Annotated in this window: 40 protein-coding genes and 1 pseudogene (1 of these 41 cut by a window edge); 12 read left to right on the top strand and 29 right to left on the bottom strand. The window is 70.9% G+C overall.

What is annotated here, in order from left to right; all coding sequences use genetic code 11:
* Positions 1-835, bottom strand: an 835-nt coding sequence (locus tag ACCP09_RS14965) for a LysR family transcriptional regulator (protein ID WP_433747038.1), incomplete at its 3' end; no start/stop codon positions are given.
* A 129-nt stretch (positions 836-964) separates the two neighbouring features.
* Between ACCP09_RS14965 and ACCP09_RS14960 the strand changes: the two genes are divergently transcribed.
* On the top strand, positions 965-2,080 hold the full coding sequence (locus ACCP09_RS14960; RefSeq protein ID WP_433747035.1) for a glycerate kinase family protein: 1,116 nt from the start codon (positions 965-967) through the stop codon (positions 2,078-2,080).
* Between the two features lie 34 nt (positions 2,081-2,114).
* Positions 2,115-3,503 (top strand): C4-dicarboxylate transporter DctA, encoded by a 1,389-nt coding sequence (gene dctA / locus ACCP09_RS14955; protein ID WP_123686488.1) that lies wholly within the window; start codon positions 2,115-2,117, stop codon positions 3,501-3,503.
* Between the two features lie 221 nt (positions 3,504-3,724).
* On the opposite strand, the gene ACCP09_RS14950 is transcribed toward dctA, so the two are convergent.
* The 18 genes from ACCP09_RS14950 to ACCP09_RS14865 all read right to left on the bottom strand — a co-directional run bounded on the left by ACCP09_RS14950 (position 3,725) and on the right by ACCP09_RS14865 (position 29,017).
* On the bottom strand, positions 3,725-4,978 hold the full coding sequence (locus ACCP09_RS14950) for an acyl-CoA dehydrogenase family protein (protein ID WP_433747031.1): 1,254 nt from the start codon (positions 4,976-4,978) through the stop codon (positions 3,725-3,727).
* A gap of 2 nt (positions 4,979-4,980) precedes the next feature.
* Complete coding sequence (locus ACCP09_RS14945) at positions 4,981-5,865, bottom strand: TIGR03621 family F420-dependent LLM class oxidoreductase (protein WP_433747028.1); 885 nt, start codon at positions 5,863-5,865, stop codon at positions 4,981-4,983.
* Positions 5,862-7,487: a PQQ-binding-like beta-propeller repeat protein gene (locus ACCP09_RS14940; RefSeq protein ID WP_433747025.1), complete on the bottom strand. Its 1,626-nt coding sequence runs from the start codon at positions 7,485-7,487 to the stop codon at positions 5,862-5,864. Before ACCP09_RS14940 ends, ACCP09_RS14945 begins: the two co-directional genes overlap by 4 nt.
* 43 nt (positions 7,488-7,530) lie before the next feature.
* A complete protein-coding gene (locus ACCP09_RS14935; RefSeq protein ID WP_237338896.1) occupies positions 7,531-9,009 on the bottom strand; it encodes an aldehyde dehydrogenase in 1,479 nt (492 codons plus the stop codon).
* The gene (locus tag ACCP09_RS14930; RefSeq protein ID WP_433747022.1) at positions 9,006-10,247 is read right to left on the bottom strand and encodes a CoA transferase; all 1,242 of its coding nucleotides are present in this window, start codon (positions 10,245-10,247) and stop codon (positions 9,006-9,008) included. Before ACCP09_RS14930 ends, ACCP09_RS14935 begins: the two co-directional genes overlap by 4 nt.
* Complete coding sequence (locus tag ACCP09_RS14925; protein WP_433747019.1) at positions 10,244-11,263, bottom strand: alcohol dehydrogenase catalytic domain-containing protein; 1,020 nt, start codon at positions 11,261-11,263, stop codon at positions 10,244-10,246. The genes ACCP09_RS14930 and ACCP09_RS14925 overlap by 4 nt, the downstream gene beginning before the upstream one ends.
* Positions 11,245-12,624, bottom strand: a complete 1,380-nt coding sequence (locus ACCP09_RS14920; protein WP_433747017.1) for an FAD-binding oxidoreductase — start codon at positions 12,622-12,624, stop codon at positions 11,245-11,247. Before ACCP09_RS14920 ends, ACCP09_RS14925 begins: the two co-directional genes overlap by 19 nt.
* Positions 12,621-16,112, bottom strand: coding sequence for an indolepyruvate ferredoxin oxidoreductase family protein (locus tag ACCP09_RS14915; protein ID WP_433747014.1), 3,492 nt, complete (start codon positions 16,110-16,112; stop codon positions 12,621-12,623). Before ACCP09_RS14915 ends, ACCP09_RS14920 begins: the two co-directional genes overlap by 4 nt.
* Positions 16,109-17,035 (bottom strand): TIGR03620 family F420-dependent LLM class oxidoreductase, encoded by a 927-nt coding sequence (locus ACCP09_RS14910; protein ID WP_027929377.1) that lies wholly within the window; start codon positions 17,033-17,035, stop codon positions 16,109-16,111. The genes ACCP09_RS14915 and ACCP09_RS14910 overlap by 4 nt, the downstream gene beginning before the upstream one ends.
* Positions 17,032-17,433, bottom strand: coding sequence for a Zn-ribbon domain-containing OB-fold protein (locus ACCP09_RS14905; protein ID WP_051362554.1), 402 nt, complete (start codon positions 17,431-17,433; stop codon positions 17,032-17,034). The genes ACCP09_RS14910 and ACCP09_RS14905 overlap by 4 nt, the downstream gene beginning before the upstream one ends.
* A 6-nt stretch (positions 17,434-17,439) precedes the next feature.
* Positions 17,440-18,612 carry a thiolase family protein gene (locus tag ACCP09_RS14900; protein ID WP_433747010.1) on the bottom strand — a complete coding sequence of 391 codons (1,173 nt, stop codon included), beginning with the start codon at positions 18,610-18,612 and terminating at the stop codon, positions 17,440-17,442.
* Positions 18,613-18,638: 26 nt separating this feature from the next.
* Entirely contained in the window at positions 18,639-19,598 is a 960-nt protein-coding gene (locus tag ACCP09_RS14895) for a cyclase family protein (protein ID WP_433747007.1), read from the bottom strand.
* Positions 19,595-21,217 carry a class I adenylate-forming enzyme family protein gene (locus ACCP09_RS14890; protein ID WP_228684580.1) on the bottom strand — a complete coding sequence of 541 codons (1,623 nt, stop codon included), beginning with the start codon at positions 21,215-21,217 and terminating at the stop codon, positions 19,595-19,597. Before ACCP09_RS14890 ends, ACCP09_RS14895 begins: the two co-directional genes overlap by 4 nt.
* A complete protein-coding gene (locus tag ACCP09_RS14885; RefSeq protein WP_433747003.1) occupies positions 21,214-23,235 on the bottom strand; it encodes a hydantoinase B/oxoprolinase family protein in 2,022 nt (673 codons plus the stop codon). Before ACCP09_RS14885 ends, ACCP09_RS14890 begins: the two co-directional genes overlap by 4 nt.
* Positions 23,232-25,316 (bottom strand): hydantoinase/oxoprolinase family protein, encoded by a 2,085-nt coding sequence (locus tag ACCP09_RS14880; protein WP_433747000.1) that lies wholly within the window; start codon positions 25,314-25,316, stop codon positions 23,232-23,234. Before ACCP09_RS14880 ends, ACCP09_RS14885 begins: the two co-directional genes overlap by 4 nt.
* A 171-nt stretch (positions 25,317-25,487) precedes the next feature.
* Positions 25,488-26,819: an MmgE/PrpD family protein gene (locus ACCP09_RS14875; RefSeq protein ID WP_433746997.1), complete on the bottom strand. Its 1,332-nt coding sequence runs from the start codon at positions 26,817-26,819 to the stop codon at positions 25,488-25,490.
* Positions 26,816-28,159 carry an MFS transporter gene (locus tag ACCP09_RS14870; RefSeq protein ID WP_433746994.1) on the bottom strand — a complete coding sequence of 448 codons (1,344 nt, stop codon included), beginning with the start codon at positions 28,157-28,159 and terminating at the stop codon, positions 26,816-26,818. The genes ACCP09_RS14875 and ACCP09_RS14870 overlap by 4 nt, the downstream gene beginning before the upstream one ends.
* A 207-nt stretch (positions 28,160-28,366) precedes the next feature.
* The gene (locus ACCP09_RS14865) at positions 28,367-29,017 is read right to left on the bottom strand and encodes a TetR/AcrR family transcriptional regulator (protein ID WP_400991165.1); all 651 of its coding nucleotides are present in this window, start codon (positions 29,015-29,017) and stop codon (positions 28,367-28,369) included.
* A 905-nt stretch (positions 29,018-29,922) separates the two neighbouring features.
* Here ACCP09_RS14865 and ACCP09_RS14860 point away from each other — a divergent pair.
* The 3 genes from ACCP09_RS14860 to ACCP09_RS14850 are packed head-to-tail and all read left to right on the top strand — an operon-like array spanning position 29,923 to position 31,564.
* Entirely contained in the window at positions 29,923-30,126 is a 204-nt protein-coding gene (locus ACCP09_RS14860) for a hypothetical protein (protein ID WP_433746991.1), read from the top strand.
* The gene (locus ACCP09_RS14855) at positions 30,048-30,953 is read left to right on the top strand and encodes an LLM class flavin-dependent oxidoreductase (RefSeq protein WP_433747072.1); all 906 of its coding nucleotides are present in this window, start codon (positions 30,048-30,050) and stop codon (positions 30,951-30,953) included. The genes ACCP09_RS14860 and ACCP09_RS14855 overlap by 79 nt, the downstream gene beginning before the upstream one ends.
* Complete coding sequence (locus ACCP09_RS14850) at positions 30,950-31,564, top strand: NAD(P)H-dependent oxidoreductase (protein ID WP_433746989.1); 615 nt, start codon at positions 30,950-30,952, stop codon at positions 31,562-31,564. The genes ACCP09_RS14855 and ACCP09_RS14850 overlap by 4 nt, the downstream gene beginning before the upstream one ends.
* A gap of 50 nt (positions 31,565-31,614) precedes the next feature.
* Here ACCP09_RS14850 and ACCP09_RS14845 read toward each other — a convergent pair whose 3' ends face one another.
* The 3 genes from ACCP09_RS14845 to ACCP09_RS14835 are packed head-to-tail and all read right to left on the bottom strand — an operon-like array spanning position 31,615 to position 34,804.
* Positions 31,615-32,766, bottom strand: a complete 1,152-nt coding sequence (locus ACCP09_RS14845) for a M20 family metallopeptidase (RefSeq protein ID WP_433746986.1) — start codon at positions 32,764-32,766, stop codon at positions 31,615-31,617.
* Positions 32,763-33,662: a polysaccharide deacetylase family protein gene (locus tag ACCP09_RS14840; RefSeq protein ID WP_433746983.1), complete on the bottom strand. Its 900-nt coding sequence runs from the start codon at positions 33,660-33,662 to the stop codon at positions 32,763-32,765. The genes ACCP09_RS14845 and ACCP09_RS14840 overlap by 4 nt, the downstream gene beginning before the upstream one ends.
* Positions 33,659-34,804, bottom strand: coding sequence for a CapA family protein (locus ACCP09_RS14835; RefSeq protein ID WP_433746980.1), 1,146 nt, complete (start codon positions 34,802-34,804; stop codon positions 33,659-33,661). Before ACCP09_RS14835 ends, ACCP09_RS14840 begins: the two co-directional genes overlap by 4 nt.
* A gap of 115 nt (positions 34,805-34,919) precedes the next feature.
* Here ACCP09_RS14835 and ACCP09_RS14830 point away from each other — a divergent pair, with 115 nt between their 5' ends.
* Positions 34,920-35,735 carry an IclR family transcriptional regulator gene (locus ACCP09_RS14830; RefSeq protein WP_433746977.1) on the top strand — a complete coding sequence of 272 codons (816 nt, stop codon included), beginning with the start codon at positions 34,920-34,922 and terminating at the stop codon, positions 35,733-35,735.
* A 171-nt stretch (positions 35,736-35,906) separates the two neighbouring features.
* On the opposite strand, the gene ACCP09_RS14825 is transcribed toward ACCP09_RS14830, so the two are convergent.
* Positions 35,907-37,232 carry an MFS transporter gene (locus ACCP09_RS14825; protein ID WP_433746974.1) on the bottom strand — a complete coding sequence of 442 codons (1,326 nt, stop codon included), beginning with the start codon at positions 37,230-37,232 and terminating at the stop codon, positions 35,907-35,909.
* A 176-nt stretch (positions 37,233-37,408) separates the two neighbouring features.
* Here ACCP09_RS14825 and ACCP09_RS14820 point away from each other — a divergent pair, with 176 nt between their 5' ends.
* Entirely contained in the window at positions 37,409-38,497 is a 1,089-nt protein-coding gene (locus ACCP09_RS14820) for an NADH:flavin oxidoreductase/NADH oxidase (RefSeq protein ID WP_433746971.1), read from the top strand.
* Positions 38,498-38,534: 37 nt separating this feature from the next.
* Entirely contained in the window at positions 38,535-39,329 is a 795-nt protein-coding gene (locus ACCP09_RS14815) for an alpha/beta fold hydrolase (RefSeq protein ID WP_433746968.1), read from the top strand.
* A 74-nt stretch (positions 39,330-39,403) separates the two neighbouring features.
* Here ACCP09_RS14815 and ACCP09_RS14810 read toward each other — a convergent pair whose 3' ends face one another.
* The 4 genes from ACCP09_RS14810 to ACCP09_RS14795 form a co-directional block, all read right to left on the bottom strand.
* Positions 39,404-40,102: a GntR family transcriptional regulator gene (locus tag ACCP09_RS14810; protein WP_433746965.1), complete on the bottom strand. Its 699-nt coding sequence runs from the start codon at positions 40,100-40,102 to the stop codon at positions 39,404-39,406.
* Positions 40,103-40,180: 78 nt separating this feature from the next.
* Positions 40,181-41,083, bottom strand: a complete 903-nt coding sequence (locus tag ACCP09_RS14805; protein ID WP_433746962.1) for an NAD(P)-dependent oxidoreductase — start codon at positions 41,081-41,083, stop codon at positions 40,181-40,183.
* Positions 41,080-41,508: a carboxymuconolactone decarboxylase family protein gene (locus tag ACCP09_RS14800; protein WP_433746959.1), complete on the bottom strand. Its 429-nt coding sequence runs from the start codon at positions 41,506-41,508 to the stop codon at positions 41,080-41,082. The genes ACCP09_RS14805 and ACCP09_RS14800 overlap by 4 nt, the downstream gene beginning before the upstream one ends.
* 161 nt (positions 41,509-41,669) lie before the next feature.
* On the bottom strand, positions 41,670-42,332 hold the full coding sequence (locus tag ACCP09_RS14795; protein WP_433746956.1) for an IclR family transcriptional regulator: 663 nt from the start codon (positions 42,330-42,332) through the stop codon (positions 41,670-41,672).
* 135 nt (positions 42,333-42,467) lie between these two features.
* Between ACCP09_RS14795 and ACCP09_RS14790 the strand changes: the two genes are divergently transcribed.
* Positions 42,468-44,777 carry a cytochrome P450/oxidoreductase gene (locus tag ACCP09_RS14790; RefSeq protein WP_433746954.1) on the top strand — a complete coding sequence of 770 codons (2,310 nt, stop codon included), beginning with the start codon at positions 42,468-42,470 and terminating at the stop codon, positions 44,775-44,777.
* Between the two features lie 34 nt (positions 44,778-44,811).
* Complete coding sequence (locus ACCP09_RS14785; RefSeq protein ID WP_433746951.1) at positions 44,812-46,119, top strand: MFS transporter; 1,308 nt, start codon at positions 44,812-44,814, stop codon at positions 46,117-46,119.
* Between the two features lie 40 nt (positions 46,120-46,159).
* On the opposite strand, the gene ACCP09_RS14780 is transcribed toward ACCP09_RS14785, so the two are convergent.
* Entirely contained in the window at positions 46,160-47,113 is a 954-nt protein-coding gene (locus ACCP09_RS14780) for an aldo/keto reductase (protein ID WP_433746948.1), read from the bottom strand.
* A 102-nt stretch (positions 47,114-47,215) separates the two neighbouring features.
* Here ACCP09_RS14780 and ACCP09_RS14775 point away from each other — a divergent pair, with 102 nt between their 5' ends.
* The gene (locus tag ACCP09_RS14775; protein ID WP_433746945.1) at positions 47,216-48,118 is read left to right on the top strand and encodes a helix-turn-helix transcriptional regulator; all 903 of its coding nucleotides are present in this window, start codon (positions 47,216-47,218) and stop codon (positions 48,116-48,118) included.
* A gap of 47 nt (positions 48,119-48,165) precedes the next feature.
* Positions 48,166-49,063: pseudogene (locus tag ACCP09_RS14770) on the top strand (IS5 family transposase).
* On the opposite strand, the gene ACCP09_RS14765 reads toward ACCP09_RS14770, so the two are convergent.
* Positions 49,060-49,089 carry the 3' end of a DUF2182 domain-containing protein gene (locus ACCP09_RS14765; protein ID WP_400991148.1) on the bottom strand. It continues 804 nt past the right edge of the window, so the window shows 30 of its 834 coding nt (coding positions 805-834); the start codon falls outside the window, past its right edge; it ends in the stop codon at positions 49,060-49,062. The pseudogene ACCP09_RS14770 and the gene ACCP09_RS14765 sit on opposite strands and share 4 nt — an antisense overlap.

Below are 49,089 nucleotides of genomic sequence, written 5' to 3'. Positions count from 1 at the left end.
GCGGGGCGGGGGGGGGGGGGGGGGCCGGGCTCGGGGGGGGGGCGGGGGGGGGGGCGGGGGGGCCCGGGCGCGCGCCGGGGGCCCGGGGGGGGGGGGGGGGGGGGGCCCGGGCGGGGGGCAGCACCGCCACTCCGGCGCCGGCGAGCACGAGCGGCAGGATCGACGCGCGGTGGGCGACCTCCGCGACGATCCGCACGTCCAGGTGCGCCGCGCGGATGTCGTCGACCACCTGGCGCATGAGGCTGCCGGGCGGCGAGGCGATCAGGTCCACCCCGGCCAGAGCGTCGACCGGCACGGGATCACCGGCCGGGACGCCGGCGCCGACGAGCACGAAGTCCTGCTCCTGCAACGGAAGGACCTCCAGCCCCGGCGGGCGCAGCACCCCGGGCGCCCCGACAAGCCCGAGCTCGCAGGCGCCCTGGCGAACCTGCTGCACGACCTCGTCGACGGTGAAGGCCGCGCCCGCTTCCACGGTGATCCCCGGGTGCCGCTCGGTGAACACACGGGTCAGGGTGCTCAACGGCTCGATCCCGGGCGAGGGCATCGTGACCAGTTCGACGCGGCCACGCTGGACGCCCTTCAACGACTCCATCGTCGCCTTCGCCGTGCGCAGGTCCCGCAGCACCTGCCGGGCCGGTCCGATCAGCTCGCCGCCGGCGTCGCTGAGCACCACCCGCCGCCCGACGCGGTGGAACAGCTTGACGCCCACCTCCCGCTCGAGACCGGCGATCGCCTGGGACAGCGACGGCTGCGCGATGTGCAGGGCCTGCGCGGCGCGGCCGAACCCGTCGTGGTCGACGATCGCCAGAAAGTACTCCAGCTGCCGCGCGTCCATCCTCAACTCCCAGCTCAGGGCCTTGCCATTGGTTGAGCCTATCAGTCGGGTAGCAAGGTTCTCTTGGACGCGGCGGCCGGCCGGGGGTCATGGTGGTGCGCGGTCGATCAGCGAGTCGAGGAGGACGGGATGGGCGAGGTCGTCGTGGCTCTCGATTCGTTCAAGGGGTCGCTGGGGGCGGCGCAGGCCACGGCCGCGCTCGCCCGCGGGCTGCGCCGGCACGCCGCGCGGCCGGCGGTGCACGAGCACCCCGTGGCCGACGGCGGCGAGGGCACTGTCGACGCCGCGATCGCCGCCGGTTTCACCCCGGCCGGGCTCACCGTCACGGGTCCCCTCGGTCAGCCGGTCGCCGCTCGCTACGCGCACCGTGGCGGGGTCGCGGTGGTCGAGCTGGCGGCGGCGTCGGGATTGCCGGACGCGCCGAGTCCCGCGACGGCGCTCGCCGCCTCCACGTTCGGCACCGGCGAGCTGATCGCGGCAGCTCTCGACGCGGGCCACCGGCAGGTGGTCGTCGGGCTCGGCGGCAGCGCGACGACCGACGGCGGAACCGGGCTCCTCGCCGCGCTCGGCGCCCGGTTGCTCGACGCGGCGGGACGCGAACTGACCGGCCGCACCTCCGCCCTGCCCGCGGTTGCGGCGATCGACCTGACCGGTCTGCACCGCGGGCTGCGCGACGCCGAGCTGGTCGTGGCCTGCGACGTCGACAACCCCCTGCTCGGGCCCGAGGGTGCGGCAGCGGTGTTCGGGCCGCAGAAGGGCGCCGACGAGGCGACGGTCGCCACGCTGGAGCGCGCGCTGAGCGCGTGGGCGCCGCTTCTGGAGGCGGCCACCGGAGTCGCCGCGGCGGACGCGCCGGGCGCGGGCGCCGCCGGCGGCGCGGGGTTCGCCCTGTTCACCCTGGGAGCGCGCCGCGTGCCCGGAATCGAACTCGTCCTGCGCCTGACCGGGTTGCCGGAGCGACTGCCCCGGGCCGATCTCGTGATCACCGGTGAGGGATCGCTGGACCGGCAGAGCCTGCGCGGAAAAGCGCCGCTGGGCGTGGCCGCCGCCGCTCGGCTGGCGGGGGTGCCTGCCTACGCGGTGGCCGGGCGCAGCCGGCTCACTCCCGCCGAAGTCACCGCCGCCGGGTTCGCGGGCGCGTTCACCCTCACCGATCTCGAACCGGACCCCGGCCGGTGCATGGCCGAGGCCGTCCCGCTGCTGGAACGCCTGGGCGAACAACTCGCCCGGCACGTGTTCGGCTGACTCCCCCACCCACACCGACGCGCAGGAGGATGCAATGACGCACGCCCCCGCGGCCCCGCCGCGCCGCCGCAAGCCCTGGTACCGGCAGCTCTACGTGCAGGTCCTGATCGCCATCGTCATCGGCATCGTCCTCGGGTGGCGTGCGCCCGGCCTGGGCGAGGCGATGCAGCCCATCGGCACCACCTTCATCGCCGCGATGAAGATGCTCATCGGCCCCATCGTGTTCCTCACCATCATCGGCGGCATCGCCGGCGTGGCGGATCTGAAGAAGGTCGGCCTCACCGGGCTGAAAGCGCTGACCTACTTCCAGGTCGGCACGATCGTCGCGCTGGTGTTCGGCCTGGTCGCGATCAACATCGTGCGGCTCGGCGACGGCGTCGACGCCGACCCGTCCACCCTGCACCCCACCGGCAACGCCGAACGCTACATCGAAACCGGCGAAACGCAGCACTGGTGGGAGTTCTTCACCCACCTGGTGCCGGACAGCTTCGTCGGTGCCTTCACCGACGGTGACATCCTGCAGATCATCTTCCTGGCCGTGCTGTTCGGCATCGCGATCAAGGCGATCGGCCCGCTCGGCGACCCGATCGTCACCGGCGTGAAGAGGCTCACCGAAGTCGTGTTCAAGGTGCTGAGCTTCGTGATGAAGGCCGCCCCGCTCGGCGCCTTCGGTGCGATGGCCTACGCCGTCGGCGCGTTCGGACTGTCCACACTGTCCAGTCTCGGCTCGCTGATCCTGCTGTTCTACGTCACCTCGATCCTGTTCGTGGTCGTCGTGCTCGGCGGCCTGCTGCGCGCCTACGTCGGGTTGAGCATCTTCCGGCTGTTCCGGTACCTGCGGGAGGAGTTCTTCCTCGTCCTCGGCACGTCGACCGCGGAGCCGGCCCTGCCCGGCCTGATGCGCAAACTGACGTTCCTCGGCGCGGACCGGTCCACCGTCGGCCTGGTGGTGCCGACCGGGTACAGCTTCAACCTCGACGGCGCGGCGATCTACCTGTCGCTGGCCGCGCTCTACATCGCGCAGGCCACCAACACGCCGCTGACCGTCCCCCAGCAGCTCGGGCTCCTCGCGGTCATGCTGCTGACGTCGAAGGGCGCGGCCGGCGTCGCAGGCGGCGGGTTCATCGCCCTCACGGCGACGCTGTCGACCATCGGCACCGTCCCCGCAGCCGGCATCATGCTGATCTTCGGCATCGACAAGTTCATGTCCGAATGCCGGGCCCTGGTGAACTTCTACGGCAACGCGGTGGCCACCCTGGTCATCGCCAAATGGGACCACAACCTCGACCTGGCCCGCGCCCGCGAGGTCCTCGGCGACCCCACCTCGGCAGACCGCGCCCTCGCCCCCGAACCGGCGACCACCCAGCCGGAGCCCGCCGACGGGACACCCTCCGGTGCAGCGCCCGCTCAGGCCGCGCACTGAACAGCGGGCGCGTCCGATGACCGCGGACGCCGGCGGGCCCGACATGCACCTCAACGTCACCATGCTGGCACCGGCCGGGAAGTCCTACGGTCCCGGTGCTGCGCCGGATCGCACCCCTCGCAGGGGCGCGACAAACAGCCCGAGCCGTGTGGTGTGCGGTCAGTACATCACCGCCTGCCGAAACTGAGCGTGAGCCGCACCTTGAGCCAGCGCCGCCGTGGTCAGCGCCGCGCAGGAAGCCGGCTCTTGACCTGGTAGTCGCGCAGCAAGCCGCGGCTGATGATCGTCTTCTGGATCTCGCTGGTGCCCTCGCCGATGAGCAGGAACGGCGCCTCCCGCATCAGGCGCTCGATCTCGTACTCCTTGCTGTAGCCGTAGCCACCGTGGATGCGGAACGCCTCCTGGGTGACCTCGGCGCAGTACTCGGAGGCGATGAGCTTCGCCATGCCCGCCGCCACGTCGTTGCGCTCGCCGGTGTCCTTCAGCCGCGCCGCGTTGACCATCATCAGGTGCGCCGCCTCGACCTTGGTGGCCATCTCCGCGAGCTTGAACGCGATGGCCTGGTGCTGGGCGATCGGCTTGCCGAACGTCCTGCGCTGCTGCGCGTACTCCACCGCCAGCTCGAACGCCCGGATCGCGATGCCGCACGCCCGCGCCGCCACGTTCACCCGGCCGACCTCGATGCCGTCCATCATGAACGCAAAACCCCTGCCCGGCGCCTCGCCGAGGACCTGCGAGGCGGGGATACGGAAGCCGTCGAACACCGCCTCGGTGGTGTCGACGCCCTTGTAGCCCATCTTGTCGATCTTGCCCGGGATGGTGAGCCCCGGCGCCACCTCGCCGAAGCCCTCCGGCTTCTCCACCAGGAACGTCGTCAGGTTCTGGTGGGCCTTCTCCGCGCCTTCGTCGGTGCGCACCAGCAACGCGATCAGGTTCGACGAGCCGCCGTTGGTCAGCCACATCTTCGACCCGTCGATGACGTAGTCTCCCCCGCCGGCTACGCCCCCACTGGCGGGGGTACCCCCATTCCCGTCCCGCCGCGCGCGGGTCTTGATCGCCGCCACGTCCGAGCCGAGGTCGGGCTCGGACATCGAGAACGAACCGCGGACCTCGCCCGCCGCCATCTTCGGCAGGTACTTCTGCTTCTGCTCCGGCGTGCCGTGCCGGGAGATCATGTGCGCCACGATGAAGTGCGTGTTGATGACACCCGACACGCTCATCCAGCCGCGCGCGATCTCCTCGACCACGAGCGCGTAGGTCAGCAGCGACTCGCCCAGCCCGCCGTACTCCTCCGGGATCGTGATCCCGAACAGGCCCATCTCCTTCATGCCCTCGACGATGTCCGCCGGGTAGGCGTCCGCGTGCTCCAGCTCCTGGGCGTGCGGGATGATCTCCTTGTCCACGAACGAGCGAACCGTGGACAGGATCTCCGACTGCACGTCGGTGAGACCGGCGGTCTGGGCCAGACGAGCCATGGTCAACTCCTCACTTTCGCGATGGCACGGGCGAACTCACGCATGGCTGGTTCCGGCACTGTGAAGTAGGTGAAGCCGTACCTCTCGCGGTGGCGCTCAAGGGTGTCGGCCATTTCCCCGGGCGGTCCGGAAAGGATGGTCGGCACCTCCGACAAGTCCCGGTCCGGCAGGTGGTCTTCGAATCGGCGCGCCCCGGCGGCCGCGCGGCGACGGTCACCGTCGGGCGCGACGGCGTGGATGAGGAGGTTGAGCTCGATGGCGCCGAAGCGGTCCGGCGCGGCGTCGCGAACGTGCGCGACCCGCTGAGCCAGTGCATCCGGGCCGAGAAAACGGAGGCTACCGGGGTTCGTCCCCGAGGTGGCGCCGCTGAAGGCGACGATGTCGGCGTGCTGGGCGGCCAGGCGCAGCACCCGGTTGCCGTTGCCCGCGATGGTCAGCGGCGGCATCGGATCCTGGACCGGCCGCGGTTGATGCCGCGAATCAGTGAGCAGGCTGCGCACCTCCCGCATTGTGCGTTCCAGGTGGTCGACACGGTGGCGCGCACCGGCCCAGGGCAGGCCGGCGGCGTCGAACTCGGCCTTGACGTAGCCCGCTCCCAGCGCGACTTCGAGGCGGCCGTCGACGAGTTGGTCGGTTCCGGCGAGGTCACGCGCGAGGAGTGCGGGGTTGTAGAAGCCGGCGTTCAGGACGAAGACGGCCAGCCGTGGTCGGGTTGTGATCTCGGCTGCCGATACGAGTGCCGGGAACGGGGCGGGGAGGCCGAGGTGATCGGGTACGGCGATGACGTCGTACCCGAGGTCCTCCGCTTCCCTGCACCGGGCTTGCCATGCGGTCCGCGACGACGGCGTGAGCAGGTTGATGCCGAACCGGAAGCCGCGCCCGGTCACCGGCCCGCCCGCCGGATCGCGTAGATGGAGTTCTCCCGGTCGGCGGCGACGAAAACGGTCCCGTCCGCACCGACCGCCACTCCCCCGGACCGGGCGTAGGGCTGGGTCAGGTGACCGACCGCGAGACCGTCGGCCAGCACCTGCTGCTCCCCGCGGCTGTTCACCGAAACCACGCGACGGCCACCGGCGTCGAGAACCACCGAGGATCCGTCGGGCGCGACGGCGACCGCCCGGGGCGCGCCGAGTCCCCGTGCGATCTCGGTGACCTCGCCAGACGTGGGATCGATCTGAAGCAGGCGTCCGCCGGTGGCTTCGGCCGCCAGGACGACGCCACGCGGAGTGAGGGCAAGACCAGCCGGGGCACCCAGATTTTCCGCCAGGACACGCGGTCGTCCATCGACGACGCGCAGAACCCGGCCGTTCGCGGGTTCGGACACCACGAGACTGCCGTCGGCGAGTTCGACGGCGTCGGAGGGGCTGTCGAGCCCGTGCACCTCGCCGGCCGGTTCTCCGGTCGCGCGGTCGAGGACCTGCACGGTGCCGATCAGTTCCGAGGTGAGCACGATGTGCTGGGCGGTGACACTGATGCCGGAGGGAAATTCCAGTTCCGAGGACAACCGGCGGGCGAGTTCGGTGACCACCCCGGTGCCCGGATCCACGGTGCGCAGCGCCGTGCTGTCGGCCACGTAGAGGGTGTTCCCCTCGAAGGCGATGTCCTGGGGAAAGGCGAGCGGGCTCGACGTCAGGGTCGTGAGCGCCCCGGTGCCGAGGTCGACTTCGGTGACGGCGCTGTCGGCCATGTTGCTGACGTAGGCGTGGTCCCGCGGGCCGATGACCATGTTGTCGGCACCGGCGGGCAGGGTGGCGACGATGTCCTTCGCCCCGGTGGCGGGGTCGATGCGGATGAGTTGCCCGGTCGCTCCGTCGAGCGCGTAGAGGCGGTCGCGGGAATCGAAGCGGACCGACACCGGCTGGCGGAATCCGGCAGCGACGGTACTGGCCACCCCGGTCCGCGGGTCGATGCGGGCCACCTGTCCGCGCTTGCCGAGCGGTCCGTAGATCATCCCGTCCGGGCCGAACGCGAACGCGTTGAGGGATCCGAGATCGCGGGCGACGAGCCGCGGCGCGACGCCGACCCGCGGGTCGATCTCCCAGAGCCCGTCGGCGAAGAAGGTCTGCCCGGCGTACAGGTGCTGCCGGGACCGGTCGAAGGCGATCGAGTTGACGCCGGGAAGGTTGTCCGCGACGGTCCGGATCCGCCCGTCGCGGTCACGGCCCTTCACCGCGCCGGCCAGCGGGTCGGTCCAGAATATCTCCCCCGACGGAGCGACGACGAGATCATCGGAGCGGCCGTCCCGCTGGGGCACGAGACTGTTGATCTGCCCGGTGGCCGGGTCGAGCGCGGAGATGGTCTCCCCGGCGAGGTTGGCGGTGAGGACACTGCCGTCCGGCGCGAGGGCCAGCCCGTTGATGGTGTGCATCGCGGTACCGGTGACAAGGCGTTCCAGGCGGTAACCCGAGGTGCTGTCGGCGGTCGCGCAGGACACCGTCGGGACGAGCGCGGCGACGAGCGCCGCGGTGATCACACGTCGATGGGTGAACAAGATCTTCTCCTCCGGCATCGGCGGGTCTCCGGGGCCGCGGGACCCCGGAGACTCGGCGGTTTCAGCGGTCGAGCTGGTCGGCGCTGGCGTAGACGGACTGGAACTCCAGGTAGTTGCCGAGCGCCTCGGGTCCGAGTTCACGGCCGATGCCGCTGCTCTTCATGCCGCCGAAGGGCGCGCCGAGGTCCTGCAGGTAGTAGTTCACGCCGATCGTTCCGGTCCGGACGCGCCGCGCGACGGCGAGTCCGCGTTCCTCGTCCGAGGTCCACACCGAACCGCCGAGCCCGTACTCGCTGTCGTTGGCGAGGCGGACTGCCTCGTCGTCGCCGTCGTAGGGCGTGACGGTGACGACCGGACCGAAGATCTCCTCCTGCGCTATCCGCTCGCGGTTGTCGACGTCGGCGAAGACCGTGGGCTGGACGAACCAGCCGCGGGACAGTCCGGGGGGACGTCCGCCGCCGGCCACGAGCCGGGCATCGGACCGGAGGCCGAGGTCGATGTAGCCGAGGACGCGGTCGAGCTGTGCCTTGCTGACCAGGGGGCCACAGGCGACGTCCGGGTCGAGCGGATCGCCGACGGTCACGTTCCCCGCGTACCGCGCGACGGCCTCCACCACCTCGTCGTAGCGCGAGCGGGGAGCGAGGATCCGGGACTGGACCGTGCAGGTCTGGCCGTTGTTCTGGAAGCAGGCGTTGTCCAGTCCGGCGACGAAGGTGTCCAGGTCCGCGTCGTCGAGCACGATCGCCGCGGACTTGCCGCCCAGTTCCAGGGTGCAGCGGCGGATCAGCCGCCCGCACTCGGCGCCGATGACCCGCCCGGCCGCGGTGGATCCGGTGAACGCGATCTTGTCCACCAGCGGGTGCGACACGAGGGCGGCGCCGGCCTCTCGGCCCGCGACGACGATGTTGAGCACGCCCGGCGGTAGCCCGGCCTCAGCGGCGGCATCCCCGAGCACGTACCCGTCGAGCGCGGTCTCCGGCGAGGGCTTGAGCACGACGGTGCAGCCCGCGGCGAGTGCGGGGGCGATCTTCATCATCGCGAGGACCTGCGGGTAGTTCCACGGCGTGATCGCTCCGACCACACCCACCGGCTGGCGACGGACCACAGTGGACCCGGACGGGCTCGGCCGCACCTCTTCCAGGGGCAGGGTCTCGGCCAGATCGGCGTACATGCGCAGGAGACCGGCCGGAGCATCGCCGTTGAACGCGTTCGACAAGGCGATCGGCATCCCGTTCTCGCGGCTGACCAGCACCGCGGTGTCCCCGGCACGGGCGGCCAATGCGTCGGCGAACCGGCGCATGACCGTGGCGCGTTCGGCGGCCGTGGCGCGGCCCCACGGGCCTTCGTCGAAGGCACGGCGAGCGGCCCGGACAGCGGCGTCGATGTCGGTCTCCGTGCCGAGGGCGGCGACGCCGAGTGGACGTTCGGTGGCCGCCTCCAGCGCGACCTGGGTCTCGGTTCCCCTCGGGGCCACCCACTGGCCGTCGATGTAGAACCGGGTCCGGTTCAAGTCGGTGGTCGATTCCGCCGTGACGCTCATCGTGCCTTCCTTTCGGTGTTCGGATCCGCCGGGGGCCCGATGACCCGCCGGTCGTGCAGGCCGCCGATCTCGGCGGCGGTCAGGCCGAGGACCTCGGCCAGGACGGCCTCGGTGTCCCGGCCGAGCTCCGCGCACTCGCCCGCGGGCCCGTGGTCGCCGTCGAACCGCAAGGGTGAACGGGCGGTGACAGCGGAGCCTCCACGCGGCAGGGTCAGATCGGCGAGCACCCGGTGTGCCCCTGCGCGGTGATCGGCGACGAGATCGGCCATGCCGCGGTACCGGCCCCACAGCACCCGCGCGGCGTCCAGCTCCTTGCCGACCTCGTCGAGATCGCGCGCGGCGAACCAGGGCCGGAGGATCGCCGCGATCGTCTCGCGCAGCCGGTAGCGTTCGGTCTCGTCACGCAGGTCCGCGCGCAACGCCTTCTCGAGTGCCTGGAAGACCTCGACGGTTCCGGTCGCACTCTGCAGGGCACGCCATTGGCCCTCGGTGAGCGCCACGACCATCACGCGCGAGCCGCCCCGGCAGGCGAAGTCGACGCCGAAGCTGCCGTACACATGGTTGCCGTGCCGCGGGCGCTCCCCTCCCCGGTCGGCGGCCTCGGACAGCCAGCCGAGGTTCGCCACCCCCGCGAGCGCGACATCGGACAGGGCCAGCTCGACGAACGCGCCCTCGCCGGTGCGGGCGCGCTGCTGCAGGGCGGCGAGAACCCCGGTGGCGACGCTGAGGCCGGCGATCAGGTCCCAGGCGGGGAGCACGTGGTTGACCGGGCCGGCGTGGTCCTCGCCGCCGGTGATCGACGGAACACCGGCTTCGGCGTTGACGGTGTAGTCGACCGCGGGCCTGCCGTCGGGGTGGCCCTGCACGCGCACGTGGATCAGATCGGGCCGTCGCGCGGCCAGCCGCTCGTGGGCCAGCCAAGGCCTGCCCACGACGTTGTCGATCAGGACGCCACGTCCGGTTCCGGATGCGGTGGCCAACGCCAGGACCAGCTCCTGACCTTCCCGGCTGCGCATGTCGACCGTGACCGAGCGCTTGCCCTTGTTGAGCGAAGCCCAGTAGTAGCTCTCCCCGCCGGGCGCCACCGGCCAGCGGAGGTGGTCACTTCCGCCACCGATCGGGTCGACGCGGATGACGTCGGCGCCGAGCTGGGCGAGGGTCAAGCCGCCCGTCGGACCCGCGACGAAGCTGGCGCACTCGACGACGTGCAGCCCAGCCAGTGGTCTGGTCGTGGTCATCGTTCTCCTCTGTTGCGGCCGGGCACGAGGACGGGGCGGCCGGTCACCCGGCGCTCGTCGAGGTCGGTGAAGGCGCGGGCGGCGTCGTCGAGCGGGTACGCCGTGACGACGGCCCGCACCCGGCCGTCGGCCAGCATGTCCATGGCATCGGCGAAGGTGGACATCGATGTGGAGCCCGATCCGGTGATCACGGCCTCCTTCGCGAAAACGAAGGCCGGGTGGACCCGCAGCGGCTCACCGGCGACCTGACCGGTCAGCACGTACCGTCCCGCGTGGGCCAGTGCGCGAAACGCCTGCCGGAAGACCGCCGGGTGCCCGGCGTTGTCCAGCACGACGTCGGCGCCGTGTCCGCCCGTGGCGTCGCACACCTCCTGCCAGGCCGAATCTCCCATGGCCACGACGTGTTCCGCGCCCAGGTCGAGCAGCCGCCCTGCCGCGCGGGCGTTGCCGGTGAGGGCGACCACCCGGGCGCCGAGAGCGTGCGCGACCTGCACCGCGTGCAGACCCAGGCCACCGCCCGCTCCGGTGACCAGCACGGTCTCCCCGGCCCGGACCCGCGCGATGCGGCGCAGTGCTTGCAGACCGGTTCCGACGGCACACGCGACGATCGCGGCCTCGGCGGGGTGCACCCCGGGTGGGATCGTCAGCAGCGAGGATTCGCGGAGCACGGCGTACTCCGCGAACCCGCCGTAGGTGAACGACCGCTGCGCGCACCGCAGCTCGTCACCGCCCGTGCACGGGCCGCAGCGTCCACAGGTGCGGAACTGCTTCGCAGCAACGAGATCGCCGAGGGCGAAGCGGGTGACCGCCGACCCGGCCGCCACGACCGTGCCGGCGATCTCGTGCCCGAGCACGGCCGGCAACGGGATCTTCAGCAACCCGGCACGGTCGGCCTGGTCGTGCCCGCACACCCCGCACGCGGCGACCTCGACGAGGACTTCGTCGTCGGCCGGTCGCGGTCGGCCGATGTCGGTGACTTCCACGGCCCCCGGGCCGGTCAGCACTGCGGCGCGCACGTTTCGATCACCTTGCCCGGGTTGAGGATTCCGTGCGGGTCGAGCGCCTGTTTCACCGCGTGGTGCAGGGCCAGCACCGGTGCCGCCAATTCCCGCCGGAGCCCGTCGCGTTTGAGCAACCCCACGCCGTGCTCGCCGGTCACGGTGCCCCCCAGCGCGATCGCCTCGTCGAGGATCGCCTCGAACGCATCCTCCGCGCGGGCCTCCGCGTCCGCATCGCCCACGCGGACGATCAGCAGCGGATGCAGGTTGCCGTCACCGGCGTGTGCGACGTTGGCGATGTGCACGTCGTGACGGCGTCCGATGTGCTCGATCTTCTCGAGCATGACCGGGACCGCGGCGCGCGGCACGCACACGTCCTCGGTGAGCACCGGGCCGAGCCGTTCGAGTGCGGGGTAGGCCAGCCGTCGCGCGGTGAACAGGGCTTCGGCTTCGTCCACATCGGACGAGACCGCGGCCCAGGTGGCTCCGGCGCCGGTGAAGCAGGCCAGCATCGTCTCGGCCTCCGCCTCACCCGCCTCGCCCGGCGCGTCGGTGCGGCCGAGCAGCACGGCGTCGGCCTCGGCCGACAGGCCCATGTTCTTCCAGGCGTCCACGGCCGCGAGGGTGTGCCGGTCGATCAGTTCCAGTGCCGACGGGACGAGCCCGGCCGCGCTCACCGCGGCGACAGCGCGGCCCGCGTCGGCGAGCGAAGCGAAAAAGCCGGCGACCGTGCGCTCGGGCCGGCGCGCGGGACGCAGCCGTACGGTGACCTCGGTGACCACACCGAGGGTGCCCTCGGAGCCCACCACCAGCCCGGTCAGGTCGTAGCCGGCGACCCCCTTGGCGGTGCGGCGGCCGAGGCGAACCAGTTCCCCGGTGCCCGTCACCACCTGCAAACCCAGCACGTAGTCGCGGGTCACCCCGTACTTGACGCAGCACAGCCCACCCGCGTTGGTGGCCACGTTGCCGCCGATGGTCGACCACGGCGCGCTCGCCGGGTCCGGCGGGTACCACAGACCGCGCTCCGCACAGGCCGCCCGCAGGTGGTCGTTGACCACCCCGGGTTCGACGACCGCGAGCCGCTCGGCGACGTCGATCTCCCGGATCGCGGTCATCTTCTCCGTGGACAGCACGATTCCGCCGTCGACAGCGTTCGCGCCGCCCGACAGACCGGTGCCCGCGCCGCGCGGCACGACGGGGACCTGATGCCGCACACACGCGCGCACCACCTGCTGGACCTCTTCTGCCGTATGCGGACGCACGACAGCGATCGGCTTGCCGTGCGGGGCCCACACTGCCTCGTCGTGGAGGTACCCGGCCGGGTCCTCCAGCAGCCGCCCGGCGGGCAGCGTCCGCCGCAACTCCTCCACCACGCTCACGACGCAGCACCGCCCTGGCCGCTCGCCTCGCGGAACTTGGCCATCCGCTCCGCGAGCTCGGCCCGGTACTGCTCGACGGTGGCGAGTTTGACGTGCTCGTAACCGCGGACGAGGTCGGGGAGCTCGGCCGTTTCGACCGCGAGGGCGTGGGTGTCCGGCTGGACGAACTGGGCGAGGTGCGCGGTGACCCGCTCGTACTCGGCGATCAGTTCGCGCTCCAGCCTGCGCATCGCGGTGTGGCCGAAGGGATCGAGCTTCGTCCCGCGCAGCCTCCGGGCGGCCATCAAACCGCGGAAGACCGGACGGAACCACGGTCCCAGCTCCAGCTTGCGGCGCATCCCCAGCGCCCGCAGGACTGGTGGATGCAGGCGGTAGGAGATGCGCGCGTCCGCGCCGAAGCGGGCGCGGATGGCGCGTTCGTTCGCGGGGTCGAGCGACAGCCGCGCGACCTCGTACTCGTCCTTGTAGGCCATGAGCTTGTACAAGTTGCGCGCGACGGCCTCGGTCAACGCGGTGGCGCCCGGTACGGCCGCGGCTTCGGCCCGGCGCACGCGCTCGACGTGCTCGACGTAACGGCGGGCGTAGCGGGTGTTCTGGTAGGCGATCAGGTCCGGCACCCGGATGCGCAGCAGCCGGGCGAGTTCACCGTTTTCGTCGGTGCAGACCGAGTCCAGCAGCACCTTCGCACTCGTGTCGAGGACGGGCGCTGGTTCGGGTTCGCCGCGCAGAGCGCGCACCGTCGCCTCGAATTCCGCGCGGCGCACCACGAACTGCCGTCCACGGCGGAAAGCCTGGATGTTGGCCTGCACCTTGGTGCCGCCCACGGTGATCGCTTCCTCGATCGCGGCGGCAGGGATCGGCAGGCCACCCAGCTGATAAGCCACCCCGGTGAGCAGGAGGTTGGCGAACTGGTCCTGGCCGAACAGCACCTCGGAGGCTTCCCGCGCGTCGAGCGCGGTCATCGTCGTGGCGTCGGTCGCCTCCCGGATGCGGTCGAGCAGCGCGTCCTCGCCGGGGAAGGCGACACTCGTGTCGGTGACCATGGCGCCTGTCGGCACGCGCGCCGTCGAGACCACGGCGATGGTGCGATCCGGATCGGCGACCGCCAGGTACCGCGGGTCTGCGGCCACGAGCACGTCCGCGCCGAGGTACAGGTCGCACTCCCCCGCGGCCGCCTTGTTGGCGCCGGCGTCGCCGATCTTGACGTCCGAAACCACCGCGCCGCCCTTTTGCGCGAGCCCGGTCTGGTCCAGCGAGCGGACGGGCAGGCCCGCGATGGCCGCGGCCGTGCCGAGGATCTGCGACAGGGTCACCACTCCCGAGCCGCCGACGCCGGTGATCCGCACGGTGAACCGGTCAGCCGGGACGGCCCGTGCGGGTTCGGGCAGCTCGGCCGGGATCGGATCCGCGACCGGCCGCCGCGCCCCGTCCGCGCCCGGGACCACGGTGAGGAACGACGGGCAGTCCCCGGCGAGGCAGGAGAAGTCCTTGTTGCACGAGGACTGGTCGATGCGGGTCTTGCGGCCGAACTCGGTGGGCACGGGCTGGACGGACAGGCAGTTCGACTTCGCACCGCAGTCACCGCAGCCCTCGCACACCCGCTCGTTGATGACCACACGTGCAGCGGGTTCCGGGGCGAGGCCGCGTTTGCGCTTGCGGCGCAGTTCGGTCGCGCATTCCTGGTCGTGGATCAGCAAGGTGACGCCGTCGACGCGGGCGAGCGTCTCCTGCGCCTCGGTGAGCCGGTCGCGGTGCCACACCTGGACACCTCGCGCGAGGCGGACGCGCCGGTAGCGACGGGGATCCTCGGTCGTGACGATGATCCGCCGCACGCCTTCGGCCTGCATCGCCCGCGTGATCTGCGGGATCGTGAGCACGCCCGCCGGCTGCTGGCCGCCGGTCATCGCGACCGCCGAGTTGTACAACAGCTTGTAGGTGATGTTGACGCCGGCGGCGACCGCGGCGCGGATGGCCAGGCTTCCGGAGTGGTGGAACGTGCCGTCGCCCAGGTTCTGCAACAGGTGGTCCCGGTCGACGAACGGGCTCATGCCCACCCACTGCGCGCCCTCGCCGCCCATCTGCGTCAGGCCCGTGATCTCCCCGCTCTGCTGCGGGCCGGTCATCAGCACCAGGCTGTGGCAGCCGATGCCGGCGCCGACCAGCGACCCGTCCGGCGCCTTCGTGGAGGTGTTGTGCGGGCAACCCGAGCAGAAGTACGGCGTGCGGGTGGCCAGCGGCAGGGAGATGGTCCGCCGCGGGGGCCGCCACGCCTCGATCGAGGGAAAGTCGCCGTGCGCCCGGAGCCGCACCGCCAGTGCCCCGGCGATGGTGTCGGGATCCAGTTCGCCGGCTGCCGGGATGAGGGCGGCGCCGTCCGGTCCGCGCTTGCCGCTGATCGCCGGCGCGTCCGGGCGGCCGTAGAGCAGATCCCTCAGGGCGGCTTCGATGAAGGACCGCTTCTCCTCCACCACGATGATCTCGCGCAGTCCCGTGGTGAACCGCTCGACGACCGTGGGCTCCAGCGGGTGCACCATCGCCAGGTGCAGCAGCCGCACGCCGCGGCGGGTCAGCTCGGCGTCGTCGAGTCCGAGGATGCCCAGCGCCTGCCGCACGTCGTGGAAGGTCTTGCCCGGAGCGACGATCCCGATCCTGGCGTCGCGACCGACGATCGTGTCGAGACCGTTGGCAGCTGCGTAACGGCGGGCGAGTTCGAGCCGGGCGCCGTCCCGGGTGCGTTCGAGCCGGCCGAGATCCGGCTGGAGCATCCTGGCGGTCATCTCGTGCGTGAACGGACGCCCGTCCACGACCGGATCCGGTGCCACCGGGCGAATCCGCTCGGGATGTACCCGGACCGGTCCGGCTCCGTCCGCGACGTTCGTGGCGATCTTGAGCCCGACCCACAGACCGCACACGCGGGACAGCGCGACGGCGTGCAGCCCCAGATCGAGCACGTCCTGCGGGTCGGCCGGGTACAGCGTCGGCATGCCGAGGTCGGCGAGCAGCAGCTCGGAGCTACCGGGCACGGTCGAGGACTTCGCCGCCGGGTCGTCGCCGACCAGCGCGAGCGCGCCGCCTGCCGGGTGGGTACCCATGAGGTTGTTGTGCCGGAGGGCATCTGAGGCACGGTCGAGGCCCGGGGACTTGCCGTACCAGTAACCCGTCACACCGTCGACCCGGCGGTGCGGTGAGGCCGCGGCGAGCTGTGCACCCTGCACCGCCGTCGCGGCCAGCTCCTCGTTGACCCCCGGGCGGAACACGACACCGTGCTCGGCCAGCAGCTCGTGCTGCCTGCCCAGTTCGAGGTCGTAGCCACCGAGTGGCGATCCTTCGTAACCGGACACGAAAGCCCTGGTCCGCATCCCCGCCCGGCGGTCAGCGCGGCGCGCGTCGACCGGCAGCCGGGCCAGCGCCTGCACGCCGGTCAGGTGGAGGAGCCCGTCGGTCACCAGGTAGCGGTCCTGGAGACGGCGGACGGCGGGGTCGGTCATGGCGTGGTTCCTCCGTGCGGCAGGGACAATGCGGGCGCGAGGTCCCGGAGCTGGCCGAGAACGGGCGCGAGGCCCTCGCCCGGTGCGGTCAGGGGGTGGATCGCGACGTGATCGGCGCCGGCGTCGAGATGCTCGCGGACCCGTGCCGCGACGGTGTCCGCGCCGCCCCAGGCGATCAGGGCGTCGACCAGCCGGTCGCTGCCCCCGCCGTCGAGATCGTCGTCGGTGAAGCCGAGAGCACGCAGGTGGTTCACGTAGTTGCGCAAGGCGAGCCGGGTGGCCACGTGTGCTCGTGCGATGGTGCGGGCACGCCCGGCGTCACGGTCGACGACCACCGCCTGCTCGGGCGCGAGCAGCGGCCCCGGTCCGAGGCGCTCCCGCGCCGTCGCCGTGTGCGAGGGCGGGACGAAGAACGAGTGCATGCCCTCCGCCCGGTCACGGGCCAGCTCCTGCATACGCGGCCGCAGCGCCGCCAGGACGCGGGGCACTGGCAGGTCCGGTCGCGGTCCCCGGTAGGGGGCGGCGTCCAGCGTGTCCAGGTACTCCCGCAGCGCCGTGCGAGGCCGGTCGTGTCCCCGCCCGCGCCCGGCCTCGGCGTGACTGGCGCCCAGGCCCAGCACGAAACGCCCCGGAAAGGCCTCGCCGAGGGTGTACGCGGCCGCAGCGGCGGCGATCGCGTCCCGAGCCCAGATGGTGGCGATGCCGGTGGCGACCGTGATCCGCGCGGTGGCGCCGAGCAGGAGCGCGGTGTGGGTGAAGACCTCCTTGTGCGCCGGTGATTCCCCGACCCACAAGGCGCCGTAGCCGAGAGCCTCGATGGCCGCGGCGGCGGAGGTGCCCAGCGCCGCGGGAACCTCGCCGAGTACCGACAGCCACACCCCGGCCGGCCCGATCCGGTTCGCCAGGTCGCGGCCGGAGCTCACGCCGGACCCCCGGGTCCGAACTCCGGCAGGAACACCGAGTCCCCGACCTCCCGGAACGACACCACGACCGGCTCACCGATCACCGGATCGGCCGCGCCCGTCCAGGTCGTGGTCAGGTTCGGCCCGCTGTCCAGGCGGATCTGCACCACGACGTAGGGCACCTCGTCACCGGCGAAATACCTCTTGTGGAACCGGACCCACGTGTGCACGCGGCCGGTCCCGGGGTCGGTCACCCAGCCGACGTCGGTGCTGAAATCGCGGGGGCAGACGGGCCCTGGCGGCCAGAACCGGTGCCCGCAGGAGCGGCATTCCGGGATGCGCAGTTCGCCCCGGGCCGCACCGTCGAGGTGCTCGACGTCCTCGGGGTAGCGGATGGGCAGTGGTCGTGCAGCGGTCATCGAGGGTCACCGGTCCTTGCAGAAGATGAGCGAGTCGCCGAACGGGGTCGCCCACTGGACGACCTCGCAGCCAGGCACCTGCCGCGGCCCGGCCTGTCCGCGGAGCTGGCGGGTGGCTTCGATCAGGTGCCCCCACCCGCAGAGGTGGGCCTCGGAGAGCAACCCGCCCGCGGTGTTGGTCGGCAGGTCGCCACCCAGCTCGATCCGGCCGTCCTGCAGCCAGTCGAGCGCTTCACCTTCGCCGGTGAAGCCGAAGCGTTCCAGCACGAACACGACGTTGGGCGAGAAGGCGTCGTAGAGCTGGAGCGAGTCGACGTCGCCCGGCCCGGTGAGCCCGGCCATCCGGTACACCGGGTTGGCCTCGGCGCGGCGGGTGTCACCCTGGGAGAAGACCCCCAGCCCGGGCGGCGCGAAGATGAACTCGTCACGGCCGGCGTGCAACCCCTGCATCCCGCTGACGACGACCGCGGGCTGACGCAGGTCCCGCGCGTGTTCGAGGGTGGTCACCAGCAGACAGCCGCCGCCATCGCTGAGCAGCGCGAAATCCGGCCGCCGCAACGGTTCCACCACGTAGGGCTCGGCGGCGTAGTCCTCGGGCTCGAGCGGCTTGGTCATCTGCGCGTTCGGGTTCAGGCGCGCGTGGCGGCGGAACGCCATCGGCACGGCCGAGATCAGCTCGGGGTCCTTGCCGTACCGGGCGCAGTACCGGCGCAGCGCCATCGCCGCGCCCGCGCCCGGCGCCGTCATCCCGTAGTGCGGCAGTTCCCCGTGGGAGCCGCCGCCCTGGCGCAACCCTTCCAGGTCGTCGGCACCGCCCACGACACCGAGCCCGGAGAACGCCACCCCGGCCGCGCAGGCGGCGACCTCCGCCGTGCCGAGCGCCACCGCCTGCACGGCGGCCTGCAACGCGGGTCCGACGAACCGGCCGTGGGTCCAGGTCTGCAGAGCGGCGCGAATCCGCAGGCCGAACGCCTCGGCCATCCGGTCGTAGTCGACGGCCAGCGGGTAGCCGACGTTGGTGAACAGGCCGTCGACGTCGTCCCGGCCGAGACCGGCGTCGTCGAGCGCGAGCCGGAGGGCCTCGGCGGCGAGATCGAGACCGCTGCGCTCCGAGGTGCGCGACAGTTCCGTGATCCCGACTCCGACGATGGCCACCTGGCGCAAGGGCCCGAGGGGCATGATGTGTCCTTTCTGGACGAAATGGCTCAGACGATCGCGTGGGCGTTGGCCGGGCTGCCGACCCCGCGGGGCAGCGGCAGAACGCCGGAGATCAGCAGGAAGTCGTAGTGCCCGCGCTCCGCGCACACCCGCGCGAGGCGAGGCAGGTGCCACAACTCGCCCAGCGGCATGCCCTGCAGCGCGATCAGCCGCCGGTGCAGGAACCCCTTGTCGCGGTTGACCGGGAACACCTCGACCCCGACGTTGTCCACGGCGACGGCGGCGAACTCCCTGTCCCACAGGTAGGCCGCCATGTCCTTCGAGGACTCCAGGCCGGGACAGGCGAAGCCGGAGCCGATCGTGCCGCGCAACCGGGCACGGTGCTCGGCAGGAAGCGCCCGGTACCACTCCGTCCACCCGGTGCGGACCACCAGGATGTCGCCGGAGCGGAACTCGGTGCCCTGGGCCGTGGCGACCTCGTCGAGCATCGCCGCGGTGATCTCGACCGGCTGATCCGGGGCCAGCGGCGTGCCGCGCGCGTCCAGGTGACCGGCGACGTTGACGAGGACACCCCGGCCGCCGAATCCGTGCGCCGCCCACCGGTCGACCCCCAGCACGTCAGTTGTCGCGAGGTCGTCCTCGGACCGGCCGCCCCAGTAGCCGTGCCGCCCGGCGTTGATGTGCCGCAGACCGTCCCACTGGGAGGAGCCCTGCAGGTAGAAGCCGTCGAGCTTGTCATCGTGCCCGGCGGCGGTGTCCTCGATGACGTGCCGGTAGAGGTCCCGGTCGTCGAACAGGCCGGGATCGGGTTCGTTCAGCGGGAGCGTCAGCGAGATCATCTCCCCGGTGCGGACGGCGTCGGCGGCGGCCCTCCGCTGCTCGCCGCCGATGAGGTTGAGCGTGCCGATCTCGTCCGCGCGCCCCCACACGTCCCAGGCATGCCGCTCGTCGCGCCCCGCGAGCGTGGGCAGATCGGCGAAGCGCGGTGTCCGGCGCACCCGGGTCATCGGGCGGCCTCCAGCATCTCGCGGAGCTTGACCTTGCTGACCTTGCCCGTGTCGGTCTGCGGCACCGAACGCGAGTCCATCACCACGAACCGGGAGGGCACCTTGTAGCTGGCCGCACAGCCGCGGATGTGGGCGTCCAGTCGTCGCACGAGCTCGTCCTCACCTGCCGACCACCCGGCGTCCGGCACGACGACGCAGGCCATCTCCTGATCCCCGTCCGGAGTGGACAGTCCGATCACGTACGCCTGGTCGACGTGGTCGTGCCCGGTGACGATCGCTTCGATCTCCAGCGGCGCGACGTTGATGCCCTTGATCTTGAGCATTTCCTTCCACCGGCCGCCGAACGCGAGCCGGCCGTCCTCGCCGATCGCCCCCAGGTCGCCGGTGCGGAACCAGCCGTCCGCCGAACGCGTGCCGGCGTTGATCTCCACCGAGCCGAGATAGGAGTCGATGACGCATCCGCGCACCTCGATCTCGCCGGTCACGCCGGGCGGGCACTCGGCGCCCGTGCTGTCCACGATGCGGATCCGCTGGGTGTCCAGCACGGTGCCCTGGGTGTGCAGCTTGATCTCCAGCGGGTCGTGCGCGTCGGTCATGGTGACGAAGCCGTAGGACTCGGTCAGCCCGTACGCGCTGCAGGCTTCGGTGATGCCGAGGCCCTCGATCGCGAGCCGCTTGTCCTCGGCGTTGAACCCCACGGGCCCAGTGCGCAGCGACGAGATGTCCCTGGTGCCGAAGCTCGGCGCGGCAAGCAGCGCACGCACCGCCGTGGCCAGCCCGTAGCTGACCGTGCAGCGCTCCCGTTCGATGAATTCCAGCGCCGCGTCACCCTCGACCTTCTCCTGGACGCACAATGTGGCACCGTGGCTGAGAGCCACCGGAAGCGCGTTGCAGGCGCCATAACCGAAGAACAGCGGCATGGCGAACCAGATCCGGTCGCCGGGCCGCACGTGCATCCGCTCCCCCATGGCGCGGCCGTTGCGCAGCAGCTTCCCGTGCTCCAGCGGCACCGGCTTGGGCAGGGCCGTGCTCCCGCTGGTGTAGAGGATCATCGCGAGGTCGTCCGGGGTGACGGCGCCGGCCGGCGCCGGTCCCGGGACCACACCCGGCGGGAACGGCTCCGGCGCGGGCCAGAGCAGCGCCCCGAGGTACCCACGGGTGTGCCGGCCGCCGGTGAACAGCTCCCCGTGCCCCGCGGCGGCGAGCTCGGCCGGCATGTTCTTGCCGAAGACCTGCTCGTCGGTCACGACCAGCCGGAGCCCGGCGGTGCTCATCAGGTGCGCCAGCTCCGCGGAGCGGTACCAGGTGTTGATCGGCACCGCGACCAGGCCGGCGCGCTGGGCACCGAGCATGGTCACCAGCCAGCGAAGGCCGTTGGGCAGCAGGATCCCGACCCGGTCTCCCGGGCGCAGCCCGGCGGCGGCGAAGGCCCCGGCAAGGTCGTCGCAGCGCCGGGCGAGGTCGGCGAAGGTGATCCGTCCCTCCGGCGCCACCACGGCTTCCTGGTCCCCGTAGCGGTGCGCCAGCGCCGCGAGCGCTTCCGGGAACGTGCCGGGGCGCGTGCGGTTCTGTTCGGTCAGCGTGCTCATGTCCGTCCTCGTCTCGTCGATGCGGGTCATCGATCACCGGTCCGCACGACGACGTCGGCGCGCACCAGCGCCCCGGTGCCGGGGTCGGCGTACTCGACGAGCTGGACTCCCGGGCGGGCCTGGCACCACTGCCCGCGCTCGGCCAGCCGTTCGTGGGCCGCGCTCCGGCGCACGGCGAGTCCGTCCTCGCGGGCCCAGCTTCGCCGTTCGCGGCGGATCCGCTCGCGCTCGGCGCTGGTGGCGGCGGGATCGGGGCGGCCGGTGTCGTCGAGCACGACTCCGTAGGAGACTCGGGCCGCCTCGACGGTCACCACGCCGGACCGGACGTCGGCCGCCACCCGGGCGGGGTCTCGCTCGATCGGGTCGCCGTGCCCGCCACCCCCACCGACCCGCAGGACGACCACGTCGCCCGCGCCCACGGTCAGACCGAACTGCTTGCCCTGCAACGGTGTCGCCGATGCGGCCAGGTCACCGATCGCCCGCGGGATGCGGCCCTGCGCGAGCGCCTCGTCCGCGCGAGCCCCGCTCACCAGGGCAGAGCCGCTCGTCGAACCCGGATACCCGCCGAAGACGCCGGACGGCGGCACCTGCCAGCACGCCGCCATCACGTGCTCCTGACCGCCCGGCGTGTACCAGGGTGTGAACGCCAGATCGATCCCCGCTCCACCTCGTGTGCGGCCGGGTCCGCCGGAATTCGGGTTGAGCCGCCGCCACAGGTACAGCACCGGGTAGACGAGCTCGTTGATCTCGATGTCGGGGATGCTGTTCTGCGGCTGCGCGAGGACGCCGCTGACGTCCATGCCGTCGGCGACGGCCTGCGCTCCGGCTCCGCTGCCGCCACCGTTCATGTCCGGGAAGGGGACCAGCCGGCCGTCCTCGTCCGGGGCGTAGAAGAAGCTGGCACTCCACGAGTCCTGCCACGGCGCCATCACGTGCTCGCGGACGAAGGCGTTGTCGCTGCCGGCCTGCAGATCGGCGAGCAGCCTGGTGACCAGTTTGCCGATCCGGAAGCCCGTCTCGATGTGCCCGGCCCCCATCGGCGCCGGCATCCGCGCGTCGCAGATGGTGCCGGGTTTCGTGACGACCTCGATGGGGCGCAGCGTGCCCTGGTTGATGGGCAGGTCCGGCAGCAACGTGATCAGCAGCGGGGACACCACCGCTCCGAGCGTCGTCGCGGCACTGACGTTGATGAAACCGTCGGTCTGCGGCGCGGAGTCCGTCAGGTCGAACCGCAGTGCGTCGCCGGTGACCGTCAGCGTGCACCGCACCGGATACAACTCGTCGGTGTGCCCGTTGTGTTCGGCGAACTCCTCCGCGGTGTAGGTCCCGTCGGGCAGGTCCGCGATCCGGCGGCGGACGGCCTGCTCGGCGAGGTCCTTCGCCGCCTCGACGTAGGTGCGGAACGCGCCCGTGCCGTACCGCCCGATGAGCGCCTGGAGCCGCTCGTCGCAGCGGTGGCAGGCGGCGATGAAGCAGCGGATGTCGTTGAGGACCAGTTCCGGGACGCGGATGTTGGTCTCGATGATGCGCCACACGTCTTCGACGGGGCGTCCCTGGTCGACGATCTTGACGCCGGGCAGCCGCAGCGCCTCGCCGTAGGCCTCGGTGGCGATCGGGTTCATCCCGCCCGGTGCGAACCCCCCGAAATCGTTCACGTGGGCCTCGGCCCAGCACCACGCCATCAGCTCGCCGCCGATGAAGATCGGCCGCACCACACCGACGTCCACCGCATGCGCGTTGCCGGTGGTGAAGGGGTCGTTGCACAGGAACATGTCGCCCGCGCGGATCTCCGAGCGCGGGTAGGTGGCGAGGATGTGCCGCACGGCCTGCCGCGCGGCCCCGAGGTACATGGTGATGTACCCGGCGTAGCTGATGATGTCGCCCTCGGCGTCGGCGATGAAGGTCGAGAAGTCCACCGCCTCGGCGATGGCGGGGCTGCCCGAGGCGCGCATCATCACGGTGCCCATCTCGGCGGCGACGTTGTCCAGCGCCTTGGCGAGGATGTCGACGTCGACCGGATCCAGCCGGATGTCGTTTCCCGCGGTCATGCCGCGACCTCCTTGTCGGTGAGCAGGTAGTTGCCCCAGCCGTCGACCCGCAGCTCCCAGCCCGCGGGGAGACCGATCGTGGTCAGCGGGTGCTCGAGCAGCGCCGGACCGGCGACGACAGCACCCGGCGGCAGCGCGCCGTGGACGTCGACCTCGGCCTCCCCGCTGTCGGGAAGGTGGACCCGGCGGCGCGTGAGCGGCCTGATCACCGCACCGGTTTCCGGCTCCTGCTGGGCGATGTCGACGGGGTCGACGCGTCCGGTGGCCGTGACCCGCACCGCCATCAGCACCACCGGGCTGCCCACCCACGCGGTTCCGCTGCCGTATTCCTTTTCGTACTGCGCGGGAAAGCCCGACTGGATCTCCGCCAGATCCGCTTCGCCCAGGTCGTCGCGACGCGGGATCGGGATCCGCAGTTCCCACTGCTGCCCGGCGAACTTGAACTCCCCCTCCCACCGGACCTCGATCCGATCGTCCGGATAGCCCGCGGCACGCAGCGCCACGACGAGTTCCGCGTCGAGTTCGCGCAGGGCGGTGACCACCGCGCTCACATCGCCGCCCTGCCACATCGCCGACCGGGCCCTCGTGCGAACGTCGTCGCTGGAGAGCAGGCCACGGGCGGAGAAGACGGCGGCGTCGGCCGGGATCACGACCTGCCGGATGCCGACCGACCGGGCGATGTCGGCTGCGAAGAGACCGAGTGCGCCCCCGAAGGCGACCATGGCGAACTCGCGGGGATCGTGGCCCCGTTCCACTGTCACCCCGCGCACGGCGTTGCCCATGTCCGCGACCACCATCCGGTGCACGGCCACGGCGGCCTGCACGGCGCCGATCCCGAGCGGTTTGCCGATTTCCCGGCCGAGTGCCTCCCGCGCGCTGTCGATGTCGAGGGCTCGCCTGCCGTCCAGGAAGGACGACGGATCGAGGAGCCCGAGCACGGCGGAGGCATCGGTCACCGTCGGCTCGGTGCCCCCCTTGCCGTAGCAGATCGGACCTGGTTCGGCGCCGGCGCTGCGCGGGCCCACCTGCGGCACCCCACGCGCGTCGAGCCACGCGATGCTGCCGCCGCCGGTGCCGATCGGCAACACGTCGATCTTGGACAGTGCGGTCAGGAAGCGTTCGCCCAGCGTGACCCGCTGCGTGACCTGAGGGGTCGCGTCCCGCAGCACGGAGACGTCGAAGGAGGTGCCGCCCATGTCCGCGGTCACGATGTCGCGGATGCCGAGCCGGCGCGCCAGTTCCCGCGCCCCGATCACGCCGCCGGCGGGCCCCGAGTCGATCAGCGTGATCGGCCGCTCCCGGGCCTCCGCCGCGGTCACCGTCCCCCCGAAACCCTGCATGAACGCCACCGGCACGCGCAGCCCGCGCGCGGCGAGCTCCCGCTCGATCCGTGCCGTGTATTCCGCGACCCGGATGCCGGTGAACGAGTTGAGGACCGTCGTCATCGTCCGCTCGTACTCGCGGATGACCGGGTGCAATCGGGACGAGACGCTCAGGAAGATCCCGGGGTGCTCGGTCTCGACGATCGAGGCGAGCAGTTCCTCGTGTGCCGGGTTCGCGAAACCCCACAGCAGCGAGACGGCGATCGAGTCGACGCCGGCGGCCACCAGCGTGCCGACGGCTTTCCTCGCCTCCGCCTCGGTCAACGGCACGATGATCCGGCCCTTGCGGTCCACCCGCTCCGCCACTTCGGCGACGTGCTCGCGGGCGACGATCTGCGGGATGTTCAGCTGCTTGTGGTGATCCCGGTGTGCGTTGCGGGCGGAACGCGCGATGAGCAGGTTGTCTCCGAAGCCCTGCGTGGTGACCAGACCCACCGTGGCGCCGCGGAGCTCGGCGACCGCGTTGGTGACCACGGTCGTGCCGTTGACGAAGCGCGTCGTGGACGCGAGCAGCCCGGTCAGGGGCACACCCACCTGGGTGGCGAGGTTTTCCAGTGCCGCGAGGAGGCCGATGGTGAGGTCACCGTGGGTGGTGTCGGACTTGTCCGCGTAGGACCGTCCACTTGAGTCGATCGCGACGACGTCGGTGAACGTGCCACCGATGTCACAGCCGATCTGGAACGTGACTGAGGAACGCAACGTCATTGTCCTTCCTGGGCTGCGCGCGGGAGGAATCAGCGCACTGCCTGCGACTCACATTAGAGACGACAGCATGTTGAGTCAAGCGACAGGTTGTTGTCTGTTTTGGGCCTGTGGGCCCGGCAAAGGGCGGGTGGCCGCGGCGGCGACCACCCGCTCCACACACCGTGTTCAGCGCAGCCGCGCCACCAGTTCGGCGGTGTCCGGGCACGATCCGGGCTCGCGCACGGTCGTGACGATGTCGTCCGCGTCAGGGCCGAGCACCGGAGCCGCGTAGTCACGAAACTTCTCGGCCACCGCCGCCGCGGTCGGGTTCACGCCGTCGCGGTTGGTCGCCGAAACAGTGCGGCCGTCGGTCAGGCGTACGGTCACCCGTGCGTCCCTGCGCGCGGGGAAGGCCCGATCGGCGTCCGGATCGACGACCACCGAAGTCCGGGCCGCGAGCTCGGCCAGCCTGGGGTCGAGCGGACCGGAGTACCGGTACGGCCGCAGTGCACCATCGGTCAGCGCCGCAGCCACCGCGAACTGCAGGCTCATCTGGCGAGAGATCGTCGTCGTCAACGAGGTTCCGTTGTCGCAACCGGGGTACCGTGCCGCGGCACCCGAGGTGTGCACCGACGCATCAGCCACCGCGTCCGGCTCGATCCCCTGTGCCGCGAGCTGTTGCGCCGCGTCGATCGCCTCCTGCGTGAGGGCGCACGAGGGGTGGGCCTTGAAGAACGTCGCCGAGATCGCCATCCGGTCCAGCCGCACCTCAGGCAACCCAGCCCCGCCCCGGGCCCCGCCGAACGCCTGGCGGAGACCGAAGATGCCCTCGACCGCCGATGCGGCACCGGTCGCACCCTCGCGTGCGAGCAGCGCAGCCACCAGTCCCGCTCGACAGGCGCCGGCGTTCTGGAAGAACACTTCCGTGGTCCCGTCCCGCGCCCACTGGCAGATCCCGGCCGACGAGCTGGCGGCCAGACCGAGCGCGTGCGCCGTGGCGGCCGGATCCAGCCGCAGGAGGCTCGACACGGCCGCCGCCGCGCCGAACGGACCGAACACGCTGCTGGCACGCCATCCGCGTGCGACGAAGTCGTCGGTCAGCACCGCCGCCGCGACCTGGGCGATCGCCTCGTACCCGAGGACGATCGCTCGCAGCACGTCGACCAGCGGCGACCCCAGCCGCTCCCCGATCGCGAGCGCCGCGGGAATCACCACGGTGCCCGGATGCACCCGGCTCTCGGCATGGGTGTCTTCGTGCAGGAGCGCATGGCAGGCAACGGAATTGGCGAAGACTGCGTCCGACAGCCCGCTCCGCCGCCCGCCGGCTGCCCAGATCGCCGCTTCGTCACCGCTGCCCGCGACCGACCTGGCCTGTGACACCCACGGCATCTCGCGACCGCCGTAGGCACAGGCGAGGGCATCGAGCAGGCACGTACCGGCCTGCTCGATCGCCTCCGGCCGGAGGCGCGGCGCCGCGTCCTCGAGCTGTTCGGCGAGGGCGCCGAGGAACACCGTCACACCTCTTCGGGCGCACGGACGCCGGCCGCCGGCGCGACGTCCGGCGCGAGAACCTGCGGGGGCCGCCGCCGCACGACGAGCGCCGCCACCAGACTCAGCAGCGCACCGAACATCAGGAACAGCGCCGGCGACCGGTTGTCACCGGTGAGCCGAACGAGGGTCTGGCTGACGTAGAGCGCGGGACCGCCGAGCAGCGCCGCGGCCAGTGCGAAACCGACCGCGAACACCGTGGCACGCACCCGGGCCGGGACGAGCTCGATGTAGGTCGCGGGCGCGACCGAGGTGTACAACGCCGGCATGACGCCGAGCAGCACGGTCATCAGGATCGCCACGCCCAGACTCGACGCCGACGACAGTGCCATGAACAGCGGGTACGCCAGCACCAGCGTCGCCGCGGACAGACCGAGGAGGATCGGCCACCGCCCCCACCGGTCGGACAGCGGCCCGCCCGCCGCGACGAGCACCACCGCCACGGCGATGCTGATCACCGTGGCCAGGGTCGCCTCCTTCTGCGTGAAACCGAGCTGGATGAGGTAGGACTGCGCGTAGGTGAACGCGATGTAGTAGCCGATCTGCTGGAACGCGGCGACGCCGAAGATCAGCACGATCAGCCGCCAGTGCCGGCTGAACGACTCCTTGGCCGGAGACGAGGTGACCTGAGCCTGTTGCTCGAGCGCGCGGAACTCGGGCGACTCTTCGAGCCGGGAGCGGATGTACAGGCCGACAAGCCCGAGCGGCAGTGCCAGGAGGAACGGGATACGCCAGCCCCACGAGGCCATCGCCGCGGGCGAAAGCGTCGCGCTCAGCAGCAGGACCACACCCGCGGCCAGCAGCAGGCTCGCCACACTCCCGATCTGCACGCGGCTGGTCATCGCCCCCCGCTTGCGCTGCGGCGTGAACTCCGCGGCGTAGGTCATCGCGGTGCTGTACTCGCCACCGGCGGCCAGTCCTTGCAGCAACCGGCACGCCACCAGCAGGATCGGCGCCCACACCCCGACGGTGGCGGCGACGGGCAGCAAACCGATGACCGTGGTGGCGCCTGCCATCACGACCAAGGTCGCCACCAGGGAGGGCTTGCGCCCGAACCGGTCCGCGATCGAGCCGAAGATCAGCGAGCCCAGCGGTCGCACCACGAAGGCGACACCGAAGACCGCGAAGGCCGACAGCAGTGCGACGCCAGGCTGCGAACCAGGGAAGAACAGTTTCGAGATCAGGACCGTCAAGAACCCGTAGACGGCGTAATCGTAGGTCTCGACGGTGTTGCCGACGGCGGCCGCGAAGGTCACGCGCCGCATCAGGGCCGGTGGCGGGGCGGCGGCAACGCCAGGGGTGTCGGACATTCGGGGGCTCCCAAGTCGTCGTTGACATGAAGAACGAAACCGGCACGCCGCGGCGCCTTCCCTGGCGACGCCTCGACCGCCGACGACGAAAGCGAGCCAGGCCGCTCAGGGTTGCGGCCCCGCTCACGCGACCTGCGACCCGCCAGAGAGGACGAGTGACTCAGGCCACGCAAGGAGACTAAAGACGACACCCTGTCGAGTCAAGCGTCAGCTTGATGTCCGAGTGCTCTTCCGTCCGGTGCTGGAGAGACCGAGCGCGTCCACCCACATGCCGGTCACGACGTCCAGCAGCTCCTCCCGCCCGATCACGAACACCTTCTGCACGATCGCGCGGAAACACAGCTGATCGAGCTGCACCATGAGCAGTTCCACCCGCAGCCGCTGCGTCTCGCGCCGCCCCTTCGGGAACTTGGCCAGGTATTCGCCCAGCTCGGCAGCCAGCTGATCCAGCTGGTCCTTCCAGCGAGCCGCGACCTCGAGGTCGCTCGCCATCGCCTCGTGGATGGCGGGCAGGAGCGGAGCCTGTTCCTCCCACCACACCAGCGCCCGGTCGAGCCATTCGCGCACGCTCGCAGCCGTGCCCTCGGCGAGTGCCGCGCCGAGCAGCGACCAGTACTGGGCGCTCTGCTGTTCCCGCACCGTCCGGTAAACCTCGGTGAAGACCTCGGCCTTGTTCGGAAAGTGCAGGTAGAAGGTCGCCCGGTTGACCTTCGCCGCCTTCGTGATGTCGCCGATGGACGCCTGTCCGTAGCCGCGCTCCTCGAACACCCGCCGCGCCGCGGCCACGATGCGCTGCCGCGTCATCAGCCGCTGTTGCTCACGGACCGAAAGCAGCTCCGTCGATTCACTCGACACCATGTCGCCCACAAGGCGATGATAGGCCAGACAGGCACCGGAACTCTCGGTACCACCCCGATCGCCCCAACCACCTTTCACAATTCGTGAACTTCCGCAGTTTCCGAGATTGACAGGGCCCTTGCTGCCGCCGTCCGCACGCCACATCGTCCATTGTGGCCGGCAGCGGATCATCGGCCGTGTCGAACAGGGGGGCCGCGGCCAGGAGCGCCTGGAGGTCGATGGCGGGCTGGTCGCGCGCCCCGAAAGGGCGGTAGGTCCTCGGTGAGCGAGGCGGCTTCGGATGCGGGCTGCCACCAGCCGCGTCCAGCGTTCTGCCGCATCCGGTGTGCGTAGCTTCGGGGCGGCCCAGCATCGCTCCGGACCTGAGCCGCGCGAGTTCCAGCAGGGTCACGGCGCCTTGCAGGATCGGGAGCCGCCCGCCGTGAGAGCCAGGTCGCAGCAGTGACCACAGGCGCGGCCCCGGTCAACAGCGCCGGCGACTACCGTGAACTGGTCGTCGCCGCGGAAACCTGGGAGGCCGAGGGGGTCATCACCCTCGTGTTCCGCGACCCCGAGGGCGCCGACCTTCCGCCCTGGACCGCGGGAGCCCATCTCGACCTGCATCTGCCGAGCGGACGCGTCCGGCAGTATTCACTCTGCGGAAACCCCGGCAACCGCAAGGAGTACCGGATAGCGGTGCTTCGTGAGGCTGACGGGCGCGGCGGATCCGCCGAGATCCACGACCTGCCCTTGGTGGGGCGACGGTTGACGATCCGCGGGCCGAGGAACCAGTTCGAACTCGTGCCGAGCTCACGCTACCTCTTCATCGCCGGCGGGATCGGGGTGACGCCGATCCTCTCGATGATCTCAGTCCTGTCCGACGACTGGATTGGCGGCTGCACTACGGCGGTCGTAGCCGCAAGAGCATGGCCTTCGTCGACGAAATCGAGGCGATCGGCGGTCCCAGGGTCCAGATCGTGCCCGAAGACGAGCATGGCCTGCTCGACGTCCGCTCGATCGCGGCCTCGACGGATCCGTCCACGGTCATCTACTGCTGCGGGCGTTCGTCGGTTCGGCGCCGGCGATCCTGCTGGCCGCCGCGGCGGAGGCGACCAAGCGCATCCGCCTGACGAGTTCGGTCACCGTACTCGGCTCCGAGGATCCGGTGCGCGTCTGGGAGCAGTTCGCCACGATCGACCTGCTCTCGGGCGGCCGGGCCGAGATCATCGCGGGCCGCGGCTCGTACACGGAGTCCTTCCCGTTGTTCGGGTACGACCTGCGGGACTACGCCGACCTCTTCCGGGAGAAGCTCGACCTGCTGCTCAAGATCCGCGAACACAACCCGCTCACCTGGTCCGGGCGCTTCCGCGCTCCGCTGGTCGACGCCGACATCGCACCGCGCGCCGACGGCGGCACCATCCCGATCTGGGTGGGGGTCGGCGGATCGGTGGCATCCGCGATCAGCACCGGGCGCCTCGGTCTGCCGATGGCGATGGCCCTCCTGCTGGGGCCGTTGACGTTCCACCAGCAGACGATCGAGTTGTACCGCGGATCCGCGCAGGACGCGGGGCACGACGCGGACGCCCTGCCGGTCAGCATCAACACGCACGGGTATGTGGGCCGGACCAGTCGGCAGGCGAGGGACGTGATGTATCCGTACTTCGCGAAGGGCATGGCGGAGAACAACCACCAGCGGGGCCGGGGTGTCCGTCTGTCGCGTCCGGTCTTCGACGCACAGGCGTCGCCGGCGGCCGGGCTCCTGGTGGGCAGCTCGCAGGAGATCATCGACAAGCTGCTCGCCTACCACGAGCTGTACGGCATCAACCGGGCCATCATCCAGATGGGTTTCGGCGGGATGCCGCAGAAGGAGCACCTGGAGGCGATCGAACGGCTCGGCACCGAGGTGGCGCCGGTCGTTCGGCGCGAGGTCGCCGCACTCCGGAAGGAGGCAGCATGACCAGCGCTCCGACGGTCGCCGAGGCCGGGCGTGGAACACCGGGGACCGGTGCCGCACTGCGCGTGGTCGTGGTCAACGGCAGCCCCAGCCGGCAGTCCAAGACCATGGGACTGGTGGACGTCGTCCTCGCGACGTTGCGGACGATGCTCCCGGTCGAAGCTTCCCAGGTCGACGTGTACCGCTTGGGCCCGGGTTTCACCGGAGCCGCCGAACGCGACGAGGTCACGCCGGAGGTCGAGGACATGCTCCGGCTGGTCGAGAACGCCGACCTGCTGATCGCCGCGACCCCGGTGTACCGGGGTTCCTACCCGGGCATGTTCAAGCACTTCTTCGATTTCGTCGACCAGTACGCGCTGGCCAACAAGCTCGTGCTGCTCGCCGCGACGGGCGGTGGGGACCACCACGCGCTGGTGCTGGAACACGCCCTGCGACCGCTCTTCGCCTTCTTCCAGGCGTTGACCGTGCCGGTGGCGATCTTCGCCTCCGCGGGGGACTTCGACGGCGTGACCTTGCTCAACCCGCGTATCCACGGGCGCATCGAGATGGCTCTCGCCGACGTGGTGGACCTGCTCAAGGCACGCGCGACCGGCGCGCGAACAGCGGACGCCTGAACAGCGGGGCCGCCTCCCCCGGGGAAGGCGGCCCCGCTGCGGACGGCCCCTCAGCCGGCCATCAGGCGCGCGCGGATGGGCTGGGACCGGGCGACGTCGGCAATGGTGAGGGCCATGGCCAGGCCCGCGTCGCGGACGAACCGGTCGCCTTCGGGGCCACCGGCGGCTACGGCGAAGGCAGGGGTGTGGTTGCCGTCTTCAGGCGGGAGGTCGAAGGAGAGCATCGGGTGGATCGCGGGGATGCGCAGCGAGACGTTGCCCATGTCGGTCGAGCCGAACATCTTGTCCGGGTAGTCGGGGAACGTCCGGCCGATGGCTTTCGCGTTCTCCTCGAACACCGAAGCGAGGTCGGGGTCGTGACGGAACTCCCGGTAGATGGAGGGCAGCGAGGTGTACTCCACGCTGGTGCCGCTCGCGATGGCGCCGGCGTCGAAGCAGCGGCGGACCCGTTCCCACACCTGGTCGACTTCGTCGATGGTGTCGCACCGGATCATGCAGTCGACGACGGCCCGGTCGGCGATGACGTTGACGGCCGCCCCGGCTTCCTTCACGACGTGGTGCACCCTGATGCCGTCGCGCAACTGCTGCCGCAGCAGGCCGATAGCGGTCTGGGCGACGACAGTCGCGTCAGCGGCGTTGCGGGCACTCCAGGGCCGCGACGCGTGCCCGCCCCGCCCCGTGTACGTCACCTGCCAGGACCGCGATGCGCGCAACTGCGGGATGACGACATCTTTGAGTGTCGGGTGGACCATCATGGCCGCGTGGGTGTCGTCGAACACGCCGCGGTTGACCATGATCTCCTTGCCGGTCCCCTTCTCCTCGGCCGGAGTGCCGAAGACCCGGACCGTCAGCCCGAGCTCGTCGGCGACGGGGGCCAGGGCCAGGGCGGCGCCCACGGCCGCCGCGGCGATCGCGTTGTGGCCGCAGCCGTGGCCGATGCCGGGCAGCGCGTCCATTTCCGCGCAGAGACCGACGGCGAGGTCACCGGATCCCGCGGACGCCACGAACGCCGTCGGCAGGCCGGCCACGCCCTTCTCCACCGCGAACCGCCCACCGTCCTCGAGGGCCGCGATGAGCGCCGCCGACGTTTCGTGCTCTTCGAAGGCCAGCTCGGGGTTGGCGTTGATCCGGTGTGACAGTTCCAGGACCGAGTCCAGGTTCTGCTCGAACGTGCGCTCGATGCGTTCCTTGATGCCGGTCATCGCGATGAGTCCTTTCCGCTGAGTACGTGTTCGGCGATCTGGGCGTGCGTGGCGAACCAGACGCCCTCGTGCGAGGCGATGTGCTCGAGCAGCTCGGTGAGGATCGTGATGCGCGAACGGTGACCGATGCAGTGGGGGTGCAGGGTGAGCTGGAAGATCCCGTTCTCGGCGTAGGCGACGTCGAACTCGTCGCGCCAGATCGACAACACCCCGCGTGGCGGTGTGTAGGGCCGCAGCGAAGTGAACCGGTCCATCATGAAGTACGGCATGTCGTCGCGGATCCACTCGACCGGCAGCTCGACGATGCCGATGGGTTCGCCGTCGGTCAGGATTTCATAGCAGTCGTCGTCGGCCATCAGCGACGAGTCGTACGTCAGGCCCAGCTCGCGGACGATCCGCAGCGAGTCGGTGGACAGGTCCCACGACGGGGTGCGGATGCCGACCGGGCGCGTGCCGACGAGCCTTTCGAGCGTGTCCGCGGCCCGGAACGCCAGGTCGCGTTCCGCCTCGGGTGGTAGCTGGGTGTTGCGTTCGTGGATCCACCCGTGCAACGCCACCTCGTGTCCTTCGTCCACGTAGGACTTCGCCTCACCGTCGTGCAGCAGCGCGGACACGGCGGGCATGAAGAACGTCGACGGCGCCTCGAAGCGCCGCAGCAGATTCAGGATTCGCGGCACGCCGACCCGAGCGCCGTACTCACCCTGCGACAACTTGCCCGGCAGCACTTCGCCGTCACGCAGTGCGGGCGTTTCGTGGTCGGAATCGAACGACAACGCCACAGCGACCTTCGCTCCACCGGGCCAGGACTCCGGGCGCAGCGGGCGCCCGGCGCGCACCCGCTCGACGTGCCCGCGCCAGGTCGGCTCATCCCACTGCCACGGCTGCTGCTCGGTCATGCTTCCTCCCGGACGTTGTTCTTCTTCGAAGTTCGCCGCACGCGTCCGTCCGCATCGACCACGATGGACGGATCCAGCTCTTGTGACGCCTCCTCCAGCCGCGCGAGGATCGAGGCCGCCACCTCGGGCCTGGGCATGATCGGCTGGCTGTCGGCGTCGAGTTCGATGGGATCCAGGCGAAGCGCAGGCCCGTCCGCGCCACCCAGCCGCACGCGGAACACGGCGCTCTCGTACCAGGGCCCTGTCAGCAAGGCCGCCCGGTAGGGAGCGGCGGGACGCCCGTCCTCCCGCGCGACCATCGACTCCGGGTGCCACCCGTCGCACCAGTCGAAGACGAAGTTCCCGGTGGAATACAGGATCAGCCCGTGTTCGTAGAACTCGACGGGGTGCACGCAGTGCGGGTGGTGCCCGATGACGAGGTCCGCGCCGGCGCTGATCAGGCGCCGCCCCAGCGGTTGCTGATACCGGGCGAGCGGCCCCTGCGTCGCAGGCAGGTAGCAGAACGGAACGCCCCAGTGCAGCGCCACGACGACGAAATCGTTGTGCGCCTTGGCCTCGCGGATCCGCGCCTCGGCCGCTCGCACGTCCGGCTCGTGCGCGCTCGAATGCACGAACGGGGGCGTACCCGGGGTCTCGTCCAGGAAGGTGCTGTCGAACTCAAAGCTCTGGCGCACGCGGATCGGCGCGATGCCGGCCCGGTCGGCCGTCGCGTTGAAACCCAGCGGAAGTGCGGAGCAGAAGCTGAAGAACGCCAAGGTCTTCGCGCCCACCGACACCACCCGGGGGCGAGTCGCCTCGGCGAGCGTTTCACCGAACCCGGCGTGCTGGACTCCCGCGGCGTCCAGCGCCCGAACGGTGTCGCGCATGCCCTCCGCGCCGTAGTCCAGCGCGTGGTTCATGGCCAGGGACACCAGGTCGAAGCCGAATGCCGCGAGTTCCGTCGCGCCCGAGGCCGGCGCGCGCATCGCGACCAGTTTCTCGGCGCGCTCCCCGGATTCGGTGAGCGGAACCTCCAGGTTCCCGATCGTCAGATCACCGCCGCGGAGGAGCCCGAACGCCGAGTCCCCAGGGCGGGCGGCCTCCGCGACCGGGCGCCGGGGCCATCCCGAGACGACCACGTCTCCCACGATCGTCAGATCCATGTTGCTCCGTTCCGTATTGTGGTACGCCGTGCCGCATCGTAACCCGAGCACGGAGGCCGGTAAAGCGTGCCGACAGGAGAAATGGTGGTGCGCAGCTTGGTACGCTCACGTCCTCATGCGCACACCAGAAAGCGACGGCGACATCCCCGGACAGGACAAGCCGAGCAGCAGCGTCCGGTCGATGAACAGCGTGCTCAACACCCTGCGCGTCTTCGAAGAGGTCGCCCTGCGGCAGCCCATCGGCGTCTCGGACCTGGCCCGCGCGACCGAGATCCCGAAGAGTTCCGTTCAGCGGTGCCTGGTGACGCTCCAGCAGGCCGGATGGCTGAAGGTCGTGGACCCCGAGCGCGCGCGCTGGGGTGTGACGATGAAGGCGCTGACCCTCGGGCTGCGCAGCGCCGGCGAACAAGACCTCCGGGAAGCGGCGGGGCCGGTCATCAAGCGCCTCGCGGCCGACACCGACGAGACGGTTCTCCTCGGGGTGCGCGACGGCGAGGACTACGTCATCGTCGCGCGGGAAGACACCACGCAGGTCGTCCGCGTGGTCCAGGAGGTCGGTGCGCGGGTGCCGTTGCGCGCCACGTCGGCCGGCGTGGCGATCATGGCACGCCTCGACCAGACCGAGGTGGACGACCTGCTGCAGCGCGACCTCAGGGAGTTCGCGCAGTCGCCAGTGCCGGACGCCGGCGAGCTCAGGCAGGAAATCGCGCTGACCACGGAGCGCGGGTACGCGCTCAACGGCTCGTCCTCGTGGTACCGCCCGCAGGTGGCATCCATCGGCGCGGCCATCACGGACGCGGCCGGGCAGCCCATCGGCGGACTCACACTCTCCGTGCCTGCGATGCGCTTCGACCGCGCGCGCGAGACAGCCTGGGCGCCGATGGTGATCGCGGCAGCGGACGAGATCAGCCGACTGCTCTCGTCCGCCTGACCGCGTCGCCACCCGGCGCTGTCGTCGCGAGTCGACACCGCATTTCCTCCCTCGTACCACATGGTGAACCGCCGTGCCGAGTAGTAGCATGCACGGTGAGCGCAGCACCATGTCCAGGTCAACCGACCGCGAAGGAGGACCCGGATGCCGGCGATTCTTCCCCCGGGCGCATCAGTCGAGTGCTCGCTTCTTCGCACCGTCGGGCATCGTCATGATCGTGACCATGCCAACGGCCACCGAGGCGACGACGTAGATCCAGATCTTGTCCTGCTGCCCGATGCTGGCCAGCCAGGTGGTGAAGTAGGGCGCGGTACCGCCGAACACGGCGACAGTCGTCGCGTAGGGGATCCCGGTGCCGGTCGTGCGCACCGAGGTCGGGAACAGTTCGGCGTAGATGGCGGCCACGTTCGCCGAGTTGCCCACGAGGAAGACCACGCCGATGAGTTCGACCAGCAGCAGCGTCCAGAAGTCGCCGCCCTCGAGCAAGCGGTAGGCGGGCCAGGCGAACAGCGCGAACCCGACCAGGAAGAACATGAACGTGGAACGCCTGCCGAAGCGGTCCGACACCAGTCCGCCGAGCGGGAGCAGCAGCATGAACGCGACGACCGCGAGCGAGTTCGCGAGCAGCGCCTGATCCAGGCTGAGGCCGGTCGTCGTGCTGGCGTAGCCGGGCATGTTGGTGATCCACAGGTAGTAGAGGATCGTCCCGGGAACCGTGATCCCGACGACGCGGAGCAGGCCCAGTTTGTGTTCGGCGAACAGGGTCTTCACCGGCCGGTGCGGCTTGCCGGACAGTTCCGCGTTGTCGAAGTGCTCGGTCTCCCGCGTACGGGCCCGCAACCACAGGACGGTCAGCCCGAGTGCGGCGACGACCGCGAAGGCGATCCGCCATCCGAACGCGTGCATCTGCTGGTCGTTCAGAACCGAGGTCACGACGAGCGCGAGCAGCGAGGCGAGCAGAACGCCGGCCGCTGTCGACACCTGCTGGAAGGACCCCGCGAACGCGCGCCTCCGCGGCGGCGCGCTCTCCACTATGTACGACACGGAGCTGGGCCACTCCCCACCGGCGGAGAAGCCCTGCACCAGCCTAGCCACCAGCAGCACCACGGGCGCGAGCACCCCGATGTGCGCGTAGGTCGGGCACACCGCGATGACGAAACCACCGGCCGACATCAAGGTCACGGTCAGCGCCAAGGCCTTCTTGCGACCGTGCCGGTCGGCGTAGGCGCCCAGGACGACGGCGCCGAGCGGGCGCACGAAGAATCCCACGGCGAAGATCGCCAGGGTGGACAGGAACGCGGCGACCGCATCGCCTTCCGGGAAGAACTGATCCGCGAAGACCGGGGCCAGGGAAGCGTAGATTCCCCAGTCCAGGAACTCGATCGCGTTCCCGAGCGCCCCGGCGAAGATCGCCTTCTTGTGTTCGCGAGTGGTCCTGGTCGGGTGCACGTCGCCGCTGGTCCTGTCGACCGCGACGGTGTTCTCTTCTGCTGACACGGCTGTTCCTTCGGATCGAAGTGAAGAAGCGGGAACCGAGAACCTTCGGCGAGCCCGGCCGGTGAGATGTAGCGGCGGCCACCGTCGCCTAGATTGGATTATCGTATTACGGTAATCTCCTCTGTCAAGATCTGGCGCTACGGCCGGATGCGAGTTGCGAGGGAGTGAGTTCAGCTGTGCCCAGCACAGAGTTCACCAACCCGGAGATGAGCCCGCTGCGGCTGCGCGACGTCACGGTCGCCAACCGCGTGTGGATGTCCCCCATGGCCCAGTACTCCGCGGGGCCCGACGGGAAGCCCACCGACTGGCACCTCGTGCACTACGGTGCGCGTGCGGTCGGCGGGGTGGGGTTGATCATGGTCGAGTCCGCGGCGGTCGGACCGCTGCACCGGACCACCTCGGCAGACCTCGGGATCTGGAACGAGGACCAGGCCGCCGCGCACCGCCGCCTGACGTCGTTCCTGTCCGAACGCGGCACGGTCCCCGCGATCCAGCTTCTGGCCGCGGGCCGGAAGGGGTCACACCAGGTGCCCTGGGTGGGCGAGGGACAAAACGGTCCGGTGAGCGTGGCCGAGGGCGGCTGGGAGCTGATCGCGCCGTCGCCGGTCCCGTTCGGCGACCTCTCCGTCCCCCGGGAAGCCGGCCACGCCGACCTCGACGAGGTCGTCGAGGCCTTCGCCAACGCGGCGCGGATGGCTCACCTGGCGGGGTACGAGGTCGTCGAGATCCACGCCGCGCACGGGTACATCCTGCACCAGTTCCTGTCCCCGTTGTCCAACCACCGGACGGACGAGTACGGCGGCAGCCTGCAGAACCGGATGCGCCTGCCGCTGCGGGTGGCCCGCGCCGTCCGCGAAGCGTTCCCGGACGAGAAGCCCGTCTTCGTGCGCATCACCGCCACGGACTGGGCCGAGGGCGGCATCTCCATTGACGAGGCGGCCACGTTCGCCAAGGAACTGGCGGCCGTGGGGATCGACCTCCTCGACGTCACCTCCGGTGTGCTGGTGCGGGACCGGGAGGCGCGGCCACCGGACCAGGACGGCGTCAACGTCGAGTTCGCGAACACGCTCAAGAAGGCCTCGGGGCTCGCCGTCGCCCCGGTCGGCCAGATCGGCGACCTGTCACTGGCCGGCGAGGTCGTGGCCGGCGGCCAGGCCGACGCCGTGCTGATCGGGCGCGCTTTGCTGCGCGACCCGTACCTCGCCCTGCGCAACCGGCCCAGCGACAAGACGGCGTGGCCGAACCAGTACCACCGCGCATTGTGAGGCCCAACCGGCAACCTGCGACACGAAAGGAATGACGATGCCGAACAGGACAATCGCGAGCCGCGCGGTCCAGCGTCCGAACGACACGACGATCCGGTACACGATCAGCGGCCCTGCCGACGGGCCGACCCTCGCCTTCATCCACGGATGGGGGTGCAACCGTGGCGATTTCGACGCTGTGATCGGCTTCCTCCCCGAGCACTACCGCGTCCTCGCGATCGACCTCGCCGAACACGGCGAGTCCCGGTCCACGCGCGACATCTGGACGATGGAGGAGTTCGCCCGCGATGTCGCGGCCGTGCTGGAAGCCGAGGCGGTGGGCACCTGCGCCGTGGTCGGGCACTCCCTCGGCGGGGCGGTGGCCGTGGACACCGGCCGGATCCTGCCCGACGTGGTCTCGCACGTGGTCGCGCTCGACGCCCTGCACTACCTTTCCCTGTTCCCCGCGCAGGACGAGCGGCAGGCCCGCGCCGTGCTGCAGCCGTTCCGAGAGGATTTCGCCGCGGCGACGCGGCGCATGATCGAGGGAGGATCGCCGGAAGGCACCGATCCGGCACTGAACGAGGCCTATTTCGCGAAGATGGTGGCCGTGCGGCAGCCCGCGGGCCTGCGCGCACTGGAAGGCCTGGTGCACTGGGACATGGACGCCGCGCTGCGCGAGGTCACACAGCCCGTCACGCTGTTCGCGGTGCGGTCGATCCTCAGCCAGGAAGCCGTCGACCGCTACGGCGACCGCATCCACATCGTGCCCGTGGACCTGGGGACTCACCACTTCCACGTCGAGTCGCCCGAAGGCACGGCCAAGCTGCTTGTCGACGCGTTGTCCGAATAGGACGGTGGACCACGTCGTGGTCGCCGGCCCCTGGCCGCCCCGGCCCAGCGCACACCGGGCGGGCCGGGGCCGGCTCAGCCGGCGTCGGTCTCCTGGTCCTCGCGCTGACGGGCGGCAAGCTCGCGGAGTGCGGTCGCCGCGGCGTTGCGGACGTGGCGCTCACACGCTTCCCGAGCGGCATCGGCGTCACCGCGTACGGCCGCGGCGTCGTGGATCGCTTCCAGCTCGCGGACCGTCTCCGGCGCACGCCCGTCGGCCTGCAGGGACAGCCCGCGCAACATCTGCACGCGGGCGTGGATGCCCCGCAGGGTCGATTCGATCACCGGGTTCACCGCCCCGGCGATGAGAACGTCGTAGAACTCGTCCTTCATCGCCAGCCGCTCGGCCAGGTCAGCCTTGCGGTAGGTGCGGGCGAACCGCCGGACCACCTTGCCCAGCTGCTCGCGCTGCTCGGCGGTGGCCCGCTCGGCGAACAACGCCCCGGCCAGGCCCTCCAGCGCGCCTCGCACCTCGAACAGCGCCTTGGCGTCGAAGGCGGTCAACTCGGTGACGACCGGACCGCGGTTGGGCACCGTGGTCACCAGTCCTTCGGACTCCAACTGCCGCAAGACCTCGCGGATCACCGTCCGGGAGACCTCGTACCGCGCACACAACCGCGCCTCGACCAGCCGCTCCCCCGGTTCGAACTCTGCTGCCAGAATGTCCTGGCGGAGCACTTCGAGTACCTGGGCCCGCAGCGGCGCGGCGACGCGCTGCACCCGTTGCCCTGCCACGCGGCCGCCTCCTTTCACTGGCCGACCACGATATCACAGTAATACCGGCATCGCGGGCGGCAAGCGGGGCGTGTGCAGTCAGCGGGTCAGGTCGACGCCGGTCACCTTCGCCAGGTAACGGGCGATCTCGGACTGGTCCGGGTTCTCTTCGCCGAGACCGGCCAGCGCGGCCTGGCAGAACCGGACACAGGCTCGCGACACCTCCGGCGACAGCCCCAACGAGGTCGACAGGTCCAGGGCGGTGGTGATGTCCTTCACGGTCAACGGGAGCGAGAACCCGACCTGGAACCGCCCGTCGAGCACCTCCGGCCCGATCTTGACCTCGGTCGACTGGTTGCGGCCGGTGGAGGAGTTGATGACGTCGAGCATGGTCCGGGGGTCCAGACCGAACTTGGTTCCCACGGTGAGGACCTCGAGCGCCCCGACCAGGCCGATGGCCGACAGCAGGTTGTTGAGCGCCTTCAGCGCGTGTGCCGACCCGACGGGGCCGACGTGCGTGACCGACGTGCCCATCGCGCGCAGCAGCGGAAGCGCCCGCTCGTAGTCTTCGGCCCGTCCGCCGGCCATGATCGTCAGCTCGGCGGTCGCGGCCTTGCGCGGGCCACCGGAGACCGGCGCGTCGACCATCGCCACTTCGCGCTCCCGGAGCCGTGTGGCCAGCTCCTGAGTCACCCGCGGCACCGACGACCCCATGTCGACGACGAGCGTGCCCGGGCGCAAGCGTCCCGCGAAGCTCCCGGCGTCATTCGGATCACCGAGAACACGCTCGACGACCGCGCTGCTGGGCAGCATGAGGATCACGACGTCCGCGCCGGATCCGTCGGCGAGACCGGCCAATGCCGTCACACCGTCGTTGCGGGCGGCCGCCTGGACCGCATCGGGGTTGGCATCGAAGACCGATACCGGCACGGATCGGGCGAGATTGCGGACCATGGGCTGCCCCATGGTGCCCAGACCGACGAAAGTGACGGCGTCCGTCATGACCGCCCTGCTTTCCCGTCGCCCGCGTGGAAGGCCTCCACGGTCGGTTCCAGACCGTCCGCGCCCACGACCTCGCACCAGGCCTCGAAGCCGGCCTGGAAGGCCACGACGCCCGCCTCGGGCAGGCTGATCTCGATCGCCTCGAGGATCTCCCGCGCCGTGACCCCCAGGTCGAGCGCGACCTTGATGTGGCTCTGGATGTGCCCCTTCGCCGCGCGCATCACCGTGAGGCTGACGATGAAGATCAGTTCCTTCGTCTTGCGGTCCAGCGCCCGCTGGTCGAGGTATGCCGCGCCGACGAGTCCGTTGGCCGCCTGCAGCACGCTGAAGTCCTGCTTGGCCATCACCTTGTGGTAGTCGAGGACGTAGCCCCGCTCGCGGGCCATGTCGTCGATGTAGCGCTGCGGATCTTGAACAGCCGTCACGTTGGCTCCCTTCGTCGATCCACAACCGTAATACGGTAATACTCGATTATCAAGTGTGGTTGACCGCCGGGCCGCCTTAAGACAACTGACCGGCTTCACCAAGCACGAGGGCCGCGAGCGGTGTCCGCTCGCGGCCCCCGACGCCTGAAGCCCACCACGGCTCAGGCCGTGAGCAACTGCTCGATCCGCCGCGCGGTCGCCATCACCTCGGTGGCCGCGAGGCCGGTGTCGAGGCCGTCGATCGCGACCACGCCGACGCTGCGTTCCAGCGTGCCGGCCCGGATGCCGGCGGCGAGGCCGACCGCGCCGCGTTCCAGCTGGCCGCGCGTCAGGCTGTAGCCGTCCTGGCGGGCCTGACGCACCGCTTCCGGCTCACCGGGTTCTTCCGGCCGGGCGGCGAGGATCGCGAGGCCGGCCGCGCCCTGCGTGAGCGGGTGCCTGCTGCCGACCCGGTAGCCGACCGTCAGCACAGTGCCCTCGGGTTCGGCGACCATCGCCACCACGCACTCGCTGCCCTCCGCCGCGGACAGGAACGCCGTCGCCGACGTACGGTTGGCCAGTTCCTTCAGCAGCGGCAGCGCGTCCTGGTTGAAGTGCGGCTCGAACTTCGCCGCCAGCGTCGCCAGGCCCGACGCCAGCCGCACCCGCCCGTCCCCCGTGCGGGACACCAGCCGATGACCTTCCAGCGTGGCGACGATGCGGTAGCAGATCGCCCGGTGCACGTCGAGTTCGCGCGCCAGGTCGGCGACCGAGATGCCCGACGGTGACTCCGCCACGACCTCCAACGCCCGCAGCCCGCGGTCGAGCGTCTGCAACGTGCTCATGCCGCCCCTCCGCTGTCGATCCCGGCCCGACTCTACCGGCGGACCTTGACGCCTCCCCGTGCCCCACTTACGCTACACCGCGGTTCGCTCACCGCAACAATATGTGCGTTATCAGTAAAACACGAGGTGAACAGCATGAGCACAGGGTCGTGCCCGGTCGATCACGCAGCGGCGGCGGCCGGCTGCCCGGTCTCGCCCCGGGCAAGCGCCTTCGACCCGTTCGGCCCCGAGTACCAGGCCGACCCGCCTGCCGCGGTGCGCTGGTCCCGCGACGAGGAGCCGGTGTTCTACAGCCCGCGCCTGGGCTACTGGGTCGTCACCCGCTACGACGACGTCAAGGCCGTCTTCCGCGACAACAAGACGTTCTCGCCCTCGATCGCGCTGGAGAAGATCACGCCGGTCTCCGCCGAGGCCACCGCGACGCTGGCGAAGTACGGCTACGCGATGGACCGCACGCTGGTGAACGAGGACGAGCCGGAACACATGCCCCGCAGGCGGGTCCTGATGCACCCGTTCACCCCGGAGCAGCTCGTCCACCACGAGCCGATGGTCCGGCGGCTGACGCGCGAGTACGTCGACCGGTTCGTCGACGCGGGCAAGGCCGACCTCGTCGACGAGATGTTGTGGGAGGTCCCGCTCACCGTGGCGCTGCACTTCCTCGGCGTCCCCGAGGAGGACATGGCGACCCTGCGCGAGTACTCCATCGCGCACACCGTCAACACCTGGGGCAGGCCGTCACCCGAGGAGCAGGTCGCCGTCGCCGAGAACGTCGGCAAGTTCTGGCAGTACGCCGGAACCGTGCTGGACAAGCTGCGCCAGGACCCGTCCGGGCACGGCTGGATCCCCTACAGCATCCGCGCGCAGCGGGAGCACCCCGACGTCATCACCGACTCCTACCTGCACTCGATCATGATGGCCGGCATCGTCGCCGCCCACGAGACCACGGCCAACGCCGCCGCCAACGCCATCAAGCTGCTGCTGGAAAACCGCTCGGTGTGGGAGGAGATCTGCGCCGACCCGGGCCTGATCCCGCACGCCGTGGAGGAATGCCTGCGGCACTCGGGTTCGGTCGCGGCGTGGCGCAGGCTGGTCACCCGGGACACCACGGTCGGCGGGGTCCCGATCCCGCGCGGCGCCAAGCTGCTCATCGTCAACTCCTCGGCCAACCGCGACGAACGGCACTTCGACCACCCCGACGAGGTCGACCTCCGCCGCGACAACGCCACCGACCACCTGACCTTCGGCTACGGCAGCCACCAGTGCCTCGGCAAGAACCTGGCCCGCATGGAACTGCAGATCTTCCTCGATGAACTCACCCGCAGGCTGCCGCACCTGGAACTCGTGCCGGACCAGGAGTTCACCTACGTCCCCAACACCTCCTTCCGCGGCCCGGAACACCTGTGGGTGCACTGGGATCCCGCCGCCAACCCGGAACGGGCCGACCCGTCGATCGCCGAGCTGCGCCGCCCGGTGCGGATCGGGGAACCGTCCAAGCGCGGCGTGGCCCGGACGGTGAGCGTCGTGTCGGTCGAGCGCGCCGCCGAGGACGTCGTCGAGGTGACCCTGGCCGCCACCGACGGCAAACCCCTGCCGAAGTGGTCCCCGGGCGCGCACGTCGACCTGCAGCTCGGCGAGCTGTCCCGGCAGTACTCGCTGTGCGGCGACCCCGCCGAGGCCGGCACCTACCGCATCGCCGTGCTCAAGGACCCGGACAGCCGCGGCGGTTCCCGCTACGTGCACGAAAACCTGCGCCCCGGCACCACGCTGTCGCTGCGGGGACCGCGCAACCACTTCCGCCTCGACCCCACCGCCCGCCACTACGTGTTCGTCGCGGGCGGCATCGGGATCACCCCGATCATCGCGATGGCCGACCACGTCAAGGCCGCCGGCGGCAGCTACGAACTGCACTACTGCGGCCGCGACACCACCGCGATGGCCCTGCTCGACCGGTGCCGGCGCGACCACGGCGACCGCCTGCACGTCCACACCAGCGCGGACGGGACCCGCCTCGACGTCGTCGCGTTGCTCGCGAACCCGGCGGAAGGCACGCAGATCTACGCCTGCGGGCCGGAACGCCTGCTCGACGCGCTGGCCGAGGCGAGCGCGCACTGGCCGGACGACGCGCTGCACGTCGAGCACTTCACCACCACCCAGCAGGTGCTCGATCCCGCCGTGGAACACGCCTTCGACGTCGACCTCGCCGACTCCGGGCTCACGGTGCGCGTCGCCGCGGACCAGACCGTGCTCGCCGCACTGCGCGCCGCCGGCGTCGACGTGCCCAGCGACTGCGAGGAAGGCCTGTGCGGCACGTGCGAAGTGCCCGTCCTCGACGGCGAGGTCGACCACCGCGACGTGGTCCTCACCAAGGCCGAACGGGCCGCCGGCACCAGGATGATGACCTGCTGCTCGCGGGCCTGCGGCGACCGGATCACCCTCCGGCTCTGACAACTCCCTTGCAGACATTCGAAAGGAACTGACAATGACGTCAACGGTGCAGCAGGCCCAGCCCGCCACCAGCTTCCGGCGCGTGCTCGCGGGCGGGATGGCCGGCTCGGTGCTGGAGTGGTACGACTTCGCGATCTACGGCGTGCTCGCCGCGACCGTGCTGGGCCCGCTGTTCTTCCCCGGCGGCAGCGGGATCGTGCAGCTGCTCCTCGCGCTCGCCACCCAGGGGCTCGGGTTCGTCGCGCGGCCCCTCGGCGGCATCGTGTTCGGGCACCTCGGCGACAAGTTCGGCCGCAAACCCATGCTGGTGACCACGTTCCTGCTGCTCGGCACCTCGACCGCGGCGATCGGTCTGCTGCCGACCTACCACCAGATCGGCATCTGGGCGACGCTGCTGCTGGTCGTGTTGCGCATGACGCAGGGTTTCGCATTGGGCGGCGAGTTCGGGGCCGCGGTGCTCATGGTCAGCGAGTACGGCGAGCCGAGGCGCCGCGGGTTCTGGGCCTCGTGGCCACAGGCCGGCGCGCCGCTGGGCACGGTGCTGGCGACCGTCGTGGTCACCGTCCTCGGCGGCCTGTTCCCCGGTGACGCCTTCGACGCGTGGGGCTGGCGCGTGGCGTTCCTGGTCGCGGTGCCGCTGCTGGTGATCGGGTTCTGGATCCGGCGCAGCGTCGAGGAATCGCCGGTGTTCCAGGCCGCCCGGGCCGGTGCCGAGCGCAAGGCCGCGCACAGGTCGAGCGTGCTCGAAGCGCTGGCCCGGCCCCGCGCGGTCCTGCACGGTCTCGGGATGCGGCTCGGTGAGAACATCGCGTTCTACATCTACACAGTCTTCGTCATCGCCTACGCCACGACGTCGTTCGGGTACCAGCGCGGCGATGTGGTGCTGGCGGTGACGTTCGCGTCGGTGTGCCAGTTCGCGGGCATGATCGGCGGCGGCGCGTGGTCCGACCGGGTCGGCCGCAAGATCGCGATGCTCGTGCCCGCCATCGCACTGGTGGTCTGGGCGCCGGTGTTCTTCTGGATGGTCCAGACTGCCAGCGTGCCGATGCTGTGGCTCGGTGTCTGCGCCGGCGCGCTGTTCCACGGCATGCTCGCCGGGCCGGAGGCCGCGTGGATCACCGAGCTGTTCCCGACCCGCTACCGCTACGCCGGCTCGTCGCTGGTGTTCCAGGGCTCGTCGATCATCGCCGGGGCGCCGGCACCGCTGATCGCGGTGTGGCTGATCAACAGCGCCGGCGTCGGCGCGGTGATCGGCTACCTCGTGCTCACCATGGCGATCACCGTGCTCGCGGTGGCGACCAGCCGCGAAACGAAGGGCGTGGACCTCGACCGCGTCGGCTGAATGTGCGCGGGTGCGGCCCGAGCCCGGGCCGCACCCGCTGCTACATGGCGTGCTCCCAGCTGCCGCGCGTGTCGACGCCCGCGGCATCCGCCAGCGCCTCCAGCTCCGCGATCTCCTCGCCGGCGAGCTCGATGCCGTGCGCCCGGACCAGCCCGTCGAGGTGAGCCGCCTTCGTGACCCCGATGATCGGGGTGGTCCCCTTCGCGAGGGCCCAGGCGGTGGCAATGTCGGCGGCGGAGGCGCCACGGTCCGCACCGATCGCCGTCATCCTGTCCGTCAGCGCCCGCAGCTGCGGCAGGATGCCGTTGTACACGGCCGCTCGACTGCTGCCCGCCGGCAACGGGTTCGCCGGGCTGTACCTGCCGGTCAGCGCGCCTTGCTCGAGGACCATGTAGGAGAAGAACCGCACGTCGTGCTCGCGGCAGTGGTCGATGATGCCCGCGCGCTCGGAGCCGCGGTATAGCAGGCTGTAGTGGTTCTGGACCGCCTCCACGCGGAAGCCGGCCTCGCCGAGGATCCGGTCGGCCAGGGCGATCTCGGCCAGGTTGTGGTTCGAGACGCCGACGTGCTTGATCCGGCCGCTTTCCAGCAGCGGGATCAGCAGCGGCGTCCACCGGGCCACGTCGGCGGGGTTGTGGATCCAGTACAGGTCCACGTGGTCGGTGCCCAGCCGGTCGAGGCTCTGCTCCAGCATGTCCGCGACCGGATCGTCGCCGTCGCCGGCGATCTGCGGGGTGAACTTCGTGGACAGCTGGTACTCGCCGCGGTCGTAGCTCTTGAGCGCGCGGGCGAGGACCGTCTCCGAGCGGCCCATGCCGTACACCGCCGCGGTGTCCCACAGCGTGAACCCGTTCGACTGCGCCTTGTCGACGACCTCGCGCAGACCGTACTCGGTCAGCCGGCTGCCGAAGTAGCCCTCGCCCGCCTCGCCGCTGTCTCCCCAGGCCCACGTGCCCAGCGCCATCGCCGGCACCGTCAATTTCTCGCTCGTCATGTCTCCAGGAAACCCCCAGGGCCGCCGCCGCAGCAGGTCGCGTTCATGGGGGGTACCGCCTCAACCCCCTTTGCGCCGTGACCAGTGGCTACCCTGAAGAACATGGACCTCCAGCCCAGAAACCGCGGCGAGATCCGGGACTTCCTGGTCAGCAGGCGCGCGAGGATCACGCCCGCGCAGGCCGGCCTGCCGACCAGCGCCCGACGCCGGGTCCCGGGGTTGCGGCGCGAAGAGGTCGCCGTCCTCGCCGGGGTGAGCACCGAGTGGTACACGCGGCTGGAGAAGGGCCACATCGGCGGCGTGTCCGAGGACGTCCTCGACGCGGTCGCCCGTGCCCTGCGGCTGGACGACGACGAACGCACCTACCTGTTCGACCTGGCCCGGTCGTCGCGGCAGCAGAGCCGCACGCCGTCGCGGCGCCGGGACGTCGAGATCCCGCCCCGGGTCCAGTGGCTGCTCGACTCCATGACGATGTCCTCGGCGTTCGTGCGGAACGGCCGCACGGACGTCGTCGCCGGCAATCCCCTGGCCCGTGCCCTGCTCGCGCCGATGTTCGACAGCGCCACCGCCGACCGGCGCGGCCGACCCAACCTTGCCCGCTACATCTTCCTCGACCCCGGCGCGCAGGATTTCTTCGTCGACTGGGACGCCGCCGGAGCCGCCACCGCCGCCCTGCTGCGCGCCGAGGCCGGGCGCGAGCCCCGTGACCGGGCACTGCGCGAACTCGTCGGCGAGCTGTCCACCCTCAGCCCGGAGTTTCGCGGCCACTGGTCCGCGCACGACGTCCTGATGCGCCACGACGGCGTCAAACGGCTCCGGCACCCCGAAGTCGGCCACCTGGACCTGACCTTCCAGTCCCTCGACCTGCCGCTGCCCGGCCGGGCCGTGCACGACCTGATCATCTACACGGCCGAACCCGGCACCGCCTCCGAAGACCGGCTCAAGCTCCTCGCCAGCTGGGCGGCCACCCGATCCCGGACGGCGGAGCCCACCCGCCACACCTAGGGCGTGTCTGACAAAGGTTCTGGCTGGTTGCTGGGATGCTGCTGGTCGTGTCGCGGTTTGAGTTGCTCTCGGATGAGCAGTGGGCGTTGATCAAGGACTTGCTGCCGGTGCGGACGGGTAAACCGGGGCGGCCGTTCTCCGACGCCCGGGCGATGGTGGAGGGAGTCATTTACCGCTACCGGTGCGGGATCGCGTGGCGGGATGTGCCGGCGGTGTTCGGGCCCTGGCAAACAATCTGGACCTGGCACCGCCGCCTGGCCGCCCAGGGCGTGTGGGATGCGGTGCTGGCCCGGCTGCTGGCCACCGCGGACGCGGCCGGGCAGATCGACTGGGCGATGTCGGTGGATTCCACGATCGCCCGCGCCCACCAGCACGCCACCACCATCACCCGCCACACAGGGGGCTGGATCGAACTACACGAAACCCGGGATCGAGCCGCCTGACCATGCCATCGGCCGCTCCCGCGGCGGCCCGACCACCAAGATCCACCGGCTGGCCGACGGCCACGGCCGCCCGCTGGTCACCCTGCTCACCGCCGGGCAGGCCGGGGACTCGCCGATGTTCGAACCGCTCATGGCCCACCTGCAGGTCCCCCGGCTGGGCGGCGGCCGACCCCGCACCCGACCCGACCTCGTGCGCGGCGACAAGGCCTACTCCTCCCGCGCCATCCGCCAACACCTCCGCCGCCGCGGAATCCGCACGATCATCCCCGAACCCGCCGACCAGATCGCGCACCGCAAACGCCGCGGCTCCCGCGGCGGCCGCCCACCCACCTTCCACGCCCTGGATTACCGCGGCCGCAACGTCATCGAACGCAGCTTCAACCAGCTCAAACAATGGCGCGGCATCGCCACCCGCTACGACAAACTCGCCACCCTCTACCGCGCCGCCATCCTCATCCACGACACCATCACCTGGACGAAAGCATTGTCAGACGCGCCCTAGGTCAACAGGGCCGGCTGGGCCAGCAG

Source organism: Amycolatopsis sp. 3B14, from assembly GCF_050958625.1.
GTDB lineage: Bacteria > Actinomycetota > Actinomycetes > Mycobacteriales > Pseudonocardiaceae > Amycolatopsis_E > Amycolatopsis_E thermoflava.
Note: the sequence above shows the minus strand (reverse complement) of the source record. Positions and strands in the feature narration are given on the sequence as shown.

Bases quoted from the DNA above. Each gene is read 5' to 3' on its own strand.
- ACCP09_RS14960 (WP_433747035.1), top strand. From the start codon at position 965: ATGGGCGAGGTCGTCGTGGCTCTCGATTCGTTCAAGGGGTCGCTGGGG.
- dctA (WP_123686488.1), top strand. From the start codon at position 2,115: ATGACGCACGCCCCCGCGGCCCCGCCGCGCCGCCGCAAGCCCTGGTAC.
- ACCP09_RS14950 (WP_433747031.1), bottom strand. From the start codon at position 4,978: ATGGCTCGTCTGGCCCAGACCGCCGGTCTCACCGACGTGCAGTCGGAG.
- ACCP09_RS14940 (WP_433747025.1), bottom strand. From the start codon at position 7,487: ATGCCGGAGGAGAAGATCTTGTTCACCCATCGACGTGTGATCACCGCG.
- ACCP09_RS14935 (WP_237338896.1), bottom strand. From the start codon at position 9,009: ATGAGCGTCACGGCGGAATCGACCACCGACTTGAACCGGACCCGGTTC.
- ACCP09_RS14930 (WP_433747022.1), bottom strand. From the start codon at position 10,247: ATGACCACGACCAGACCACTGGCTGGGCTGCACGTCGTCGAGTGCGCC.
- ACCP09_RS14915 (WP_433747014.1), bottom strand. From the start codon at position 16,112: ATGACCGACCCCGCCGTCCGCCGTCTCCAGGACCGCTACCTGGTGACC.
- ACCP09_RS14905 (WP_051362554.1), bottom strand. From the start codon at position 17,433: ATGACCGCTGCACGACCACTGCCCATCCGCTACCCCGAGGACGTCGAG.
- ACCP09_RS14900 (WP_433747010.1), bottom strand. From the start codon at position 18,612: ATGCCCCTCGGGCCCTTGCGCCAGGTGGCCATCGTCGGAGTCGGGATC.
- ACCP09_RS14895 (WP_433747007.1), bottom strand. From the start codon at position 19,598: ATGACCCGGGTGCGCCGGACACCGCGCTTCGCCGATCTGCCCACGCTC.
- ACCP09_RS14890 (WP_228684580.1), bottom strand. From the start codon at position 21,217: ATGACCCGCATCGACGAGACGAGGACGGACATGAGCACGCTGACCGAA.
- ACCP09_RS14885 (WP_433747003.1), bottom strand. From the start codon at position 23,235: ATGACCGCGGGAAACGACATCCGGCTGGATCCGGTCGACGTCGACATC.
- ACCP09_RS14870 (WP_433746994.1), bottom strand. From the start codon at position 28,159: ATGTCCGACACCCCTGGCGTTGCCGCCGCCCCGCCACCGGCCCTGATG.
- ACCP09_RS14865 (WP_400991165.1), bottom strand. From the start codon at position 29,017: ATGGTGTCGAGTGAATCGACGGAGCTGCTTTCGGTCCGTGAGCAACAG.
- ACCP09_RS14860 (WP_433746991.1), top strand. From the start codon at position 29,923: ATGGCCTTCGTCGACGAAATCGAGGCGATCGGCGGTCCCAGGGTCCAG.
- ACCP09_RS14850 (WP_433746989.1), top strand. From the start codon at position 30,950: ATGACCAGCGCTCCGACGGTCGCCGAGGCCGGGCGTGGAACACCGGGG.
- ACCP09_RS14845 (WP_433746986.1), bottom strand. From the start codon at position 32,766: ATGACCGGCATCAAGGAACGCATCGAGCGCACGTTCGAGCAGAACCTG.
- ACCP09_RS14840 (WP_433746983.1), bottom strand. From the start codon at position 33,662: ATGACCGAGCAGCAGCCGTGGCAGTGGGATGAGCCGACCTGGCGCGGG.
- ACCP09_RS14835 (WP_433746980.1), bottom strand. From the start codon at position 34,804: ATGGATCTGACGATCGTGGGAGACGTGGTCGTCTCGGGATGGCCCCGG.
- ACCP09_RS14830 (WP_433746977.1), top strand. From the start codon at position 34,920: ATGCGCACACCAGAAAGCGACGGCGACATCCCCGGACAGGACAAGCCG.
- ACCP09_RS14815 (WP_433746968.1), top strand. From the start codon at position 38,535: ATGCCGAACAGGACAATCGCGAGCCGCGCGGTCCAGCGTCCGAACGAC.
- ACCP09_RS14805 (WP_433746962.1), bottom strand. From the start codon at position 41,083: ATGACGGACGCCGTCACTTTCGTCGGTCTGGGCACCATGGGGCAGCCC.
- ACCP09_RS14795 (WP_433746956.1), bottom strand. From the start codon at position 42,332: ATGAGCACGTTGCAGACGCTCGACCGCGGGCTGCGGGCGTTGGAGGTC.
- ACCP09_RS14790 (WP_433746954.1), top strand. From the start codon at position 42,468: ATGAGCACAGGGTCGTGCCCGGTCGATCACGCAGCGGCGGCGGCCGGC.
- ACCP09_RS14785 (WP_433746951.1), top strand. From the start codon at position 44,812: ATGACGTCAACGGTGCAGCAGGCCCAGCCCGCCACCAGCTTCCGGCGC.
- ACCP09_RS14780 (WP_433746948.1), bottom strand. From the start codon at position 47,113: ATGACGAGCGAGAAATTGACGGTGCCGGCGATGGCGCTGGGCACGTGG.
- ACCP09_RS14775 (WP_433746945.1), top strand. From the start codon at position 47,216: ATGGACCTCCAGCCCAGAAACCGCGGCGAGATCCGGGACTTCCTGGTC.